The organism is Paraburkholderia steynii (assembly GCF_900100565.1).
Lineage (GTDB): Bacteria > Pseudomonadota > Gammaproteobacteria > Burkholderiales > Burkholderiaceae > Paraburkholderia > Paraburkholderia terrae.
In genome coordinates this window covers 510,356-568,026 of the sequence record NZ_FNDI01000001.1, presented here as the reverse complement: position 1 = coordinate 568,026, position 57,671 = coordinate 510,356, and the positions used below count along the sequence as shown (strand labels likewise).

Here is a 57,671-nt window from a genome sequence, read left to right as displayed (position 1 = left end):
CGTTGACGGCTGGAACGCCATGCGTGCTCGTCGCGGTAGTGAGCGACGCGGTAGTCGGCTGGATCGCATACGGGCCATCCCGTGATGATGACGTTGAATCGCGTTGCGCCGAGATCGAAGCGATTTACGTGGCACCGGCCTTCTGGAACCGTGGAATCGGGACGGCGTTAATGAGCGAAGCTTCAGAAAGACTCTATGCCGAGGGCTATTCGGAAGTCACACTATGGGTGCTGAAAGATAACAAGTCGGCGCAGTCCTTCTACGTTCAGCGCGGGTTTCAGACCGACGGCTCCGCCAAGGTCATCGAGATTGGTGGCGCTGCGCTGACAGAAGTGCGTCTCAAAGGGCGTATCGCTGTCTGACTGCGAAACGGTCCCAGATGACTGACCGCTATTTTGAAGACTGTCTGTCGGCAATGGGAAGATTATGCCTTTGGCATGAAATCCCGTGCGTGCGAGGATCGCTGCGCTCGGTCATCGGACGCTGGTCGGACACATTCAGCCGTTCAACTTATGTGGTTTGGATCGTCAACAATCGGCCGCGAAAGCGGGACGAGCGCGGCCCTTCCCCGATCGGCGTGACGAATATTATGCGTGACGCATCTCTCGCAAGCGGCGCGGCCGCAGGAGCGCGTGCAAAGCATTGAATTATGGCTCGGCTCACAACTAAGCCTATGAGATCATTCTTGCTCTAATCACTATTGCGGCAGATCATGTCGTCTCCCAGTGCGACGCACGCCAACTCCCTTACCGCGAGCAGCATCGGGAGCATACTCGCTTCAATGTTTTGCTTTGCCGTGGTGGACGCGCTGGCGAAAACGGTTGCGCTGCTATATCCAGCAAATGAGGTAACTTTTTTTCGGATGCTGTTCGGTTTGGTCCCGGCGGTGGTGATGTGCTGCACGGGACGACATTCCCTGACTGAGCGACTGGCGAATATCGATGTCAGAGGGCAGACGGTGCGAGCATTGATGCTCCTGGGGGCATCGGGACTGTTCTTCGCCGGACTGCCTTACGTCCCGTTGGGTGAAGCAGTCGCACTTGCGTATTCGGAGACGTTGATCGTTATCCTGCTCGCACCATTAATTCTGCGAGAACGCCTAACACGACGAGCGGTAGCGGCAGCGGTTGTTGGATTCGTGGGTGTACTGCTAGTGGTGCGCCCGAGTGGCGGTCAGACGAGCTGGCTGGGCCCGACGTTCCTTCTCCTGAGCGCCGTGTTTGGCGCGCTATCCATCGTTCAAATAAAACGCATCCGTTCTACCGACGACTCGGAGACGACAGTCCTTTTTTTCACTATGGTGGGAACGGTCATTACTGGATGCACACTCATAGTCAACTGGCGAACACCATCCGCTGGTTCGCTAGTGATCATGGCAATTCTGGGAGCCTTCGCGACGGCAGCGCAACTTTTAATGACAGTCGCATCTCGTCAGGCCGACGCTGGCAGACTAGCGCCGTACAACTACACAAGCATCGTGTGGGCGGCGGTTTTCGGCTACTTCATATGGCATGAGACTATCCAACCGCTTTCTCTCTTCGGAATTGCGTTGATTGTCAGTAGTGCTATTGCCGTCGCGGCACGCAGGAAGGACGCCGAAGGCCCGCTGGCGTAAAGACACAGAATGGCGCTAACCGTGGCCGGCTTGCCTCAGGGCGCCAGTACCTTGTTCATTGATGGTGCGGCGTGTAGCACATAGTTCTCTCGCTCATAGAACGGAATGGCGTCTGGCCGCGCGTCAAGAAATATCGCGTTCATGCCACGAGCACGGGCGTCGGCTTCGGCATATTCCATCAAGGATCGACCAACACCGCTTCCTCGGCCGGTCGCATCGACCACGAGGTCATCGATATGAAGATGTGCCCCGCGCGCCAAGGTGTGGACGGGTCTCATGCCCATCACTCCGATAATCTGCTTATCATGGAACGCTGCCACAAGCTCATAGCCCGCATAAGATTGCAGCCGGATTCGCGCCAGGAATTCGGGTTCTTCAAGGGAACGAAGCTGGGCGATGACAGGGTATGCGTGCATCCATTCCGGCGGCGACAGCCTTCTAATTTCCAACCCGCTGCAGCGGTGTTCAGTCATGGCTCAAGTCGATCCTCAAGCGAAAAATTTCGATTGTTGCACGGAACCGCGTTACGAGGTTTCTCGATGGGTTAAGCATTTGAAGGTCCGCTTCCAGGAATAACGCAATGCACTCAATAAACGTTAAATGAAAGGGGAATGTAGGCTTATCGTCGGTATTAATCGGTTCGTAAAGCCGGATATGATCCGCAACGCATGACGTGTTGCTTCACTGCATCGGCTTTTGCTCAGATGAATAGGTGTTACAAAATGTTTCTGGTAAATTGCCGGTGATGTGACAAAAACGAGAGATGAGCCTGCGCCGTAATCGGCGCACGTCCGGGGGCGGGCGGCTCTATATTCGACAATAGCCGGCACGGAATACGTGAAACGGGAGTCGACAGGCTGTACTGGTAAAAAGCCATCACAGCGATAGCGTTGCTGCGCAATCTCTCGAAATAGCAAACAAAAGAATAGCTGCGGTATTCCATGCGCCGACCGATCCGAGAGAGCTTTAACCGATTAACACAACAAACAATAGCACGCGAAAGCAACCGACTGATGTACGGCCCCGAAACGGGACCAAAATGCTACTCGTTGTGGATGCAAGTGACCGCGGTGGTCATGGCCGTGGTGATGTACTTCGCGCCTGCCGTGCTTCTCGCAGATGCGACGGCACATGCTGCGCCTATCGTTGATCCTCGTGCGCCAATTCCGTTTCAACCCACTGTTACCCAGAGTTCGGCGGGCGTACCGGTCATCAATATTGCTGCACCGAATGCGCAGGGGCTTTCGGTTTCGCAGTTCCAGACGCTCTCTTCGGGTCCCGAAGGCCTGATCTTTAACAACAGTCCGATTGGCGGGACGTCGCTCATCGGCGGCCAGGTCGGCGCGAATCCGAACCTCGCTGGGCGTGCTGCTTCCACGATCCTTGCACAAGTCACTTCGACGGGATCGCAATACGCGTCGGTGCTGGCCGGCCCGCTGGAAATTTTCGGCAACACGGCAGCGCTCATCATCGCCAACCCGAACGGAATCTCGATTCCGGGCGGGACTTCGCTCACGAACATTTCAAACCTCACGCTGACCACAGGCACGCCTCAGTTCATCACAGCCGTGGGCGGCAGTTCGACGGATTTCGCACACGCGGGTGCGCTTGCCTATAGCGTGATTTCGGGCAACATCTCGATCAACGGCCCGCCAGGTAGCGAAGGCACGCCCGGTGTCGGCATTGCGGGAACGGTCGGTAACCTTGATCTCATCGCGCAGACCGTCAACCTCAACGCGCCGCTTAACGCTAGTCAGCGCGTCAACATCATCACGGGCAACCAGCTCGTATCGCCCACATCTTCGGACGCGACGGGGATCGGATACGCGCTGTCCTCGAACGGTTCGGCCAATGCCGCGTCGTCGGCAGGACTGCCTGCGGGCAGCTATGCGATTGATGCCAGCCACTTCGGCTCGGTGACGGCAGGGCAGGTGTATATCGTCGGTACGGCGGCCGGACTTGGTGTCAACATGCAGGGCTCGCTGATGGCGACGACTGGAAACGTTGTCGTCAATGCCAATGGCGATGTCTCGGTTGCCGACACTTATGCGAACCAGAACGTCGGTTTGGCGAGTACCGGGAAGACATCGATTTCCGGCACCGGACTTGCGAACCAGAACTACACAGTCAACGCAGGTGGCGATATCTCGTCGACGGGCTCGGTTTCTGCGGGCCAGGATGCCGTCATGACGGCGGGCGGGAATCTCAACGCAGCGTCGGTTGCGTCGAACGGCAACTCGACACTGACGGCGTCGAACTCGATGACGGTCGGTTCGGTTACGGGGCAGACCCTGTCGTTACGTGCTGGGGCAGGCGACCTGACCGTCAACTCCGGGATTGATGCGCCGGGCGTCATCGCGGCTGTCGCCGGACACGACCTGACAATCAATGGTGCGGCACAGGGCGGTAGCACGGTGACATTGACGGCCGCACACAACGCGACGGTCAACGGTTCTGTCGCTGCTGTCGGCGACGTGTCGCTCATTGGCGCGACAGGCACTGCGACGACCACGGGCAATGTCACGACCAACGGTCAGCTTGATGTGGTGGGCCAGCAGGGCGTGAGCCTGGGCGGTACTGTGTCGTCGCAGGGCAATGCCGCTATTGCGTCGTCAGTCGGCAACGTCGTCATCAACGGGGCGTTATCGACCCCGGGACAGGCAGCAGTCACGGCAGGCCAGGACGCGACGGTTGCTGGCGATATCCACAGCGGGCAGAGTACGACGGTGACGGCCACGCGTGACGTGACGCTCGACGGCGTACTCGAGGTGGACGGCTCGGGCAATGCAGTCGTGGGGGCTGGACGGGACATCACCGGCACCGGCAACGTAAGCGTGGCGAACGATACGACGCTCACCGCCGGCCGCAATCTCGCAATGTCGGGCTCGATCCAGACCGGCAACAATCTTGGCGCCACGGTGGCACAAAATCTTGTCGTTGGCGCAACGACCGCGGTAGGCACCGAAACGTTAACGGCCACCGCTGGCAATGCGACGCTTGCCGGTAACGCGCTTTCCGGTGGCGACATGAAAGTCAACGCGGGCACCAACCTGACCGCGCAGGGCAAGGTCCAGAGCCTGGGTAATGTGGGCCTGAACGCGCAGGGCGGCAATCTTGAGACAGGCGGCGCGGTCTCGGCGGCCGGCTCCGCGACCCTGAACGCCGGTCAGAACCTGACTCTCGGCGACCAGACCACTGTCTCGCAGGATGCGACGCTGACCGGAACAAATATCGCGACGAAGGGGCTAGCGATTGGTGGCAACCTGGTTGCTTCTGCAACTCACAACCTCGATACGTCGGCCGGTCAACTGAATGCGCCGTTCAGCGCAAGCGCACCTGCAGTGAGTGTGAACGGCAACGCGACCCTGACCGGGGCGAATGTGACAACGGCCAATGCGGTGATCGGCGGCACATATAGTGCGAAGGGTACGACGGTTCTGACGACGGGCGGTACGGCTGCCTACAAGGGCGATGCGACGCTGACAGGCGGAGCGGTAACCAATGTCGGCACGCAAATGGCGGCGGGCAACCTGACAGTGTCGGGCACGACGGTAAGCAATCAGGGCAGCCTCTCGTCGTTGCAGACGATGACGGTCAACGCGGCTGATCTCACTAACAGCGGCACGATTTACGGGCCGACCACCAACGTCAACGTGTCGGGCAGCACGACGAATACGGGTGGGCTGCTCGCGACGAACGCGCTCGCCCTGACAACGGGTTCGCTGAACAACGGCAACGGGCTGATTTTCGCGGGCGACGTCAACAACCCGACCTCCGCGACCGGAAACGCAAACGTGACCGTCACAGGCGGCAACGGCACATTCAATAACACGAACGGACAGATTCTTGCCCAGCACAACCTTGCGCTGGACCTTTCGAACCAGGCGATCGATCCTTCGGCAGTGTCCTTCGGTTCTGTGACCGCGGGTAGCGCGTTCGATCTCTCGGTGCGGACCATCAACAATTCAGGCGCCTGGACACTGCCCGGCGTGACCGTCAATGTCACTGCAGGTCAGGGCATCAACAACGCAGGGACAATCAACCAGGGTGCTGGCACGCTCACGCTCAATGGTGCGGTGACCAACTCGGGCGTTGTTACGGCGCAGGACCTTACCATCAACGGTTCACTGGCCAATCAGACGAACGCGACGTTGCAGGCCAACGACGCGTTCACGCTCAATGGCTCAGGTACCAACGCTGGCACCGCCGCGGCGGTGAACACACTCACCATCAGCGGTTCGAGCTACAACAATTCGGGCGGCACGACGCGCGCTGGCGGCAGCGGTAGCGCGCCGGGCAGCGGAAATCTCAATGTCAACCTGACAGGCGATCTCACAAATGTCGGCGGTACGCTTACTGCGACCAACGATCTCGCGCTAACCGCGAACAGCGTCAGCAACTCGGGCGCCACGTCAGGTAGCACCACCACGACGACGACCACTGTCGATAACACAGCGCTCGCCCTGGGCCTGGTCGTGGGTACCGAGATCATCGACGTGGCAAGCTGGATCGGGCACGGTGGTGATACGACCTGCTGCAACGTGACGTCGACCACGAAAAGCGTTTCGCTCGCCGACGCGCTTTCAGTGGACGGAGGCTTTAGTAGTGGTGGAGTTAACCCCGCTGTGAACGGCAATACCGTGACGCTCGTTGAAATTCCGACCGTCACGGGCTCGGACCGCAATGGCAATCCGATTGTTCAGAACCGGTGGTTCGTGCAGACGCCGGACAATGCGAGTCAAGGCATCTCAACCATTACCCTGCAACTGCCCACCGCAACGGAGACGACTACTACGACGGGCAGCATGGGGGGCGCTTCCTCGGTGATCGCAGCAGGGCACAATCTCAGCCTCAACGCGAACGCATTGAACAACCAGGGTGGTACGGTCACTGCGGGCAACGATGCGAACATCAACGTCCAGTCCCTCTCGAACGGTGGCACTAGCTACACCTCGACTGTGACGGACACGGTCGACATATCAGCGATCAACAGTTTCCTGTCGCAGGCCCCGAAGTCGATCTCAGTCTGGGGAAGTTTCCATGCAGCCGACGGCACCTCCAGCAACGATGGCTGTCCGAACAGCCGTGGTACATGTCTGGATCCGTCCGGCATAGCGCTCAGCGCGCCGGGTTCGGTCGGGACGTTGTCAACGTCGTCGTCCGTGACGGTGCAGGGGCCGACCGGCCAGATCGCTGCTGGGAACAATGTGAATCTCTCGGGCGGCAATCTCGTCAACGCCGGCTCGGTTGTGGCGGGCAACAACGTGAACGTCTCGGCTGGCAGCTTCACGAACCAGGGCACCAATACGCCGACGCTCACGACCACAGCTGGATGCGCGCCGGGCTTTTCCGGCTGCAACAGCAGTGCGACCAGCAATCCGAATTCGACGTCATACAGTTATCAGCAGACTAACGCGACAGTAGCGGCCGGTAACGATATCGTGATCGCGTCGGGGAGCGTCAACAATACCTACGGCGATCTGGTCGCAGGCCATAACGTAGTGATTGGCGGCGCAGGCACGACCGCGACTTCGACCACGCAGGCGGGTAGTGTTACGAACACATCGGGTGCGATCGCGGCTGGCAATGACGCGCGGATTAACGCGGCGAACGTCACGAACACGATCGCTGCGCCCGCCCAGATTCACCAGAACTACGGCAGTGGCTCGCCATTCGCTGGCTGCAGCCAGGGCTGTGAAGCTTACCTCGACGTGCAGTCGGCCAACCCGGGTACGATCACTGCGAATCACGACGTCAGCATCCAGGCCGGGACATTCAGCAATACAGGCAGTCTCGTCACGGCGCTCAATAATGTCACTGTCAACGCGACATCGAGCGCATCGAGCAGCAACCAGTACCTGAATGCATACTGGCATGGCTCGCCAGCAGGCCAAAGCACCAGCACCTGGGGCTGTGCGGCCAACCCGTCGCTGTGCGCCACGCTTTATGGCAGCGCCTATAACAGCGGTGATGCACAAGACCCGGCCGGGCTACCGTCGGCGGTGGGCTTGTCCGATTTCATACCTGGCACCATTCAGGCGGGCAACACGCTGTCGGTGAATTCGCCCACGCTGACGAACACGGGGAACGTCGTTGGCCAGACAGTCGCACTGTCCGGTTCCAGTCTGGTCAATGGCCTCACGAACCCGCATGTGTACACGCCGCCGCCGACAGTCTCCGGGCAATTGATTTCGCTTGGGCCGCCTGCCGTGCCAGCAAGTGCGACGACGTCTGTCAACGGCGCAGGGCAGGTGACAAACCTCAACGGCCAGCCGGTTTCGGTGACGGGAGCGGCGGGTGTGCCAACCGGCGTGCCGGTTGGCGTGACGACGGTCGGCAAGCCGGTCGTGCCGACCGTGCAAACTGTCGCGGGGCAGGGCAGTTCGGTCACGTACCTGGTGAATAACCCGGCGTCGGCCGTCACGGGTGACCTGTCTCCTTCCGCGCTGCTCGCTGCGTTGCCGGCGAGTCTTCAGCCGTCGGTCAAGCAGTTCTACTACGACCCGTACACGCAGGCCCAGCAGGTTGAGCAGGCCGCGCTTGTCGCGACCGGCAAGTCGAGCTTTTACAGCACACCCTCTGCGACGGACAGTTCCGGCCAGTCGTCGATAAACAATCTCGACACGGCGGCGCTGTATGGCGCTGCGTTGCAGTACGCCGAACAGCACAACATCGCGCTGGGCACCCAGCTTTCTGAAACGCAGCTCGCGCAGGTCAATGCGCCAATGCTCTGGTACGTCGAGGAGACGGTGCCCGAGCCGGGCTGCACCGTTACGGGCAATGGTGCGTGTCCGACCGTTCAGGCGCTGATGCCTGAAGTGCTGCTTCCGCAGAACTATGCGGTCGTCAACGCGGACGGCGAAATCACCGGCACGAACGTCACGCTGGACTATGCGAACAGCATCCTCAATACCGGCTCGATTACCGCACAGAATCTCACCGTCAATACGGGCACGCTGACCAATGAGCAGCGCTCGACGGACGTCGGAGTCATCTACCAGCTTATAACGGACGGTCTGCTGGAGCAGACCACGGGAACGGTGGTCCAGCAAGGCGGGTTCATGTCGGCGGCGAACTATGACATTCACGCCCAGGCGATTAACCAGATTGGTGGAGCGCTACAACAGGTCGATGCCAACGGCAGCGTCGACAACGCTGCAACCGCCCAGTTGCTAGCCAACCTGAAAGGGGAACTGGGCAGCAGCTTTACGCAGACCACGGTCAGCGACAATCTGCACACTGAGATCTCTGGCGGGATGGCCTGGTACGACCAGCTCTTCATTATGGTGTGCATCGTGGGGATTTCGGTGATGTCGGCGGGCGCGGCATCGCCGGCAATCGGCGCGGCAGCGGGTACCACGGCCGGTTCCGGGTCGGCATTCGCAGCGGCAGGGACGGTAGGTGGGACGGTCGTGAGTGCTGGCACAGCCAACGTCGCGCTTTCGGCGGCGATCGGCGGCATGATGAGCAGCGCCATGAGCCAGACGGCATTTGGCGATGGTTCGTTCAGCGTGGCTGCAATGTTTGAGGCTGGCGCAACAGCTGCACTGACAGCGGGCCTGACCAATGGCATTACGTTCGGTGGCGGTAGTGTCGGCTGGTCGTGGACAGCTTCGTCCAATAGCCTCGCTTCGCTAGCGGGTGTGCAGACCGTGGGTGGCTTGATGGTCCCTCAGGCGGGGGCGTCGACCGGTTCGATCGGAACTGCGGCACTTGCCATGGGCGCGACCGCCACTATTCAGGCCGGTGTGCAGACACTACTAGAGGGGGGCAGTTTTATGACTAACTTGCGCAACAGCGCGGTTAGCGACGCTGCCGCGGCAGTTGCCTACGGAATCGGTGATCTGAATTACAACGGTGATCTCAACGGCGCAGCTTATTTGGCGGCGCACGCGGCATTGGGCTGTCTTGCGGGAGCGGCGACTGGACAAGGTTGTGGTGGTGGTGCAATTGGCGCGGCAGCTAGCGCGGTGCTATCGCCGCTCCTGCTAGGGGGAATTGATCCGACGCACTCTGCGCTCGACTCGGGTCAACAGGCCATGCTGGCAGCCTTTGCAACGCTCGTCGGTGGTGGACTTGCCGGATTGGCAGGACAGAGTTGGATCGGCGGTGCAACGGCGGCGCAGAACGAGGCGCTTAACAATACGGGGAATCATTGGGACCGCCCTGGTCATGCTGAGGAGGACGGCTTCGATGAGGAGCGCAAGGACATATCGAAAGTCGACTCCGCGCTCACCGGGAAGAAGATCGTTGGTTTCGACGATGCGAATAACCCACAGACCGTGAACACGCCCCTGGGCGGCTCTGGAGGGGGAGCTACAAACAGTGCAGATGCGCCGGTCTACAATCCTCAAGGTGCGGCCAGAGCGACTGCGAATAGTGGCAATTGGTCGAGCGGATCGTTGAGCCAAACCGTGCAGAACATTGTGGGATCAAATCCGCAAGTGACCTACACGACATCTGGAAAGACGCTCTATACGAACCCGACCACAGGTATGTCCGTGGTGTACGACAATGCTGGAAATTATTATCGCGTGCAGAATGCGGCGGGCCAGTATCTTGATCAAAGCGGCAATGTGATCCCGAACAACGTTCCGCTGATTGGTCCGAATAAGACGACGCAAACGGGCGTTCCGTCGGGTGTGAGAAATGGTTTGACACACTTCAACAATACCGATCCGGTCAAGTAAGGAGGCTATGCCATGCGAATGCAAGAGTCTGTTGTGTCGGTGGATGAAGGCGCGGGCCATCTACGCTTGTCAGGCCCGCTGTCCGAATGGTTGTTCTCGTCGAAATTCTGGTCGGACTTCAACGCTAAACACGGCACGATGTTCGATCAATTTGAAGAAGACGAGGCTGACGTGACGGTAGTCAAAGCAGTCGTTGAAGCGCTAGACGAAAGGGCCTGCGCTTTACGGGAACTGAGCGAGCGTAACGTTGAATTCGTATATCGTTGGACACCCGATCACAAGCCTGTGACAACGAGTATGCCGAGAGACTCGTTACTGTCAGAGCTAGTGGCGTTTCGTGACTTTCTCGTCGGCGCGGTAGTGGAAAATCGCTGCGTGACCTTCTCACTTTGAGCCTTCTTCGTAAGCGTAACGGAGGTGTACGCCGGATGTCGTCCGGGACAGCCGCAGTGAAACGAACCCGGCCGCGTGCCGGTCGCGCACAACTAGACGTTGAACACCTGCTGATTGGTTCACGTCGTTAGCCATCGCCCGAGAGTTAGGTGCTCACCACTGGACAATGCGTTCCGTGTCATCGCGGCGACGCACCTCCTCGACGAGGCGCATTTGTCGGTGGTACGTCGTGTTGTGGTTGGCGACGACGCACGCTTCGAAGCAATTCGACATGGTGCTGCTGCAACGAATGCTCTGCTGGCGGAGGAAGTTGGATCACTTGCGATCCATAGAAGGCTTTAGAAAAAATCAATTCAGTATCGGGGATTTGCCGTATGCATTACAAGGTATTGCTGCTACGTTCGGCATTGGTTTGCGTTGGGGCGTCGAACGCGGTCTTCGCAGCTGGAATTGTTAACGATGGCAATACAGCCACGTCGGTATCAACTTCAGCATCGGGTCATCAGACAGTCAACATTGCACCAACTATCGGTGGCGTCTCGCACAACACCTACACGTCGTTCAATGTGTCGAAGGCCGGGGCCGATCTCAACAACGTCGGGGTCAATGCAAAGACCATCGTCAATGAAGTCACCAGCACCAACCCATCATTGATCCAAGGTGCGATCAATGTCCTGGGGCCGCGAGCGAACGTCATCCTCGCGAACCCGAACGGCGTGACCGTAGACGGCGGCAGCTTCCAGAATACAGGGCACGTTGTCCTTACGACAGGGCAGGTCACCTTCAACGACATCACGCTGGCACCAGGCGTGATTCAGCGCAATGTCGTGCTTACGACAAACGGCGGTGCCATCGCGATCGGTCCGGGTGGGCTGTCGGGCACACTCGTCAATCTCGATCTCGTATCGAAGCAACTGGCCATCAACGGACCAGTGACCAACGATTTCACGACATCCGTGGGCGGTGTACGTGCAACGATCGGCAGCAGCACGACGACCTGGGACACGAGTTTCTCGCCATCAGATAATAGCCACGACTGGCTAGCATCCACCACGAACCCGCACGCATCTGCATCGGGGTTCGCTATCGACATCACGTCAGCGGGTGGGCTCACCGGAGGCCGGGTTCAACTTATCGTCACAGATCAGGGTGCGGGCGTTCGCAGTCTCGGGAAGCTCTATGGCAGCGCTGGCGATGTGATTGTCAGTTCGAACGGCGACATTACAACGACAGGCGCATCGATCCGGTCAGAGCACGATATTTCGGTGACCACCAGCGGAAACGTATCGTTGCAGAATACGCAGACGTCGGCCGCGAACAATACAACGATCAACGCAGGTTCAATCGCGCTTTCCGATACCGGCGCTGGTGCATCGACTCTCAGCGCCACGGCGGGAGCGGTAAAGCTGACAGCAAACGGCGACATTACGAACACGGGAAGCGCGATCCAGGCGGGTGGTGTGGCCACGAGCGGTTCATCCACCGGCGGCGATGTAGTCCTTACGGCCGGCGGTAATATCACGAACCGGTCGACGCCAGCAAACCTTGGCATCATCTTTTCGGCCAACGGCGCCGCTACCCTGACTGCAAAGGGCAATATCGTCAACGACAACGCACGCGTTCTGTCCAATGGCACAGTGACAATCACTGCCGCAGGGGACGTGCAAAACATCATCGATCATACGAGCGGTGTCAATGCAGGCGCGCCCGTTGCGTATTCGAATCAGAGCGGAAGTTTCCTCCTCCTGACGCACACATCGAGCGGTTTCGACGTCGACTACGGTACGGTGATTCAGCCCTCGCAGCTCGCATACATCGCTTCGACCGGCGGCGCCGTTTCGATTTCCGGCGCCAACGTGACGAACTCGGGCGGCATCATCCAGTCGAGCAATGGCTCAATCATGATTAACGCGCTCGACACGTTTACGAATGCGGCTGTGTTCGCCGGCCAGGCCAGCTACTCACGCGGGTGCTGGATTTTCTGTCACGCCAGTGCATCGAGCACGGTCACCCCTTATGGCGGCACGATCCAGTCAGGCAAGGACCTCTCGATAACCGCAGGCAACATCGCACGGAATATTGGCGGTAACGTGTTCGCATTGGGAGACATCAAGGTCAGCGCTCCCATCACCTATGCGCAGGGCGTGACAGGTTACTCGGCAATCAATCAGGACCGGGGCTTCAAGGCGTTCTTTGGCAGCACATGGGCGCAGATTATCGCGATGGACGTCGGCGGCGACTTCGTGGCAAACGGCTCGGTCACGTTCACCGGCAGTGCAGTGATTGATGGCGGATCGATTGGTGGCGGGAAGGGGACGTCCGCAGCAGGCGGCATCACAACGGTACGTCCGCCGATGCGCACGCCGGTGCAGATCGGTCAGCACCTCGGGCTCTCTTCGTGGTTGGGATACTGATGTCGGTGTTTCGAACTCGTATTCCCGGCACGGCGGCATTCGGTATTCTGATCGCGGTCCAATCCGTATTTGCACAAACGGCGCTACCGCCCGGGGCACCCGCACCGGTTCCCATCATTCCGCAAGTACGTCCAGTTCAAGACCCAGGCCAGCAACTGATAGACGAGCAACGTGAGCGGGCGCGCGAGCGACAGATTGCCCAGCCGCCAGCGTTGGTTACCCTGCAGACACCCGGGGCAGGCGCGGCACTCAATGTTTCTCCCGGTACGCCCGTCGATGACATTCCCGAGCCTGGCCCGTCGTTTTCAGTACATCACATCGTCATCGCAGGTCCGCACGATGCTGCGGTCGTCCTGCCTGACGGTGTGTCTCCGGCGCGCTTGCGGGAAATCGCTGCGGCGTTTGAAGATCACAAGCTCGGCACCAACCGGATCAATGTACTCCTGAAAAGACTCACCGATGTTTTCGTCGATGCAGGCTATGTGACGACGCGCGCGCTGCTCGGTCCGCAGAATCTTGGGTCGGGCACCCTCACGGTGACGATCGAGATTGGCCGTATCGAGGCGTTCACAGTGAACGGCCAATCGATCCACCGGTTGAAGAAAAACGAGCCATCAGCGGGGGGCGGCTGGCTGACCGATGCCGGGTATGCAAATGCGTTCCCCGCATCGCCCGGCGATGCATTGAGACTCGTCGATGTTGACCAGGGCGTTTCGCAGATCAACCGTTTGCGTCGCAATCAGGCGGAAGTCCAGATTTTGCCAGGACAGAGTCCGGGCGATTCCGTTGTCGCCATCAACAACCGTCCCGGCGACCGCCTCTATTACACCCTTGGCGTGGACAACTACGGCAGCGAAGCGACGGGTATCACACGGTATCGGGCGGGCGTCGAGGCGGACAATCTCATCGGACTCCAGGAATCACTTAGCCTCAGCGTAATCGACAGCACGGAGAGCAATGCGTTTGTTGGCTCGTTCGCCATTCCCTTTGGTCGCCATACGTTCAGCTACACGCTGTCTGACTCCGAATATCAGCAGGTGATCGGCACGACGGCACTGCTGTACGGCCGCACGCTCAGTCATATTCTTGGCTGGAACTATACGGCGAGCCGGTCGCAGGCAAATACCCTGAATCTCGACGCGACACTTTCCTGGCGGCGCACAGACCGGGAAGTGAACGATTTCGATCTGAGTCCGCAGCACATTGCCGTGCTGCGTGTGGGCGGAAACTGGCTACATCGCTTCGTGCTAAATGATGCGCAAGGGTTTGTAACGCTTGATGCAGGCGTATCGGAAGGACTGCCGTGGCTGGAAGCGGACCACGACGCACACGACATTGCGCGGGCCGACGCGCACGGTCAGTTCACCAAGCTCGATGCGACCGCCAGTTACACGTTGCCACTCCCGAAGATCGGATCGGCGCAGTTTGCGTATCGGGGCGTCCTTGGACTGCAATACGTCAACGTCGCGCTCTATGGAAGTGAGCAGCTCTTCCTCGGTGGTATGGACAACGTTCGCGGTTTTCGTTCGGGCGTGATCGCCGGTGACCGGGGGTTCTATACGCGCAATGAACTGGCGTGGGTGAACACGCCAGCGTGGCACGACGGCAGGGTAGAGCCATACCTGTTTCTGGATGCAGGAAAGGCGAGTCTGATCGCAATCCCGGGTTTTCCGTCACTGGTCGGCACGGGCGGCGGGCTGCGCGCGCAATGGCAGTGGTGTCGACAACAACTATCTGGCGAACTGCTGGTTGGACGCGCGCTGACTCAGCCTGCTGCGCTTGGACCCAAGTCCACCCTTATTCTTGGAACAATGAACTGGAGCTACTGATGAAGTTTCCGAACCGGACAAGTTTCGTTGCAATGTCGGCGCTGTGCATGGGCCTCACGGCGCCGGCGTTCGCGCAGTTGGCGTCGGCGACCGTCGCTTCGCTGCCGACGAGTACGGTCGCGACCGTGAATGGTGTTGCGATTCCCCAGACGCAGTTCGATGAAGCGGTGCGCATTGCCGTGCAGACAACCCATCAGCCCGACACACCGCAACTGCGCCAGGCGGTCAAAGGACAACTGATCGCGCGTGAACTGTTCCGGCAGGGTGCTGAAAAAGCGGGCTACGGAAACAAGCCGGAAGTGCAGCAGGTCGTCAACGCGGCAAAGGCCAATGCGGAATCCGAGTTGTATCTGAAAGACAATATCCGTCCCGAGCCCGTGACCGATGCCCAGGTGAAAGCGCGCTACGACGAGATCGTCGCATCGCTCGGCAAGGACGAGTTCCGGCCACGCATCATCGCCGTCGCGGACGCGATGACGGCTGCGACGGTACTCAGTGAACTGAAAGCGGGCAAGTCCTTCGACGTGCTTGCGCGCCAGTACAGCACCGCGCCCAGCAAGGCCGCTGGGGGAGAACTGCCTTGGGTCAGTTTCAAAACGCCGGTTATGGAAGGCAAGACGAGTGGATTGCCGTTGCCGATAGCGCAGGCGCTTTCAAATCTCCCTGTGGGTGGTGTGACGCCAGAGCCGGTTTCCGTTGGCAACACCCGGGTGATCGTGAAGCTCGACGCGAAACGCCCGACACAGGTGCCCACGTTTGAGCAGGCCAGGGACGCGATCCGCCAGCAATTGCAGGGGCTGGCGTTGCAAAAAGCCAGTGCGCAGTTCACGACTGATCTGTTCAGGAATGCCACGATCCAGCAATAAGCCCGCCGTCCTCAGACCGTCGGGCAGCGCGTCATTTGAACGGTTGCGGGAACGGGCTAAAGAACTCGGCTGGCGGTGCCTGGCGGACCGCTGGACTGGCTATCAAATACCTTACCCCTTCGAGTGCGAAAGCGTTGACCGCTTCGAGCGGCGCCCCGTGCATCGAACAGATGCGAGCGACCGCTGTAGAGCGCGGTGGCTCGTGTGCCTGTCAACCGAATATAAGGGCAGGCATGTCACGCTGAGTTGGCAATGTCATCTTGGACATGTATTGCAGATACGGCCTGCGGTCGTCAGAAGTGGGAGTTGGTGCCCCTCGCGTGCCGACCTCCCCGATCAAGAAGTGAAACCGGTGGAAAAGGCTGCGTTACGACGCTGTCGGCAAGCTGTCGGTACCCTGAGACAGGCTTCGCACTGCGAATTATGAGATTTGGCATTCCCAACCACCTGAAATCGCCTTCGAACGCTCACTTTGCTTATTTTTTAAGCAAAACTGGTCAATTTTTAGCTCCGAGATGGCCGCGCAGTTTCCGTTTTGCGCTGCGACAAATATTACAAAACTTCCAGACTGGAGCGCGTGCGGCAGGAGCGGTTGAGATTGCACGCCCACGTCTTACCCTTCCCGGCATCGTCGGACGGCGCTAACGGGCCGGAAAACGGGTCGGAGGGGTATTTTCCAGTCCGCGCTTCCTTCCTTTTTCGGACTCGCGCGTAAAGCGGTAACAATTACCGATTTCTTCCCGTCGCGACACGCCGCTTTTTGTGATGAAAAGTGTATTCGTGCTACGATTTGATCAAGAAACGGGTTTTCTGGCCGATTTCGGTAAAAAATCAGTGGATTTTGTCTGCCCGCTTCCAATTTCGCTATTACCTGCGCGTCTTGACGGGGCTGCCTCATCTATTGCGTCGAGCATTGGTTAATACCTTGCCGATCCTGAAACGCGACGCTGCAACCTTGCGTTTCGGCGTGCCTTTTCTTCACTGAGTGCCCATTGGATCATCGTCCGGGATGACACTCGTCTACAAAACTAAGGACTACCTATGAAATCGGATCTTTTGCATACGCCGCTTTTTCCGCTCGGACGGACATTCGCCACGCCAGGCGCGCTTGGGCTTATGCAACGCACGGACACAACCCCGTGGGTGTTGCTTGGCCGACATCGATCCGGCGATTTTGGCTGTCTGGATGCATACGATTGCGCTGCCAATAACCGGGCAGTGCTCGATGGCACACGCATCCTGAGCGCTTACGAGCTTGGCCCCGCTAACGAAAAAGTCTGGGTGATCACGGAAGCTGACCGTAGTTCGACGACAATTCTGCTGCCCAGCGATTACTAGAATGGGGGAGATCATCGTGCAGAAACTGCTGTTTGCCGATCCAAAACTCTTCGTTTCTCAAGGCGCGGTCGCGGGTGGGTGCGCGACTCACGCAGCGGCTGCGGCGCTCACCGTGCTGGGGCTAATCTCCGATCCTGGGCGCATCATGGCAAAACGGGCCGAGCCGAATTCCAGACGCCTATGGATAGCACTGAGGGATACATACGCACAGGGCATCAGCTTCGTTGAGTTGGTGCGGCGCATGGAAGAGTTGCAGTTTCCGGTCGGGATCGAACACTCCGAGGGCAAGCATCACGATGTGCTGCGGTTTGCGGTTGACGCCCTGCAGCGGCAGCGACCGGTCATACTAAGTTTCGCGCCAGTCAACCGTCCGCGAAGTCTTCACGCTGTTCTTGCAGTCGGCTTGTCCGGACGGATGGACGGTCGGAGCTTTGTACCCACGTCACTACTTATCACCGACTCATATGAACAGCACCCGGGCCTCGGACCTGCTAATGCTCGGATGGAGTTCTCGCGTGCTGCTAAGCGCCAGACTGACGGCTTATACGTGACCGCATATTGTCAGTACCGCGTCTCGCTGGACGGGGCGATTTCTCTACGCCGGACCGCGTTGCCCAAGAGCACGGCTAACCGACCGTAGCCTCGAGGTTGACCGGCGCGGCCGTGGTCACAGGGGCAGATTCAATCTTCCGTGCGGCCGTGATGGGTGGGGGAACGAGGAATCCGGACTAGCAGGGGAAGCTACCTCCTCCCCGGACTCGCGCGGCGATCACCGGTGGGTTTGAGCGAGATGTCCAGTGGTTCAAACAACTTCGAAAGCGTAATTCCCATGATGTAGCAGAGGTTTGCAAGCGTCTCTATCGAGGGGTTGCCAACGCCCCGCTCGATCGCGCTGACATAGGACCGGTCAATGAGCGCGTCATGGGCAAGTTGCTCCTGGGTTAGATCGGCCTCGACACGACAAACCTTGATCCGCCTGCCGATGGCGGTCGCTACAGGATTGCGCTTGTCCTTGATTGTCATTCTGGAAGTCATGCCCCAAGAATGCCCGGCTGACTACTTATTCACCACGGGATAAACAAATCCAAACGACTTGTATACGCTACACTCGCGCGTAAACGCGCTTGTAGCCGAACAAAGCGGCAATTGCAAAGGAGCAGTTATGAACGTAACCAGCGTCTGATGACCCTACCTATGTTGGTAGCAGCCTCTCATACGAATCGATATTCAATCACCTACGGGATAACGCAGTTATGAAGCTTGTACATTTCTCTGTCGTCGCTCTCGCTATCGCGACATCCGCAGCACATGCGCAAACAAGCTCAGTCTTTAGCGCAATTCAATCTGCCAAGTCTGCGTTAAGCGCGGCAAATCAGCCGCAGTCTCCGCAAGACGCGCATCAGCAGATGTTGCAGCAACAGCACGACCAGCAGGTCGAATATATGAAGCGACATCCGGCGTGCTCGACAAATTGTCCGCCTGATCCGGAGGATGAGAGACGGGCAGAAGCGCAGCAAAAGCGTGCGCGCGAGCAAGCACAGCGACAAGCCGATGACGCCGCAAAAGTTCGTGCGCTATGCCCCGACCTAGATAATGACAAGTTCAACGTGGCTGAGAAGTTTATCCGCTGCAGGAATAAAGGGTTCACGGAGCAACAGGCGTTCGGCACGATTCAAGGGTTGCCGACGCAGCCACAAGCTTACCTGGCGGCGATGATCCAGGATATATACGAGGACAACATCACCGATCCTAAAAAGGGCAAGGCGATCTTGGATTACTACGGGCGTTGCTTTGAGCGCGGAACTACTTGCGCTCGCCCTGCGTGGTAAAACCTTGTTGCAACCAACGGCGAAGGGGCGCTGTACGGTGCCACTTCGCCCAGAGGGCAATCCGCGTCCCCAATGCAACTTGCTTCGCGGCAAACTCTTTGCAGGGGAAGCGAGAAGCGCAGCTCGGTGCCAAACTGACGTACGAGATTCCGCAAGAACGGTACGCGCTCGATCATGTGATTTGGGATATCGCTGCCGCTGCGGGAAGAGCGGCGCACGCTTGCGAAACCTCGTCCAATCGCGTCGTGGATACGTTATACCGCGGCGCGAACAACGATACTACTTTCTGGAAATAATCAGCTTGTCGTCGGGTACCACAAGTTCGCGCGTCTCCCGGTCGAGTTTCGCGGAAAGGACTGTGTTCTTTCCAATACCATGCAAGAGAACCGTGGCATCTTTGATTTCGGCGTAACCTTTCATGGCGTTGGACATAGGATAGGTGGGAAGCAGATTGCTATACGGTGGTGCCAAATAAACTATGGCATGGTCCTGCCGGAGATTTACTGCGCGCATCGCACCATCGAGAACTGAACTCATCACGCCAGTGACGAGCATTGGTGTCGCAAGCATAAAGAAGATTGCTTGATTTCTGATCCTACGAAGCCTCTCGATGTCTTCGACCAGAGCCGATTCGTGTGCTTGCACAATAGGCGAGGTCCGACGCTTTACGATTGCCGTGAGTTTTCGATCGTTGTTCCAGTAGACACTGTAGAGCACATAGAGAGACACCGCAGACAAAGGCAAGGTCCACAACGCGGCAACGTTTATACGGGCGAATCCCCAGATAAACAGAACACCCACAATTGCAAATGGGATCGCACTGCTGTCGAACCCTGCCCACTCGTTGACGGCCGCCGTTCTGTTGAACGTGTGCGAGCCTAGACCTTGGCGAGACTTCCATTTGCTAATCGCATGCCCGATCCACTTGAAAATCGGCCGCAAACCCGGGGAAGCGACAATACCAAGACCAACGAGTGATGCCACGAGCACCAGATAGAGCATCCCAAAAGAGCAGGCCATCACAAGGAATAGAAAGCCGTCACCGATCGATACATCAGAGGGAAAGTAGCCGATACGCACGCAGTAAATACCGAAGCACAGGCCCCCGATGAAAACTCCTACTTTCGCGCCGAGCGCAGCAAGCTTGGACGCCAAGTCGATGAACCGCTCAAAAGTCGAGTGTACTTCCAAAGCTGAACGGGTCGGAGCGACCTTGGCTGGTACGTCAGCCACTCTCTCAGAACTCTGTCGAATATCCATTACATTCCTTGTAGCGACAAGATAAGTATCAATGAACGGCATCCTCATGTCGGAACTTGAGGGGCGGGCGCAGGAAAAGGCATACAGTGATCAACTGTCGGCCAACGCCCGAGCGCAAGCACAGGCGAAATTGCAAGCGCGACGTCAAGCTCGCACAGCGAGCCAACGCCGAGATGGATGCCCAGGATCAGGCGCAGTTCCGGGAAAGCGCTCGCCGGGACGCCGAACAGCGACAGCAGGAAGCAGTGGCAGCCGGATCGGTCCCGCCGCCATGCCACGGCGCGAATCCGAAACTCGGGATAGGCGGCCTCATCGTCGACTGCAAGAACAAAGGCGCGACCGAGCAACAGTTACTTGGCCGTCTCGGAATGCTTCCCCAAGTGCAATAAGCCATCTAACCATGAGGTAATATTGGCAGCCTTGTAGTAACAAAGGCTATCGCTCGGGCAACCGGACCGCTGCCTGACGGTTTCGTACGGTATTACGCTAATCAAATAATAAAGGCTCGTTGCATGTTGGATCAGCTGTTGGATGTGCTCGGAAATTCCCACTTCGAAGCCTATCTGGGTGGCCCGCTCGTGGGTCTGATACTCGGGGCAATCCTTAACTCACTGGGAAAGCGTCCCGGTCCGGAAAACCGGGGCCATTCACTGCAGGACGCCAGGCATCAGCTTGATCAGCATCGCGAGAGGCGGGAACAAAAAAGCATAGTCGATCACCACCACTATCACCATAGCGGTACGGGGACGGGCGGTGACACGTCTCTCCCAGTCGCCTTCTTCGGACTCGTTCTGCTCGCGGTGGCATTGGTTATGTTCGCGGCCTATCTTCCACAGCTCGCTGGTACGCTGTACTTCGTTACTACGGCGATCGCAATGTGTTCGCTTACGGCTGCCGTGCTCGCGTGCGTGACGGGCCGATTTAACACCCGGGAGTGGTGGATGCAAGCGGTTTTCCCCGCAACGGTCTCGCTTGGGTGCTTCTGGTTGACCCTGCAGGCGCAGCAGGCAATTCGACCGGACGTTGTAGCATTTGCACAGGAGCTGCTGGCGGATCAACCGGTCAGCTTTGGCATGCTGGTCCGGGCGGCCGTCCGGTTCACAAAGTCTGTGGGTAGCGAATACGTCCAGTGGATGATGTTCGACATGATGGCGTTTGTCTGCGTTATCGCATGTGCCGTCATCGCCTTACTCCGACTTGCGTACTATGTTTCTCTTTCGAACGCACGTGATGGCGGCGCAGGAATTTGGCTTTCGTTGGCCCTCCGGACCGAACCGTTCGCCGGGAGGGGTGGCGCGGTGTTTGTAGTCGCCATGTTCACGTTTGGTACGCTTTTGGCGACCGGGCGCTTCTACTACCTTGTTCACAACATTCCTGGGCTCGCGTGAACGCCGACAGTGGTTGAATGATATGTTTTGATGGAACTTGACGAACGTAGTTGCCTTCACAATCCAGTCATTCTGTGAAAGGGGAATTCTGCAATTGACCAGATTCGGGCAACGGCAACGAACAATAATCTGAAGAGGATCAGATGAAGCTGACAGAATTTCGTGTCCAGAACTATCGAAGCATCACGGATTCAGGCTGGGTGAAGATCGACGATATCGCGGTCATCGTAGGCAAGAATGAGTCAGGGAAGACGTCTCTGCTGAAGGCGCTGTGGAAGTTTAAGCCGTTCAATGCGGAACCGTACAGTCTCGACCGGGAGTGGCCTCGCGGCAAGCGGAAGGATCGTTCGCCGAGCTTCGAAGTTGTTACAACGCGCTTCGACTTCACAGATGCCGAGAAGGCACAACTTGCTGGCATTGACCCCCAGTGCGCTGGTTTGCTGCGCATCGAAATCGGACGGACTTACGACGGGAAATTCGCGTCCAGATGGGAGCCGCACGCGATTCCGGTTGAGCGAAATGGTATTTCGGCAAAGCATTTGCTACATGCGGCAGTTTCAGCACGGGTGCTCGGCAAGCCGGCAGAAGTTGTTGAGGCAATGTCGGCGGTTCTCGCCTCTACAGCGGCCAAGCTGGATGCCGCCGATGGAAGTGCAGCCAGGGCTTTGATTCCAGAAGTGAAAGGTCAACTGGTAGAAGCCGCAACGCTTAAGGCGGACGCCGCACTGGCTCAATCGGTTGGTGCAGATTGCGATGGCATCCTGGCGAAGATGGCTGTATCGCCCTCAGAAGAGGCGTGGCAACTGGCACAAACTTGGATTCCCACCTTCATATACATGGATGACTGGCTTGCCTTCAAGGGTACTGCTCATCTCGATCAACTCAAGCAGCGCAAAGACTCGAACCAACTGCGGGATGACGATCGAACCATCATCACGATACTGGAGATGGCCGGCCTAAGTCTCGACGAAGAGGTGGCTAAAGGGGCGTTACCTGATCGCGAACAACGCATGCTGGACATGAACGACGCGAGCCAAACGCTAACAAACGAAATCGCCGCGCGCTGGTCCCAGAAGAAGTACGAGGTACAGTTCAACGTCGACGGATACCACTTCGTGACGTTTGTGAAGGACGAGTCGGCAAAGGCGCTCGTGCCGTTAGAAGAGCGATCGAAGGGCTTCCAGTGGTTCTTCTCGTTCGACATGAAGTTCATGTACGAGACCAACGGCGATTTCAAGAACGCAGTCATCCTGCTCGACGAACCGGGATTGCACCTGCACGCCGCAGCGCAGCGCGATCTGTTGGCGCGACTGAAAGCGTATGCGCGACAGAACCAGTTGATCTATACGACCCATTTGCCCTTCATGATTGACATGAATCGGCTCGACAATATCTGGGTCGCCGAGGAGCGACCAGGCGAAGGGACGAAGGTTCATGCCGAATGGGCGACCGCAGACAAGGACGCACGTTTCACTCTTCAGGCGGCACTTGGGCTTTCCTGGGCGCAGTCGTTGTTTATCGGGCAGAAGAATCTGGTAGTTGAAGGCGTTACCGATTTCTGGTTTCTGAGCACTATGTCTACGCTTTTGAAGGACGCGGGCGAACCTGGCTTGAGCGAGGACCTTGTGGTGACGCCGGCTGGCGGCGCGTCAAAAGTCGCATATCTTGCGACATTGCTGAGTGGGCAAGAGTTAAGAGTTGCAGCATTGCTTGACTCCGACGAGGAAGGAATAAAAGCGCAAAAGCAGTTGGTCCATAACTGGCTTCTCTCCGACAGCGATGTGCTCATGCTTGGTGTAGTCGTCGGCGTCAAGGGTACTTTTGCAATCGAGGATCTTTTTGACCCCGCCTACTACCTCGAACATACAACTGCTGCATACTCGAAGGAACTACGCGGCCAATCGTTGAAGTTGCGGGAAAATTTGGGTGGTTCCATTGTTGACAGACTGACTGCGCAGTTTGCAGAACTCGGCGTTGCCTTCAATAAAGGACGCGTCGCCAAGCGCATCATGAAGGACTTGGCCGACAAACAGATTGCTGACTTCCCTGTGGCTACGGTCGACGGCTTCAGGAAGGCTATTGGCGCAGTAAATGCCGTGGCGGCTCGTTGGACCGCAGGCTAGTGCTCTGCGCCACGCTATGGGTCCGAAGTGGGACGACTTGCTCATGTCTAACGAGGATTCGCTGGCGTGACGGGCTCGGAACGCAATCTATGTCAACGTGGACGAAGATTTCATGCAAGCATTCTCTGAGCGTCACCGCCGCTGGGTAGCGAATCACTTTGGCGGAAAAATCAAGGAACTTCATTACCACCTAACCGCTATAGTGGTCGCCTGCGACCAGTCGCTTCGACTGTCTTCCAGCGGGCTACATGTTCCCAGCGAAAACAGTGAGGCTGTGGTCTTTGGATTTTCGGCGTTTGCGAACACTATCCAAACGCTGAAGGATGCTGCCAAGACAGTGACCGGGGAGCAATTGCCGTGGTCACAGATCGAGCAGCTTCGCCACGGCGCTTTCATGCGTAATGCGCGCAACGCAACCACCCATGATGGACATCCTGTTGTTAGTGCGTGGGTCGACGGGCGCTACTTTGTACCAGCAAGAATTGTTCGATTAGGCGATCGGGAACAGATCATCGAGATCGCGGCGCCAACCGAAGACATTCGTACCCTATGCCTGGAATTCTCCCAGGATTTTTGCCAGATGTTGCGTGAGATATTGTCGCGGACGGAAAACGTCGCGCCGCTGAGGGGAATTCCATTCGATATGGCGGAACTGGACGAAGCAATTGCCGAATCGAACGTCATGCCAGAGTTCGTCAAGCAAATGTTCGCCGCCAATCGGCAAGAGATCGCAAAGAGTCTTGATACGATCCGGCATGATCCTGTCGCCGAAGTGATTAAGCGTCTCGACGAGGTCACGCGGTACTGCGGATTGATGCAAAAAGAGTAACCAGATTCTTGCGATAACTATTGGACCGGAAGACCGCAACGTTTCTCATGATGCAATTGAGTCCCGGTCGCGCGCCCGTAAGTGCTGACGTTGTGAAGGCGCATTCCTGCGCTACGCGGCACGTATGACCGGGATGCCAGGCCGGCGAGGTAATGGCGCACCCGTGAACGTTGCAGTGACTCTGTCTGTCAGGAACCGCGAAGGGGCGGAGAACTTCCGACCGGACAGCACATGATGGTACGGCGCGTGGAACAGATACACGCGATCACGTGCCCGCGTCACCGCGACATAAAAGAGCCGCTGTTCCTCGTCGACATGGCCTGATCCGATTGCATAGTGGAGCGGCAGCGAACCCTCCGTCACGCCGAGCACGATCACGTGATCCCATTCGCTGCCTTTCGCGCCGTGAATGGTCGACGTAACGATCTTTGGCTGCGCATCCAGTCCGGCAATATGCGCGCGCAGGGCATCCACTTTCCCGAATTCGCGGCTGATCGCTTCCCAGCGCTCCAGTTCCGTGGCGACCGCCGAACGTGCTGCGCCCGCAGCAACTACGAGCCTTGCATAAACGCGGCGCGCGGCCACGTACCGGCTGCCGGGCGAGGAAGCGCGAACCGCAACCGTGAGCATGCGGCGGCAATGTTCGAGCACCGTCTTTGTCACCGCATCGGGTGAAACACCCGTCACTTCGCACAGCCGCTTCTCGATCCGGCGCTTGCGGCAGGGCGACTCGATGGCCCACTTCCATTTCTCGACGAACGCGAGCAGATGCAGAAACCGGTAGGTGTGCTCTGGCATGCGCTCCTTGTACGTCGGCTCCGTTTCATGACCGGCAGCACGCAATGCCATTTCCACATGGCGCAGCTGCATGCCAGTGCGGGCGAGGATCGCGATACGATCTCCGGCGACGCCTTGCCGCTTCAAATCCCCAATGAGACGAATGACAGCATCTTCCTGTTCGCCGGCAGTCCGGTAGCGATACAGCAGCGGCTTCTTCCCCGACCCGCAGCCGACGACACGATGTCCCTTGATGCCAACAATGGCGTTCGCGAGCGCGGCCGTCTCGTGCGTGAGGCGAAACGAACGCGACAGCGACAACGTCACCGCGTCAGATAGCGCTTGCTGCAGATGGCGAAAGCGGGCGCCCATGAAGCCAAAAATGGCCTGCTGTTCGTCGCCAAACGCCATCACATTGGGAACACGCTGCACAAGTGCGGCAAGCAGCTGCGCCTGTTCCCCGCTCATGTCCTGCGCTTCATCGATGAGCACGTGACGGTACGGCAACTGAAAGTTTCCTGTTCGCAGCAGTTCGCATCCCCGACGCAGCATGCCCGCGTAATCGATGCTGCCGCTGCTATCCAGTGCCCGTTCGTAACGAAGGCGGACGGCGCGCAACGCTTTCAGCACTGGCCTGTAGGACGAAAAGCCCGAGCCGGGATCATCCACGAGAGAGCGGGCGAGTTCATCGTTACCCTGAACCCGATCGAAGAAGGCAGCAAGCTGCGCACGCGCCTTGCTGTTACGCAACCGGATGCCCGTCATTCTGAACACAAACGCACAGGCTTTCGGACACCCATCAATAGCAGATTTCAGGAGCACGTCCCTGTCCTTCGGATCGGGAAATGACGGCGCGCGCTGGCCCCGCTGCGCAGCATGAGCGCGGACAATTTCCTGCCCGAAGGCGTGAAACGTCATGACCGCGATGCCTTCATTCCGGATTCGCTCCCGCAGTACACGAACGGCATGATTCGAAAAGGACAGAACGAGAATTTGTGCGGGCAGCACGCCTCGGTCAAGCAGACGACGGATACGCGCACACAAAGTTTGCGTCTTGCCGCTACCGGCACACGCTGAAACGATGACGCGCGGCTGCGTCGTGCGGATGACCGCGTACTGCTCCCCGGTTGGCTGGAAACTGTTCATTGCCAGATACCAGATATTGCCTGCGCACGGACGTAGCGTGCGGTGCATTGCTGTGCCTGATGAGCGTCGTGTTTATCTTGCCGAAATCCCGGTACTGCTATCGCAGGTTGCAGAATTGAAGCGGAAAATAAGACGCAGGGAGAGGCGGAAAATGCAAAAAACGCCATGACGTGTGCAGATAATTGGTTAATGGGAAGGGAGGGAAGGGGATGAAGAAGGAAAAATGTTTTATGTATCTATCATCGCTCCATGAATATCACCCCTGCGGCAGAAACAGCGTGTTGTCGACAGGCTTCAGAATCGCGTCGATGTCACGGTGTTCGATGCGGCAGTTGTGCAGGATGAACCCGCCATCTTGGCGATACGGATCGAGAAACCGGTCAGCACGTTTCGTTAGAGCGGTTGGCGAGACGCCAAGGTTGTCCGCGTTCAGCCATCTGCCGATATCAGCTTTCGAGGGCAACGCAAACAGACGCAAACGCTCCGCCCAGAAACCGCGGTGATCGAATGCGATGCAATCATCCAGCGAAAAGAGTCCGATATCGCCGAGCGCGGCGGGTCCGCAGAAGCGCCATTCGAGATGGCAGCATGGCTGGCCGTTCAGCTTGCTGGGTTTGTCTGCGTAGGTGACGAAATTCTGCGGGCGCTTGTGGCCGTTGCCGTCGGCGCGCGGGCCAAAATACACGGTCTGATTGAAGACGTTGACCGGATCACGTAGGTGCGGAACGAGCAGTCGGGCGAGCACGAAATCGCGCAACTGCATGGCCGCTTCGGCGGTGCCGGTCATCCAGTCGAGATTGAGTTCGATTTCGTTGAGGGCGACGCGATAGCGTGGGCCGATGGCGTTGACGTACGCGCGCAGCTGCCCGATGGTCGGCTGGAGAAGGTCGAATTTCGATTGCCAGACCGGGTGATACTTGCGCGCACCGTTTCGCGCTACTTCGAGAGGGATGCGATGTTTCATGAGCGGCGCGGGCAGGTTCGGTTCGGGATGGTCAATCGAAAACTTTAGCCGGTCGATCGCCGCGCCAGCATGGTCGATGAGTTCCAGCGCATTCTGGATGTCGCGCGGAAGGCGGCTGCGTGACGGTGAAGGCATAGGTTCAGTCCAATGCTCGACGCTGCACCCGGCGAAATCGGGTGCAGATGTCGTCAGGTTGATGGATGAAAGTGGGCGAGCGCATGTGAGCATTCCGGGCGCGCTATGCCACATGTCTGGCTTTACAGGATTGGGCGTCTACCGCGTTGCGCGTGTTGCGTTGGTTGCATGAGGTGTGTATGAAACCGAGGGCGCGCAACCTGAGCAACGTATGCAACTAGAAGCGGATTTTGCGTTTCCCGGACGGGTGGTCGGGCTCGTCCCAATCTTCGTCCCCGTCTGCCGACGCTTCGCCCGGAGTCTGATGCTCGTCTTCCGCATCGCCGGAGTCCTCGTCGTCATCGGCGTCTTCATCATCGACGTCCAGCCCAAGGAACGGCAGCCACTGGTCACGCCATCCGTCCGGCAGTTTGACTTCGAGCCCCGGTGAAAGCAGTAGGTCATTGAGCCGACGCATCGCGGTCGTCTTGTGCATGTCCATCAACGCGGCGATGTCTTTGAGACTATCGCCTTCTTGGCGCATGTGCCACATTGCTCGGTCCTGCGCCGACGCTGCGATGAATGTTGTGTAGCGCCGCGACCATCGGGAACGCTGCGGGAAAACTTCGCACATGATCTTGCCGATGCCGTCGGCATGCTGGTTGTGCAGCGACATTGCCGCGATGGAAAACGCGATGGATGCGCCGGGTCCAGGCTCGCAGCGGTCGACCACGATGAGTTCATGGCAGTATTCCTGAAGCCATAGGGCGTCGAGGCCGCTGGCACAGTGCAGAAACAGCATGACCACGGCATCTTTCTCGCGCGCTCCCGCATCGAGACGAACGAGTGCGTCAACGATGTCGGGATTTGGCTCGCTGTTGACCGATTGCTGTGCAGTGACGCATTCTTTTTCGCCGACCTGCGAAAGCATGATGTGAATGCCTTCGTCCGAAAGCGCATTAATGTTGCGACAGTCGGCCAGCGTCAGAACATGCAGTCGCTCAGTGATGGTCGCCGGACGGCCGTCCGTGCGAGCAATCATCTGCGCGAAGTCGGCATCGCGCGATCCGTTTCCGTACAGCGCTTTCAATGCCGTGATACACGGCATGGGCAGGTCGGCGATCTTTTTTCCGGCAAGCATCGATACTTCAACGGCGCCGCGTGCGTGTAGTGCCAGCGAGGGGTCGAGAAGCAGCACAGGCATGACGCCTGGATTCACCGGCTTAATGACCTCGCGCATGGCGTCGGCAATGCGAACGGGCGTTCCAGGTGAGCGTGAGGACGTCCGGCGGACAAGCTTGCGTTCGCGACTGGTGTTTGGAAGGGGGCGGGACGTTGACATTATTCGCGCTCCATCATATTGACACCGCCGACACGCATCTTCTCGATGAATGCCTCGACATCTTCGCGGCGGTAGCGCACGCAGCGGCCGAACTTGTAGAACGGCAGTTCTTCAGAAAATTTGCCGGTGAAGCGCCATTGGGCAGGCGTTTTCTCGGAGATGTTCAGCAGTTCGGCAAGTGCGCGGTCATCGAGGAAATCGTTGAGCAGAGCGCGCTGTATTGGAGAGGTTGGAATGGTTTCTTTGGTCACGTTCGGCTCCTGTTGAAGTTGAGTGAACGTGACCAATCTATCGAGATGAAGATGCCGGCTCCAGAAATCTGGGGGGAGGGAGAAAATTCCTGAGTGAGCTGGCTGGTTAGGCTTGTTCACACTTCAGGCGTACGAGCGTTGGTTCGTGCCACCTGTAGGTACTCTCCTTCCGTGACCAGCGTGTGGGCCATTTCCAGCCATCGCAAGATCGTCTTTGCGTCGGCATCACGGGCTTCGTCCGTGAGGGGATGCAGATGGAAGTATTCGGCAAGCACACGGCTCATCGGTTCATAAAGGTCGAAGTACGGAAAGTTCTGTGACTCGTCACTTATCTTGGTGATGAGGAGAGCGTGCTGAGACGTAACGCCTCGCTCTTCGAGTTGACGAACGAATGTGCCTTGCTCCAGCGAAGCTATCGCGTCGGCCATGCGCAGTGCGTAGTGGAGCGATTTCAATCGCACGGGTGCCCATTTCCATAACGTATTGGATACGGTAATGCCTGGCGCGCGAGAGGATGGGACGTCGTAGACGTCGATGGGTCGCTGAAGTTCCTGCGAATACTGAGCAGTCGGGCTATTCGAAACGTCGATGTATTCCGTGAAGAGTAGAGCGCCGTTGCGCGTGCCACCTTCGAAATAGCTGGAAATCTGTCGGCGCAACGACTCGATCTGCTCGTCAAGGTTTCCGGTCACGTTCATCCGGAACAGAACCTCGTGCGGCCCGGTGGCTGCTGCGGTTTTTGAGAGTCCGTGCTCGTTTACGAGCACGGTTGTGGGCGCATTGATGGCTTCGACCGTATTGCATGTGAATAGCCAGGCGAGCTTGTTGTTCTTGTCGTGGATTCGGGACGGTTCGATCAGCTTGCTGGCGCTGTCGATCGGATTGACAAGAATGCTGATTCCCCATTCTTTCCGAACGTAATCCTTGAGAGGATAGACGAAGTGTCGCGGATGGCGTGTGCTGTAGGTCTTGTAATTGACATCCTGCTCGTTCGGGGCGGGGTCGCAGACGTAATGCAGGAGGGAATCTAGGGGGAAAGGGATCGCAGGTACGTCTGCGTACGCTGACTGCAGCATGTCGTATCCATGCGCATACTCGTTGCTTCGTCGCAGAAGTTCCCATGACCATATGGACGGGTCCAGCAGATCGGGGCGGGGGTATTGACTTTCGTCACGCCAGTCTGCGCGGACGGCGAAAAGACGGTCTTTTTCGGGGAGGGTGCGGGCGGCCATCGTTCACGGTTCCTCAATGGAAATCGTTTCAGATGGTAGCAAAGGGGTAGCAATGCAGTTCGGATGTCGTAACGAAAAAGGGGTTAGCGCAAGCTAACCCCTTGATTTCGTTGGTCGGAGCGATAGGATTCGAACCTACGACCCTCTGATCCCAAATCAGATGCGCTACCAGGCTGCGCTACGCTCCGACGCGAGCCAGCGATTCTATCTGCATTGAGGTCGACAAGTCAAACCCTCGCGTCACAAAAGTCATAACTGACCCATCAGCAGCAGCACAATCACCACGATCAGCACAATGCCGACGAGCCCGGTCGGGCGATAGCCCCATTCGCGGCTGTACGGCCAGCTTGGAAGGGCGCCGATCAAAAGCAGGATCACCACGATCAGCAGAATGGTTCCGAGGGTCATGTTATCTCTCCTTATATGGCCGGGCCACAAATGGAGACCACGTAGGCGCGTACAGGCAGCAACCGTGCGCGCACTGGCGGCCGGAGTGTCGAGCGCGCGGAATGCGCGTTCTATGCCTTACGGATCAGCAAGCCATGTGCCTGACATGAGGCGGCGGTGCGGGCAGGGAAACGGGGCAGGAGAGAGCGCGTGCCCGGGGAATCCGGACGCGCAAGTGAAGACGTCGCGCGTCGAGACCAGAACCGGCGCGCGAGTTGGACGAAAATTCAGGCGGTCAAAGGATAGCGCCGCAGGCGCGGCGCATCCCGCTTCAGTGTCTGCGGCGCATTCTGTCCAGGACGTGATGCTCGGTAAGCCAGTGATGCATCATGCCTTCTCCATGATGCTCGCGCCGATAGGTGCGCGACTCGAACACCGACAGCACGACAAGCACCAGCAACCCTATGGCGAGTCCAACCAGACCTGCGATCGATTCGGCATCCATGGCGGCCTCCTTCGACGAAAACGACCCTGTGTACATAGTAGAACAGGCGCTGCAAGATCGCGCAATGCGGTGGATATCCAGGTTCGGCGGCGCGCATCGCGCTTTGCGGTTAGACTCGTGGCCCGCGACGTCATCCGTCGATGCTCACACCTTGTCCTAAAAGTTTATGAAGCGCTTCCTGCTGGCTGCATCGCTGTTTTCGCTGTTCGCCCTGTCGGCGTGTGCCGACGATCCGAGCGTTCACCATCACGTGCCACCGAAAGACCCGGCGGACTACCACGGCGTGCCGACCGACACCCGTCCGCCTTCGATGATCGACGCGCCCGACGCGCCAAAATAAGCGTACGGCTGGGCGCGCTCTTCGACACGCACCTACGCGCGGCTCGCCGACAACTCAGTCCCGACATCGCGCGCAAGACGCGGCAACAGGCGAAGCAGCGTGAGGCCGCGCGCGGCCATGAAGATCATCAGCGCCGCCCACAGTCCGTGATTGCCGTGCGTGCCGGCGAGCGCCCACGAAGCCGCGAGGAACACGCTGAGCGACACGACCATCGATGTCATCAGATCGCGCGTGCGCGTCGCGCCGATGAACACGCCATCGAGCAGAAAGCCCCACACGGATACGATTGGCGACAGTACGGTCCACGGCAGAAAGGCTTCCGCCGCTGCCCGCACCACGGTCTGATCGGTGAGCCGCTCGATGATCCACGCGCCCGCCGTCCAGTAGACGAGCGAGAACGCCAGCGCGCCGAGCGCCGACCACAGCAGCGTCACCTTGACGGCCTGGCGGAACGCGTCGCGGTTGCGCGCGCCGATGGCCGCGCCGACGAGCGCTTCAGCCGCATGCGCGAAGCCGTCGAGCCCATAGCCCATGAACGTCTGGAAGTTGAGGAGCAGCGCGTTCGCGGCCAGCGTTGCGTCGCCCTGTTTCGCGCCGAGATGCGCGAACCAGCCGAACGCGCCTAGCAGGCACATGGTCCGCACGAAGATGTCGCGGTTGATGGTCACCATGCGCCGGAGGGCGACGGGATCGAACAGCGCGGCGCGCTCGAGCGCCGGCAGCCCGCGTGGACGCATCTGCCAGAGCAGCACGGCGCCGAACACGAAGCCAAGCGCATCGGCCGTCGCCGTGGCGGCGCCGATGCCCGCCACGCCCCAGTCGAACGCATACACATACAGCAGCACGGCGACGATGTTCGCCGTGTTGATGAACACCTGGGTGGCAAGCGCGACGCGCACGCGTTGCGTACCAAGTAGCCAGCCCAGTACGACATAGTTGCCGAGCGCGAGCGGCGCGGCCCAGATACGCGCGTGACAGTAGGCGCGCGCGTGCCGCTGAACGTCGTCGCTGCCGCCGATCGCGCGCACCGCGAAATCGATCAACGGAACCTGCAGTGCCAGGATGACAGCGCCGATCGCAAACGCGAGCAACATCGCGCGCACGATGTTCATACGCAGGCCGGCCTGATCGTTCGCGCCGAACGACTGCGCGACGAGCCCTGTCGTGCCCATGCGCAGAAAGCCGAAGCCCCAGAACACGAAGTTGAAGAACAGGCCGCCAAGCGCCACGCCGCCGAGATACGACGCGCTGTCGAGATGCCCGGCGACGGCGGTGTCGACGGCGCCGAGTATCGGCTGCGTCAGGTTGGCGAGGACGATGGGGAACGCGAGCGTCAGCACGCGCCGATGCCAGCGCGTGGGCACGGCATCGGCGGGCACGTGCGGTGGGTCTGATGCGACGCTATCGTCGGCGCGATCGTTCAACCGCGTTCCTGCACGCAGACCCACGGCGACACGACGACGGCCCATAGTTCGGGGTCACGCGCGGCGAAGTCGGCAGCCGTCTCCGCCTGCACGCGCTCGACCAGTCCCGCCGACAGCCATTGCGTGACCTGCGGCGTATCGTCGTTGGCGATCGCCTCGGCGACGCTCACCAGATCGAGATCACGCGCGACGCGCAGCAGCATGCCGCGCGCAAAGAAGTGTTCGAGTTCCGTCCATCCGATCTTCGCGGTTTCACCGAGCAGTTTCTCGTAGAGCGGGCTTTGTGGGGTGTCGGGGGAGGTCATGGTGTTAGCAGGCAGCATGGCATTCGTGCGTGGGGGCGTGCGGCGGCGTGCGCCGGCACGGGCGGGCGTAACTATAAACCAAACCATAGGCGACACCTCGCGACTTCGCTCGCCTATGCCTTGCGGTGCGAATACGCCGCTAAATGCCTTCACGTCACGCGCTTTAATCGCCGTATCCGCCCGCATATGAATACGTTAAACGGAAGTTGGCTAATTCGTTAAATCTGAGGAATCCACGGCAGGAATCGCAACGGAAGGGTGCGTTGGCGCACCAAGTCCCGCTATTGCGGGAAGCGAAGCGAAATGCGTGAAATCGACGAATATCGCAGTGCAGAACAATTCACGCACAATCCTTTCGGGATCTTCCGAAACGCCCGTCAGACGTGGGTTTCGGGGCAGTGCGCTATTGGGCCGGCCGCGTATTGAATGCGAAATGGCGCGTTGATTCGGCTTGCAAATTGACGGGTGCGCCATTCAGTTCGTCTTGAAACCGTGCGCCGAGTCACACTATTTGCACAATTAATCGATTGCGTGGGTATAGGGGCGTTGCTAGATTTCGTCTCGGCGCATGGTGAACCGGTCCTTTGCCGATATGCGCCGAACCCCCGTTTGCCCGGCCTCGTGCCGGGCATTTTTTTGTCCTCACGCAATAAAAATCAAACGACGCGCGAGTGCCGGCTACTGCTTGCAGCGGATCACCATCGAGCGGTTTTTCACGTTGGCGCCGAGCACGCCGCCAAGCGTGCCGCCTGCCGTGCCGCCCGTATCGACATCTTTCGAAACTACGTCGTAGCCATAGGCGCCACATGCCTCGCCCGCGCGCTTGTAGCATTCGCCCCAGTTCTGGCTCGCATCGCTGCCGCTGCAGTTGATCGCGAAGCCCGTTTCGCCGTTGGGCAGATAGGTGAGCGTCGTCGAACCGGAACTGGCGCAGCCTGCAAGGCTCGTCAGAGAGGCGATCGCGAGGCTCGTCGCCATCGCACGGACTGCCGCAAGGGCGTTTTTCATCGGAGTGTCCTCTGTGTGTCGTTGCGCGGATGAACGCGGTGTCGACAGACGTGGCACGGAGCGTGCCCGCCTGCCTCTGTGATGGAGCCACACACGGCCCATCGGTTCCCGCAAGTTCCTGTCGCGATGCGGCGGGACAGCGCCTTAGCGCGGCGGGAGCGAGCGCGCCGGATCTATCGAACGGCCGGCGTAACGCAGCTCGAAGTGCAGCATCACGCGGTCGTTGTCGGAGTCGCCCATCTCGGCGATCTTCTGGCCTTGCTGCACTGTCTCGCCTTCCTTCACGAGCAGCGAGCGATTGTGCGCGTACGCGGTCAGATAGTCGGCGTTGTGCTTGATGATCAGCAGGTTGCCGTAGCCGCGCAGGCCGTTGCTCGCATAGACGACCGTGCCGCCCGCCGCTGCGAACACGGGCGTGCCCGCAGCGTTGGCGATATCGATGCCCTTCGAGTTGTTGCCGTCGAAGCCGCGCACCACGTTGCCCGTCGCCGGCCAGATCAGCGAGATCGACGACGCGGGCGCCGCAGGCGTATCCGCGGCGGCACTGCGCGACGCAGACGAAGCGCTCGCCGAAGCGCCCGCCGAAGCGCTGCCCGAGGTGCTGCCGCGCGCCGAGCCCGTGCTGGCCGTCGCCGTGCCGGGTGGCGGCGCGACGCGCAGCACCTGGCCGACCTCGAGCGAATCGGGGTTCGACAATTTGTTCCAGCGCGTCAGGCTATCGACCGACGTGCGATTGCTGCGCGCGATCTTGTACAGCGTGTCGCCCCGTTCGACGCGATAGTAGCCCGGACCCACGGGTGCCGAGCCGCATGCGGCCAGTGCTGCGACCATGGCCGCGCAGACGAGCCGTCTGATTTTTGTAGTCAACATTGGACCTCGCAAGACGCTGCCGCGCGCCGATCCCGATCACGTGGCAGATGCAAAACGCCAGATTCTAACGGTTTTGCAATGCAGCACCCGTTTTCGGGTTGAGGCGCCGCGCGACGATCGTGCCGCGCGCGATACGCGGCGCTCAGGGCAGCGTGCCGACGATAATGCGCAGCGACGCTGTTTCGGTGTCGCCCGCTTCGAGCCAGCGCAGGCCCAGGCCGTTGTGGATCGCATCGGGCAGACCCAGCCACGGCTCGACGCAGAAGAAGTCCGATTCGGGCTTTTCCGTCCACGTCGTGACGGCGTACCACGGCACCGAGTTGGGCCGCTGCAGATCGATCGTGATGCTGCGGTTCAGGCCGAGCGCGACCATCCGCACGAGGTGATCCGGCGCGCCGTCGAGGCAATGGAAGCGATCCAGGATGCCCGGATCGTCCAGACGATAGTCCGGCTTGCCTGCTTCGCCCTCGCTGATCGCGCCGTCCGGCAATTGATGGCGGCGCACCGTGCGCGGCAGTTCGAGCACCGTTTCGCCGCGTTGCGGGTGCGGCAGCGTGAAGTAGAAATGATGGCCCGCGTAGTACGGCAGCGGCTCGCTGCCCGCCGTGCCCGTGTTGGTCGTGATGAAGTCGACGTCGAGCGTGTGCGCGTCGACGAGCGTGTACTTCGCCTCGAAACGGAAGCTGAACGGATAGCCGGTGCGCGTCGCGTCGCTGTCAGCCAGCGTCATGCTGATCGAGCGTGCGGCTTCGTCGACCGTGGCCTCGAACGGCAGGTCGCGCGCGAAGCCGTGCATGGGCAGATCGCGCACGGTGCCTTGCGCGTCCTTCCAGCGGCCGATCTGGCCGTCGACGAAATGGCGGCCGAGAAACGGAAACAGCAGGGGATTGCCGCCGCGCACGCGCGCGGGCTGGCTCCAGTCCGCGTGCTCGGGCCAGAAGATCACCGACTGACCGTCGATGTCCCACGACAGCAGGCGGCCGCCCGCCTGCGGCGCGACGCGCAGCAAGGAGCCGTCGCGTGCGATCTCGATGATGTCCTGTTGCTGGAATTGAGGCATGGCAATGACGATAGAAAGCGGTTAGGAAGGGATCGGGCATGCACGATTGTGGCGCGCAAAGCGCAGCGACGCCGATTTTGCGCCCCTTTGTGCTACGGGGAAACCCTTCTCGGGAAATTGCGGGTGTTGGCGCACAGTCGGCGCAATCAATAATGTGTACGAAGACCGGCTCCGGCCGGATCCGATCACTCGGTTTTCAGGAGGGGCGATGGATCTCGCAATGGCAATGAGCGTGGCACTGTTCGGCATGTTTACGGGCAGTACGATTTATTTCTTTTATAAATTTACACGCTGACACGGGGCGACGAGAATCCACGTTGAGCCGTCGGCACGTACCGACGGTCCACGCAGCCTCCGCACGCAGGCCCGCCTTCCAGGCGGGCCTTTTTGCTTTCATCGCCGTAATCAGCCTTTCGATCTTGTTGCAACGCGGCAAGATTCTGTTAAAAGCGAATTTTTGTCCTTGGCGCACCCCGGTCGCCCAGGCATAATCGACCCGCCTTCAGATGCCGGACGTCATGCTCCGGCAAGCTGTCCATCCTCCCCACTTTTCAAAAGGACCGACGCGTGAGCCTGTCGTTTTTGATCTTTTTGAGCGTGCTGCAGGGCGTCACGGAACTGTTTCCGGTGAGCAGTCTTGGTCACACGCTGCTCGTTCCCGCTCTCTTCGGCATGCATATCGACAAGCATGCACCGCAACTGCTGCCGTTCCTCGTCGCGCTGCATCTGGGCACCGCGTTCGCGCTGCTGTGGTACTTCCGTACGCGCTGGATTGCGCTCATAGGCGGCTTTTTCGCGTCGCTGTCGGGCCGCCGCAATGACGATGGCCATATGATGTGGGCGCTCATCATCGGGACGATTCCGGCCGGTCTGGTGGGTCTCGTGCTCGAAAAGCGTCTCGAACGCGTGTTCCACGATCTGCGCATCGTCGCAATTGCGCTGATCGTCAACGGCATCCTGCTGTGGCTCGGCGACCGGCTGCAGCGCGCGCGCGTGCATCGCGCGCCGGAGAAGCTGACGTTCAAGCAGGCGTTTCTGGTCGGCCTCGCGCAGATCGGCGCGCTGATTCCCGGTTTCTCGCGCAGCGGCCTGACGATGATCGCGGGCAACGGCGCGGGCCTGACCTCCGAGAAGGCCGCCGAATTCTCGTTCCTGCTCGGCACGCCGATCATCTTTGCGGCGGGCATCCTCGAACTGCCGAAGCTCTTCCACGCGCCGGGCCAACTCGCCGACGCGCTGCTGGGCGGCGTGCTGACCGCGATCGCCGCGTACCTGAGCGTGCGTTTCCTGATGCGCTATTTCGAAGGACGCGGCCGCCTTGCGTCGTTCGGCGTGTACTGCGTGATCGCGGGCGTGGTGTTTCTCGGCTGGTTCATGACGCATCCGCAGCCGGCCTGATCGCGCGGTTCGATCGGTTATAATCGCGGGCCCGGCGTTGCTGCCGGGCCTTTCTGTTTGAGCGCCACGGCATGTGTGGCGTGCTTACACCGGCGCCTGACACCAGTCTCGGTCAGGTCCAGCCAGGTTAAAATTCCGGTTTCGCCTCCCCATAGTTCAACGGATAGAACACGGGTCTTCTAAACCTGAAATCGAGGTTCGATTCCTCGTGGGGGGGCCATCCAGTCAGCCTGCGCGCTCTGCGCACGGCCTCCATCTTTCTCCCATCCTCACCGCATCGCACGCCCATAAAAAAGGGCAGCCGAAGCTGCCCTGAAGCGTTGCGCATCGAACGTGGAGAAATGCGCGACTGTTGCTTGCCCGTACTTTGTCGATGACGGGCGACGGGCCCGCCTGCCTGCGTTGCTGCGTGCTTACTTGTTGATGTCGAGCGCGTTCGTCAGATCGCCCATCGCCTGGCCACCGTTCGCGACGAGCGCGCTGTCACGCGCCGTCAGGCCCGGCAGGTTCGGCAGATTGAAGCGGTGCGTGATGAATCGCAGGATCGACGTCGTGTCGTACTGCGTATGATCGACGAAACCCTTCTTCGCGTACGGCGACACGATGATCGCGGGAATCCGCGTACCCGGGCCCCAGCGGTCGCCCTTCGGCGGGGCGACGTGATCCCAGAAGCCGCCGTTCTCGTCGTACGTGATGACGACGACCATGTTGTTCCACTGCGGGCTCTTCTGCAGATGCGAGATCACATCCGCAATGTGCTGATCGCCCTGCGCCACATCCGTATAACCCGCGTGCTCGTTCAGGTTGCCCTGCGGCTTGTAGAACGCGACTTGCGGCAGCGCGCCGGCGTCGATCGCCTTGATGAACTCCGAGCCGTTCAGGCCGCCGTCGAGCAGGTGCTTGGCGCGGTTGTCGGTGCCCGGCGCGAGGTCGGCGAAGTAGTTGAACGGCTGGTGGTGCGGCTGGAAGTTCGGCGAGCTAAGGTTCGCGCCGTAGATCACGTTCGCCGTGTTGTTCTGCACCGCCGAGATCGCATTGCCCCAAGCGCCGCCGTACCATGCCCACGTCACGCCCGCGTTGTTGAGCAGGTCGCCGATGTGCTGGTTCGTCTGCGCCGGCAGCGTCGTTGCGACCGTCGGATCGGCGAGATTTGCGTCGCCGCCCGTAGCCGGCTTGTTGCCGCTCGGCTGATACGGCGGCTGCATCGTGTTGATGGCGTAGAAGTCGGGCGTGAGGTTGCCCGAGTTGACGAAGGTCGGCACGTCGGTCAGCGCCGATGCCGCCGAAGTCGACTTGAGCGTCAGCGACACACCGTCCGGCTCGACCGCGGAGATCGACGTCTTCGCGACGCTCGTGTCGGCGTTCGCATAGAACGGCGTACACGCGCAGACCAGCCACTGATGGTTCAGGAACGAGCCGCCGAACGCGCCCATGAAGAAATTGTCGGCCAGCGTGAATTGCTGTGCGAGCTTATAGAGCGGCAACTTGTCGGCGTTCGGCGTGTAGTGGCCCATCACGAGACCGCCCGAATCGGCCCACGCGGCGAACATGTCGTTCTTGCCGCCGTGGATCTGCATCTGGTTCTCGTAGAAGCGGTGATACAGGTCGCGCGTCGTCGCGCTGAGCGGCGCGTTGAAGCCGGCCGGATCGTCGATGGCGAACGGCGAGTTCGGCAGATTGACCGTCATCGCCTGCGTGATGACAGGCGTCACGCCCGCAGCCGTGAGGCCCTTCCAGACGGGCGGCAGCGTCGCAAGCACGGAGCCGTCGCGGTCGAGCTGGCGCGCGCTCGTCGCCGTCACGTTCTGCAGGCCGTTGGCGCCCGGGAAGTTGCCGTAGAGGTTGTCGAAGCTGCGGTTTTCCGCGTAGATGACCACGACGTTCTTCACGGAAGACAACGTCGGCTTCGAATTCGAATTGCCACCACATGCGTACAGCCCGATCGCTGCGGCGATCGCAATAGGCGTCGCGCAGATCAGTTTCTTGTTCATGATTTATCTCTCTCGCGTTGGGGACCGGTGGTGGATCCGCATTGGGATGACCGGCGGCGAGAGTGTCGCAAGGCTTTTTGACAGAACGATTAATTTCTTACATAGAGTTTCTGATTGGCTTGTGGTTTTTGATATGTCGTCGGGTATATGTCATTTAGGCGACATGTCGGTGAAATAACCTCGCGCAGTCAATCAACACGAGCAGGTAAGAACGATATGTGGCGCGAGGTGGCGGGGCTTCAGTCAAGACAGGCGTGGCGCGCGAGATGGCTCGGCGCGCTGGGTGTTTCGGTTTCGGTGATGCTGTCGGCTTGCGATGCCGGTAGCGCGCAAGGCGGCGGCGCTCATGCGGCAACGGCGGCGCAATCGGTGCATCCGGCAATGAGCGGCGCGCAGATGCAAAAGGTGTCCGCCGATGGCGCAGCGGCGATCCCCGCTGGCGGTCAGACGCGTGCCCAGGTGTACGAGTCCGTCAAGAAGATGACGGCCGTCGGCAAGCAGCTTTTCTTCGATCCGTCGCTGTCGGGCTCGGGCAAGCTCGCCTGTGCGTCGTGCCACAGCCCGCAGCACGCCTTCGGACCGCCGAACGCGCTCTCCGTGCAACTGGGCGGTCAGGACATGCGCCAGCAAGGCATGCGCGCCGCGCCCGACATCAAGTATCTGCAGAAGGTGCCGTCCTTCACCGAGCACTATCACGATTCGGACGACGAGGGCGACGAGAGCGTCGATGCAGGTCCGACGGGCGGCCTGATGTGGGACGGCCGCGTGAACAGCGCGCACGATCAGGCGCGCATGCCGCTGACGTCGTCGTTCGAGATGGGCAGCACGCCGCAAAAAGTGGCGGCGGCCGTGAAGGCCGCGCCGTACGCGAACCAGTTCCGCGACGCGTTCGGCGAGCGCGTGTTCGATAGCGACGACGCGACGTTCAAGGCCGTGCTCCAGGCGCTAGAAGTGTTCGAGGAGGCGCCGGAACTGTTCTACCCGTACACGAGCAAGTACGACGCGTTTCTCGCGGGCAAGGCGCAACTGACGAAGGCCGAACTGCACGGCCTGCAGCTCTTCAACGACGAGACCAAGGGCAACTGCGCGAGCTGCCACATCAGCCAGCGCGCGCTCGACGGCTCGGCGCCCGCGTTCTCGGACTTCGGTCTGATCGCGCTTGGCGTGCCGCGCAATCGCACGCTGGCCGTGAACCACGATCCGCATTTCTACGATCTGGGCGCGTGCGGCCCGGAACGGACGGATCTGAAGGGCCAAGACGAGTATTGCGGAATTTTCCGTACGCCGACGCTGCGCAACGTCGCGCTGCGTAAGACGTTCTTCCACAACGGGATTTATCACTCGCTCGAAGAGGTCGTCCGCTTCTATGCGGAGCGCGATACGAATCCGGAAAAGTTTTATCCGGTCGTCAAGGGGAAAGTGCAGAAATTCGACGATTTGCCGAAGAAGTATTGGGCGAATCTGAATACCGACCCGCCGTTCGATCGCAAGCCGGGCGACAAGCCTGCGCTGGATGAATCAGAGATCAAGGATGTGGTCGCGTTCCTTAAGACGCTGACGGACGGATACCAGCCGGAAGCGCCTCAGCAACATGCTGACGCTCACATCGTCAGCAGCAAATAACAGCAAGCGATCAACAGCAGGAAGGACGCGAGCACGCACACGAGGCCCGCTCGCGTCACCGCGCACGGCCACCGGCTGCGGCGCAGCCCGTGGATACGCACGATGGTCGGCATTGGCGCGGGATCGACGCGCATGACGATTGTGCCAAGAACGACGCAGATCAGCGTCAGCATCGCGGCGAAAAACTGGAGAGCGAACGAGAGGTCCATGAGCAAGAGTCGCAACGCGCAAAGCGTTTGAAGTGCGGGTGAATTTGACTCGACTCATGTTATGGATCGCGTGCCTGAGGGACTATGGGACGTATCCTAAAATTCTCCTAGGCTGGCTTCCGGTGGGCCTCAAACACGGCGGCGTTATCTCAAAGATGGTGGTCTCGCGAGCTGTGCATGTAGGTGGCGTGCTATGCTTTTGAGGTCCAGATCGCGGGCCGCTAGATGGCCGCGCCACGTTTGCCCGAACCCGACTTCTGCGGAGAATTTCATGTCGATGCGAACCCGAGCCGCGTTTCAACTCTCAGTGGGCGGGCTGTTGCTCGCTGGCGCAATCGGCGCGCATGCTGCCAATCTCAACTTCCTGAACGACACGCCGATCGCGTACATGAAGCAGGCCGACAACGATTCGCTCAGAAAGGCCGCGTTCGAGGCGCTCGACAAGAAGCAGGACGGCGAGTCCTCCACCTGGAACAACGAGGGGCTGCGCAATAGCACGAGGATCGAGGCGCAACTGACGCCCGATGCCACGTCGAAAGCGGGCGACCGGACATGCCGTCAGATGCATGTCGTGTTGAGCGCCAAAGGCCAGTCGATGAATCTGAACCCGCAGTTCTGCCGTCAGGGCACGGGCAACTGGGTGATGCAGAAGAAGAATTGAGCGCGCGCACGATCTCTTGCGGCGTCGTGTTGCTCGACCCGGATGGGCGGGTGTTGCTCGCGCACGCGACGGAAACCAGCCACTGGGATATTCCCAAAGGGCAGGGCGAGGAAGGCGAAGCGCCGCATGTGACGGCGCTGCGCGAGATGGAAGAGGAAACGGGTATCGCCGTGGACGCGGCGCGGCTAAAAGACCTGGGTCTGTTCGTGTATCGGCGGGACAAGGATCTGCATCTGTTCGCCGCGCGCGCCCGGGCCGACGAGCTCGATCTCACGCGCTGCACATGTACGTCGATGTTTCCGCGCCGCTCCGACGGCACGATGATTCCCGAGATGGACGCATTCCGCTGGGCCGCGCCCGATGACGTCGAGCATTACGCGAGCCGCAGCCTCACGCGGCTCTTTCAGACCACGCTATCGCTGACCGACCTGCACCGCGCGCTGGACACGGCGTAGCGCGGGCTTTTCAAACGACCTTCAATCGAGCGCCTTGTCGTTCGGATGCGCGAACATCGTGCGCATTTCCGCCGACAGCGGGTAGTTCAGATTGATCCCATGCGGGGGAATCGGCTGCGTAAACCAGACGTTGTACAGGCGCTCGGCCTCGCCCGATGTCTGCATCTTCGTGATCACACGGTTCACCAGTTCGCGGAACGGCGCGTCGCCCTTGCGGAACATGCACGCATAGGTCTCGTAGCCGAGCGGCGTGCCCGTCACAATGAAGTCGTCGGGGCGCGGGTCGGTGGCGCGAAAACCGTACAGAATCGGTTCGTCCATCACGAACGCGACCGCGCGGTCCGCCTTCACGGCTGCAAACGCATCGGAGTGGTCCTTCGCGCTCGCAATACGCATATTCAACTGCTTCTCGCTGTTCAACTGCCGCACGAGCCGTTCGTCCGACGTGCCCGCCGTCGTGACGACGGGCTTGCCGGCGAGGTCCGCGAAGTCGTTGATGCCGGCGTTCTTGCGCGCGATCATCCGCACCGCGTACTGGAAGAAACTGTTCGAAAACGCGGCGACATTTTCGCGCTCGCGCGTATGCGTGGTCGACCCGCATTCCAGATCGATCTGGTTGTTGACCAGCATCAGGAAGCGGTTCGCCGACGTGATCGTGACTTCGCGAACCTTGAGGTTCGGCATCGCGAGCGTCTTCCTGATTTCTTCGACGATGGCGAGCGCGATCGATTGCGAATAGCCGACCGTCTGGTCGCCGGTGGAATAGGAGAAGGGGATCGACGCTTCGCGCACGCCGAGCGTAATCAAGCCGTCGTCGTGAACTTTCTTGAGCGTACCCGTCAGCTCTTCGGCATGCGCGGGCGCAGTCAGCGACATAAGCGCCGCTAGCGTCGCGGCCGCGATAGCCACCAGCTTGTATTTGATTGCAACCTTCATCGTTCCCCCTGAGCCGGCAGCAATCACTCCGGCTGCATCGTCGCGCTGTCGCCTGGCGATGTCCGTCGCGGGACACGGCGGCATGCGCGCCGAATGCGCCGCATGCCGCGATGACTCAACCAGACAATCAGCTTACGCCGGCTTTCCCCAACTGTCGCGCAGACTGACGATCCGGTTGAATACGGGTTTGCCCGGTTTCGTGTCATACCGGTCAGCGACGAAGTAGCCGTGACGCTCGAACTGATAGCGCGCTTCGGGCTCGACTTCGCCCAGGCCAGGCTCGACGTAGGCGTGCATGATGCGCTTCGAATCCGGATTGAGCGCCTCGAGGAAATCGCGGCCGCCCGCGTCGGGCTGCGCTTCCTTGAAGAGGCGATCGTAGACGCGCACTTCGACGGGCACCGCCTGGGTCGCGCTGATCCAGTGGATCGTGCCTTTCACCTTGTAGTTGTTCGCGCCTTCCGTGCCGGAGCGGCTGTCTTCGAAGTAGTTGCAGTGGACAGCCGTGACCTTGCCGTTCTCGTCCTTGTCGAAGCCCGTGCATTCCACGACGTAGCCGTACTTCAGACGCACCTTGTTGCCCGGGAACAGGCGGAAATAGCCCTTCGGCGCGCTCTCCATGAAGTCTTCGCGCTCGATCCACAATTCACGCGAAAACGGGAACGTGCGCACGCCGCGATCGGGATGATGCGGGTGGACAGGTGCGCTGCATGCTTCCGTCTGATCTTCGGGATAGTTGTCGATGACGAGCTTCAGCGGATCGAGCACACAGGTCGCGCGCGGCGCCTTGTCGTCGAGATCGTCGCGCAGCGCGCCTTCGAACACGCTCATGTCGATCCACGAATCGACCTTCGTGATGCCGATGCGCTCGCAGAACAGCTTGATGCTGTCCGGCGTAAAGCCGCGGCGGCGCACGCCGACGATGGTCGGCATGCGCGGATCGTCCCAGCCGTCCACGTGGTTTTCGTTCACCAGTTGCAGCAGCTTGCGCTTGCTGGTGATCGCGTACGTGAGGTTCAGGCGCGAAAACTCGATCTGCTGCGGCAGCGGGCGCGTGAAGATGCCGGCCTCGGCGAGTTCGTCGAGAATCCAGTCGTACAGCGGCCGGTGGTCTTCGAACTCGAGCGTACACAGCGAATGCGTGATGTTTTCGAGCGCGTCCGAGATGCAGTGCGTGTAGTCGTACATCGGATACACGCACCACGTGTCGCCCGTCCGGTAATGGTGGGCGAAGCGGATGCGGTAGATCACCGGGTCGCGCATGTTGAAGTTCGGCGACGACATGTCGATCTTCGCGCGCAGCACGTGCTCGCCTTCCTTGAACTCGCCCGCCTTCATGCGGCGGAACAGGTCGAGGTTCTCTTCGACGCTGCGCTCGCGGAACGGCGACGGCGTGCCGACTTCCGTCGCGGAGCCGCGGTTCGCGCGCATTTCTTCCGCCGTTTGACTGTCGACATACGCCTTGCCGCGCGTGATCAGCAGTTCGGCGAACTCATAGAGCTTGTCGTAGTAGTCGCTCGCGAAGTAGAGGTGCTCTTTGCTTTCTGCGTTCCACTCGAAGCCGAGCCACTTCACCGCGTCGACGATCGAGTCGACGTATTCGAAGCTTTCCTTTTCCGGGTTCGTGTCGTCGAAGCGCAGGTGACAGACGCCACCGTAGCTTTGCGCGATGCCGAAGTTCAGGCAGATGCTCTTCGCGTGGCCGATATGCAGATAGCCGTTCGGTTCCGGCGGGAAGCGCGTTTCCACCCGCTGCCCCCACTTTCCGGAGCGGTTGTCGTCGTCGATGATGTTGCGGATGAAATTGGAAACGGGCGCTTCGTTGCGCTCGGCGTCTTTGCGATCGTTGTTCATGCGAGAAGGAGAAAGTCGGTCCTGGACACTATATGCGTCCGTTAGTCTGTCAATTCTACCTGACGACACATTCGGCGACAGTCTTTAGGCTTGCGCGGTGCGGCGCGCCGCCGAAAACAGCGGAAATCGATGCGTTTCCGGGGCGCAATCGGCGCTGTAACAGGAGGTAAATTGCGTTGGCTCGGTATGGTGCGGACGCTTAGCATGCGTCGCGCGCCATGCCCCACGGCGGCCTTGCGCCGCCCCGCGCCATCGCGGGTGATGGTGGGCTTTGCCGTTGCGCTTCGCGGCGAGCATGAGCCTTGTCCCGCGCCTCTGAGCGGTGCTTTCGTTGTCGGCTGCGCCCGTCGCGTCGTTTTTCGGCAGGCGCTGCGTTTCCGTTATTCTGTCGTGGGCTCGGGCATCCGATGCCCGTCCCGCCGCTTCACGCGACCTGTCCTTGCCGCGAGCCGGCCGCCCCATGCCGCTGCACACGCGCGGGCAGGTCCATCTATCCCGGAGTTCCTCGGATGTCCCTTCCGATGTTGCGCGCGCCGCGCGCGCTTTCCGGCGCCGACATGCATGCCGAATCCCATGCGGGCGCCCACGCCGATTTCTGTTCCAGCGCCGGCCGCGTCGTTGCTCGTGGCACGTTTGCACGCTTCGCCACGACGCTCGCGCTGACGGGCGCACTGCTCGCCAGCCTGGTTGCGTCGCCCGCCGTCGACGCGAAGACGGCCCAGCCGAAGCCCGTGCTCGACGCGTCGGCCGTCGCGACGCCCGACCGCTACGCGGCCGACGCCGCGCAGCAGATTTTCGCGGCGGGCGGCAATGCCGTCGACGCAGCCGTCGCGATCGCCTTCACGCTCGCCGTCACGTACCCGGATGCGGGCAACATCGGCGGCGGCGGGTTCATGACGCTGGTCATGGACGGCAAGCCGTACTTTCTTGACTACCGCGAGAAAGCGCCGCAGAGCGCGACGCGCGACATGTATCTCGACGACAAGGGCAACGTGATCAAGGGCATGAGCCTCGTCGGACATCGCGCGGTGGCCGTGCCGGGCACCGTCGACGGCATGTGGGAAGCGCAGAAGCGCTTCGGCAAGCTCAAATGGAAGCAGGTGCTCGCGCCCGCCATCAAGTACGCGACGGACGGTTTTCCCGTTGAGCCGTGGCTGCAGAAGCGCCGCGACGGCGCGTCGCAGAGCTTCGGCGGCAAGACCAATTTCGATGCGTACTTCGCGAACCTGAAAGCGGGCAACACGTTCCGCCAGCCCGAACTTGCGCAGACCTTGACGCGGATCGCATCGGACGGCGGCCGCGAGTTCTACGAAGGGCAGACGGCCGATCTGATCGCGCGCCAGATGTACGGGCATGGCCTGCTCACGAAAGCGGATCTGCTGCAGTACAAGGCCGTGTGGCGACAGCCCGTGACGGCCAGCTGGAACGGCTATCAGATCGTCACGGCGCCGCCGCCCAGTTCGGGCGGCATCGGATTGATCCAGTTGCTGAAGATGAAGGCGGACCTTAAGCCGCAGTTCGACGGCGTGGCGCTCAATTCCGAGCCGTACATCCATCTGGTCGCGCAGATCGAGGACCGCGTGTTCGCTGACCGCCAGCAGTACATGGGCGATCCCGACTCGTACCGCGTGCCCGTCGACAAGCTGATCGACGACGCCTACCTCGCGAAGCGCGTCGAGGACATCACGCCCGACGAAGTGCCGGGCGCCTCACCCGTCAAGCCGGGCCTCGGCGACTCGATGCCGGAAAAGGCTCAGACGACGCACTTTTCGGTGGTCGACAAGTGGGGCAACGCGGTGTCGAACACGTACACGCTGAACGGGCCGTTCGGCTCGGGTGTGGTCGTCGACGGCGGCGGCTTCGTGCTGAACGACGCGATGGACGACTTCGAGATGAAAGCCGGCGTGCCGAACCAGTCCGGTGTGACGAGCGGCGACGTCAACACGATAGCGCCGGGGCGCCGGCCTTTGTCGTCGATGGCGCCGACCATCCTGACGAAGGACGGCAAGGTGTCGCTCGTGATCGGCACGCCGGGCGGCTCGCGCATCTTCACGTCGATCTTCCAGGTGATGACGAACCTGTACGACTTCAACATGCCGCCCGCCGACGCGCTCGCCGCGATGCGCTTTCACCATCAGTTGCTGCCGCAGAAGACGATCTACTTCGAGCCGTATCATCCCATCGACGGCGAGCTGGCCGAGCAGTTGACGGCGCGCGGCTACACGCTGCAGGGCCAGACGTTCAACGGCGACGTGCAAATGATCCGGATCGACGGCACGACGCCGCAACCGGCTGCCGATCCGCGCGGCGTTGGCGTGGGGCGTGTGATTCAATAGCGCTGGCGGCGATGCCGCACTTCGACCACTGAAAACAAACGGGGAACAGCATGGCGTTTGAGCAGCAAAGCGTGATCGTATTGCCGGGTTACATGAACTCGGGCGTCGGGCATTGGCAGACCCGCTGGGAAGCGCGTTATTCGAACTTCTCGCGCGTGCCGATGCGGGACTGGGATCATCCCGTTTGCGATGAGTGGTGCGACACGCTCGACGCTGCTGTCGCCGCTGCGAAAGCGCCTGTTGTGTTTGCCGCGCATAGCCTGGGCTGCCTGACGGTCGCGTCCTGGGCGGCGCGGCATGCTTCACAGGATGCGCTGGCGAAAGTCGCGGGCGCGCTGCTCGTCGCGGTGCCCGATCCGGCCGGCCCCGGATTTCCCGCCGATGCGGCCGGCTTCGACGCCGTGCCGATGGGCAAGTTGCCATTCCCGTCGATCGTCGTCGCGAGCACCGACGATCCGTACGGCGGCGTGCCGTTCTCGCAGGCCTGCGCGACGGCATGGGGCAGCCGCTGGGAGAATATCGGCCCGCGTGGCCATATCAACGCCGACAGCGGCCTCGGAGATTGGGACGAAGGGCACCGCTGGCTGGCTTCGATGGCGTGAGTGGCGGCGGGGCGGCGCGATTCAGGTACCGTGGGTTGGGTGCCGGACCAAGTGCGCCGCGCGCCTGGTTCGGCCGCCGCGCACTGGACGACGTCTGCCGGAGCCACTGTTTGCCGGGACGCCTGCAACTGCAGTGCGCCAACGGCAGGAAGCCAACTGCGGCCCGCCAGGCGAAGCACGCTAAGCGAAGCGAGCCAACCGCAGCACCCCAACCGCAGCACCCCAACCGCAGCACCCCAACCGCAGCACCCCAACCGCAGCACCCCAACCGCAGCACCCCAACCGCAGCAAGCCGCCTCCCGACCTCACATCAGATCACCGACCGGCCCCTCAGCGCGTCGATGCGCACATCGTCGTATCCGAGCACATCGCGCAGGACCGCTTCCGTATGCTCGCCGAGCGTCGGCGGATGCGCCTGTGCCTCGGGCGGCGTCGCGCTCATGCGGATTGGATTGCGCACCAGCTTCACGGTGCCGCCCGATGGGTGCGGCAGCTGAACCTCCATGCCACGCGCGACCACCTGCTCGTTCTCGAACACCTCTTCCAGATCGTTGATCGGGCCGCAGGGCACGCCCGCCGCTTCCAGTGCATCGATCCATTCGTGCTTGCTGCGCGTACGGACCATCTCAGCGAGGATCGGCACGAGCGTCTCGCGATTTCGCACGCGCTCAGGATTGGTCGCGAAGCGGTCGTCGTCGGCTAGATCCGCGCGCTTGCCCGCTTCGACGAACTTGCGGAACTGTCCGTCGTTGCCCACAGCGACAATGATCCAGCTGTCGCTCGTCTGAAACGTCTGATAAGGAACGATGTTCGGATGCGCGTTGCCCCAGCGTGCCGGCGGCTTGCCGCTCGCGAGGAAGTTCGAGTTCATGTTGGCGAGCATCGCGACCTGCACGTCGAGCAGCGCCATGTCGATGTACTGGCCTTCGCCCGTGCGGTCGCGGTGCGCGAGCGCCGTCAGCACGGCGACGCTCGAGTACATGCCCGTCATCAGGTCCGCGATCGCCACGCCCGCTTTCTGCGGGCCGCCGCCCGGCTGGCCGTCGCGCTCGCCCGTGATGCTCATGAAGCCGCCGATGCCCTGCACGATGAAGTCATACCCCGCGCGCTGCGCATACGGCCCCGTCTGCCCGAAGCCCGTCACCGAGCAATAGACGATGTCAGCCTTCACGGCCTTCAGCGACTCATAGTCGAGCCCGTACTTCTTCAACTGGCCGACCTTGTAGTTCTCCAGCACGACGTCGCTTTGCGCAGCCAGCTCGCGGACGATCTGCTGTCCTTCGGGCGTGGCGATATCGACGGTCACCGAGCGCTTGTTGCGGTTCGCCGCGAGGTAATAGGCGGCTTCCCGCGTGTCCGCGCCCTCTGGCGTCTTCAGGTACGGCGGACCCCAGTGGCGCGTGTCGTCGCCGGCGCCCGGCCGCTCGACCTTGATCACGTCGGCGCCGAAATCGGCTAGCGTCTGCGCGCACCACGGACCGGCAAGCACGCGGGTAAGGTCCAGCACGCGAATATGACTGAGTGCGCCCATGTTCTGTCTACGTCTCCATGTGTTCAATGTGATAGACCGCGCGCCGCAGGGCGCTGCCCGATTGAATCGATGTGGTGCATCTTAAGCGATCGGCCGCGCCCGACCTACTCAGCCTGACGGCATAGGACGAATGACTGCCCGCGCTTTCGGCGTTTTTGGGAGGCGAAACTGGCCGGATGGCCAATGCCGCGCACAGCCCGCGCCACGGCGTCGCGCGACAGCGCCGATCCCGTATAATCGACCGTTCAGGAAACAATCTATTGCGACGGCCGGTCAGTCTTCCGCAGCCGTCGGCTCAAGCCAGGACCGTCCCCAAAGCACGCTATGAAAGCCGCCGAAATCCGCGAGAAATTCCTCAAGTTCTTCGAATCGAAGGGCCATACGATCGTCCGTTCGTCGAGCCTCGTGCCCGGCAACGACCCGACGCTGCTCTTCACCAATTCGGGCATGGTGCAGTTCAAAGATGTGTTTCTCGGCGCCGAGTCGCGGCCGTATTCGCGGGCCACGACGGCGCAGCGCAGCGTGCGCGCGGGCGGCAAGCACAACGACCTGGAAAACGTCGGCTACACGGCGCGTCACCACACGTTTTTCGAAATGCTCGGCAACTTCTCGTTCGGCGACTATTTCAAGCGTGACGCGATCCACTACGCGTGGGAACTGCTGACGGGCGTCTACGGCCTGCCGAAGGAAAAGCTCTGGGTCACCGTCTACCAGGAAGACGACGAAGCCTTCAACATCTGGGAGAAGGAAGTCGGCGTGCCGGCCGAGCGCATTATCCGCATCGGCGACAACAAGGGCGCGCGCTACGCGTCGGACAACTTCTGGCAGATGGCCGACGTCGGCCCGTGCGGTCCGTGCTCGGAAATCTTCTACGACCACGGCCCGGACGTGTGGGGCGGCCCGCCGGGATCGCCTGAAGAAGACGGCGACCGTTACATCGAGATCTGGAATCTCGTCTTCATGCAATTCAGCCGCGACGCCCAGGGCAACATGACGCCGCTGCCCAAGCAGTGCGTGGACACGGGCATGGGTCTGGAGCGTATCGCCGCGGTGCTGCAGCACGTACACAGCAACTACGAAATCGACCTGTTCCAGGCGCTGATCAAGGCAGCCGGGCGTGAAACAGGCGTTGAAGATCTGTCGAACAACTCGCTGAAGGTGATCGCCGATCACATCCGCGCGTGCTCGTTCCTGATCGTCGACGGCGTGATCCCCGGCAACGAAGGCCGCGGCTACGTGCTGCGCCGTATCGTGCGCCGCGCGATCCGTCACGGCTACAAGCTGGGCCGCAAGGGTTCGTTCTTCCACAAGATGGTGGCTGATCTCGTCGCGCAAATGGGCGGCGCGTATCCCGAGTTGAAAGACGCCGAACAGCGCGTCACAGACGTGCTGCGCCAGGAAGAAGAGCGCTTCTTCGAGACCATCGAGCACGGCATGTCGATCCTCGAAAGCGCGCTGGCCGATCTGGAATCGAAGGGCGGCAAGACGCTCGACGGCGAAGTCGCGTTCAAGCTGCACGACACCTATGGCTTCCCGCTCGATCTGACGGCGGACGTGTGCCGCGAGCGCGAAGTGACGGTCGACGAGCCAGCATTCGACGAAGCAATGGCCCGTCAGCGCGAGCAGGCACGCGCGGCCGGCAAGTTCAAGATGGCGCAGGGCCTCGAATACACGGGCGCGAAGACCACGTTCCACGGCTACGAAGAGATCGTTTTCGACGACGCGAAGGTCACGGCGCTGTATGTCGACGGCGCGTCCGTCAAGGAAGTGGCGAAGGGCCAGCAGGCTGTCGTCGTGCTGGATCACACGCCGTTCTACGCGGAATCGGGTGGTCAGGTCGGCGATCAGGGCGTGCTCGCAAACGCGAGCGTGCGCTTCGCCGTCGCCGATACGCTGAAGGTGCAGGCGGACGTCGTGGGCCATCACGGCACGCTGGAACAAGGCATGCTGAAAGTAGGCGACGTCGTGAAGGCCGAGATCGACGCGATCCGCCGCGCACGCACGGCCCGTAATCACTCGGCTACCCACCTGATGCACAAGGCGCTGCGCGAAGTGCTCGGCGGCCACGTTCAGCAGAAGGGCTCGCTCGTCGACGCCGACAAGACCCGCTTCGACTTCGCGCACAACGCGCCGATGACGGACGATGAAATCCGCCGCGTCGAAGCCATCGTCAATGCCGAAGTGCTGGCGAACGCGCCGGGCGTCGTGCAGGTGATGCCGTACGACGAAGCGGTGAAGGGCGGCGCCATGGCGCTGTTCGGCGAGAAATACGGCGACGAAGTGCGCGTGCTCGATCTGGGCTTCTCGCGGGAGCTGTGCGGCGGCACGCACGTGCATCGCACGGGCGACATCGGCTTCTTCAAGATCGTGATGGAAGGCGGCGTCGCGGCGGGCATCCGTCGCGTCGAAGCGATCACGGGCGACAACGCGGTGCGTTACGTGCAGGAACTCGACGCGCGCATCAACGCAGCGGCCGCGGCGCTGAAGGCGCAGCCGTCGGAACTGACGCAGCGTATCTCGATGGTTCAGGACCAGGTGAAGTCGCTGGAAAAGGAGCTGGGCGCGCTGAAGTCGAAGCTCGCGTCGAGCCAGGGCGATGAACTGGCCGGCCAGGCCATCGAGGTTGCCGGCGTGCAGGTGCTGGCGGCGACGCTGGAAGGCGCGGACGTCAAGACGCTGCGCGAAACCGTCGACAAGCTCAAGGACAAGCTCAAGAGCGCGGCGATCGTGCTGGCGTCCGTCGAAGGGGGCAAGGTCAGCCTGATCGCGGGCGTCACGGCCGAGGCGAGCAAGAAGGTCAAGGCAGGCGAGCTGGTCAACTTCGTCGCGCAGCAGGTCGGCGGCAAGGGCGGCGGCCGTCCGGACATGGCACAGGCGGGCGGTACCGAGCCGGCCAATCTGCCGGCTGCGCTGGCTGGCGTGAAGGGCTGGGTCGAAGCGCAGCTCTAAGCCTGCGCGTCACGTAGCATTCGCATCAACAAAAAGCCGTGAGTCGATGAGACTCGCGGCTTTTTGATTTTGTGCTTTCGGGTTAGCCAAAAATCTTCTGCCGAGCGCTCAGGCAGCCACCTCGTCCGCCGGCTTCTCCTGCACGTTCCCGCTCGCGACCAGCATCCCGCGCAACGCATTCAATGCCGACGAGAAGTGACCGCGTCGCCAGACCAGTATCGTCTCGATGCTGCCGAGTTCCGCGAGCGGATGCACGGTGATATCGTCCGATTCGGGCAGCAGCGCCAGCACCGAGCGCGGCGCGAAAGCCACGCCCGCGCCCGCCGCCACGCACGCGACGATCGCGTGATACGAGCCGAGCTCCAGTACCCGGGCGGGCCGGATGCCGTGCTCCATGTACCACTTTTCGACATGCACGCGGTACGCGCAGCCCGTCTCGAACGCGATCAGCGTCGAAAGCGAAATATCGCCCGCATGATGGATGGGCGGATGACCGCGCGGCGACACCATCACCAGTTCTTCGCGAAACACGGGCACGACCTCGAACAGATCACCGATCCAGCCGGGATCGAGCGGTGTCGCGACGATGGCCGCATCCACCTCGAATTCGCGCACGCGATCGATCAGCTTGCCCGTCGTCCCCGTCTCCAGTTCGAGCGCGACGTCGGGCCACGTCTGGTGATATTGCGCGAGCAATCCGGGCAAGCGGGTCGCGGCGACGCTCTCCATCGTGCCCAGCCTCAGGCGTCCGCTCGGACGCGCGTCCTTGACTGCGTGGCGCGCTTCGTCGGCGAGCGCGAGCAGCCGTTCGGCATAGGGCAGCAGCGTCTCGCCCGCGGGAGTCAGCACGAGCCGCCGTCCGTCGCGAACGAATAGTTCGGTGCCCAGTTGTTCTTCGAGCTGCTTGATACGCGTGGTCACGTTCGATTGCACGCGATTGAGCTTCGCCGCGGCGCGCGTCACGCCGTTTTCGCGCACGACAGCGCGAAAGATAGTAAGTGCGGCAAGATCCATCAATCTCTCCGTGAGATTAAATCTATCCGTATTATTCATTTTATGAGATTGAAGGGTCAAGCTACGATGGTGTGGAAGAAGCCGACCGCCGCGCCGTCCAATCTCACGACGGCAGACCAACCGCCATGCCATCGATGAACGATTTCGCCACCCGCACCCTCCAGCACAGCCACACTTCCCCACATGCCGCGCGCCGCGCCGCGCTCGCCTGCATGGCGGCGCTTGCCGTCGCGCTCGGCGTCGGCCGCTTCGCCTTTACGCCGCTGTTGCCGCTGATGCTCCACGGCGGCGCGCTCGATATCAGACACGGTGGCTGGCTCGCGTCGCTCAACTACGCGGGTTATTTCCTCGGCGCGATTGCCTGCGTCGCGCTGCGCATGGACGCGGCGCGCGTGGTAAAGGCGGGCCTCGCGTCGACCGTGGTGCTCGTCCTCGCGATGGGCGTCACGCATCAGTTCTGGGTCTGGGCGGTGGTGCGCTTCATCGCGGGTGCGATCAGCGCGTGGACCTTCGTGTTCGCGTCGCAATGGGGCTTGCGCCGGCTCGCTGAACTGGGCGCGAACGAGTGGGGCGGCGTGATCTACACCGGTCCGGGCCTCGGCATCGCGGCGACGGGCCTGCTGGTCAGCGCGGCGGGCGGATATGGCGCGTCGGCGGGCTGGATCGGGTTTGGGCTCGTCTCGGCCGTGCTGACGGTGCTCGTGTGGCGCACGTTCGAGCCGGCAACGGCGAGCACAACTGCATCGACGCGGACAAGCGCGTCGGCGCAGACGGATGCACATCAGCATCGCGTGCATCTGCATCGCGCGGATGCCTTCTGGCTGATCGTTCTCTACGGTGTGCCCGGTTTCGGCTACATCATCACCGCGACGTTCTTGCCCGTGATCGCCCGCGCTGCGCTGCCCGTGGATTCGCCGTGGCCTGATCTGTTCTGGCCGATGTTCGGCGGCGCGCTGGTCGTGGGCGCGCTAGTGGGCGCGCGTCTGCCGTCGCATTGGGACAACCGCACGCTGCTGGCCGGCTGCTACGTGCTGCAGGCGCTCGGCATCCTCGCGGGCATCGTGTCGCCGACGGCGGGCGGCTTCGCGCTTGGCAGCGCGCTGATCGGCTTGCCGTTCACGGCGATCACCCTGTTCGCGATGCGCGAGGCGCGCCGGCTGCACGGCGACAACGCGGCGGGATTGATGGGCTATGCGACGGCGGCCTACGGCCTTGGACAGATCGTGGGTCCGCTCGTCGCCGCGCCGATCGCCGCGCACACCGGTTCGTTCACGCTGGCGCTTTGGCTGGCGGCGCTCAGTTTGCTCACCGGAGCCGTGGGTCTCGTCATGGTGGCCGTGTTGCGCCCGTTGTCGCGTGTCTGAGCGACAGCCCGGCATACCCTGACATTGCCGGATGGTCCGGACGAACAACGTCCGCGACCACCACATAACGACCAACAACGACGGGCATCTCTCGCTCCCACTGGCTGTGCAGCAGGCTCGCGCACGCACCGCCTCCAATCCTCACCAGACGCCCATTCCCGCCGATTCGACCCGCCAGAAACAAATTCAGCACCCGCCGCACTAAAATGTCCGCTTTCCAGTCATCTTTGCGCGCTCATTGCCGGGTGCGCCGCCTGCCATGCAACATTTTGCGTCGGACAACTACGCGGGCATCTGCCCCGAGGCGCTCGAAGCGCTGATCGCCGCCAACAACAGTGGCCACGAACCGGCCTACGGCGACGACTCATGGACGCAGCAAGTCTGCGACCGCCTGCGCAACCTGTTCCAGACCGACTGCGAAGTGTTCTTCGTTTTCAACGGGACGGCGGCGAACTCGCTGGCGCTGGCGTCGCTGTGCCAGTCCTACCATTCGGTGATCTGTCACGAGCTTGCGCACATCGAAACGGACGAATGCGGCGGCCCCGAGTTCTTCTCGAACGGCTCGAAGCTGCTGACGGCGCCGGGCGTCGGCGGCAAGCTCACGCCCGATGCGATCGAAGCCGTCGTTACGCGTCGCGCCGACATCCACTATCCGAAGCCCAAGGTCGTGACGCTTACGCAATCGACGGAAGTGGGCACCGTGTACAGCGTCGAGGAAATCCGCGCGATTGCGGCGATCGCGAAGCGCCGCCACCTGAAGGTGCATATGGACGGCGCGCGCTTTGCAAACGCCGTCGCCGCGCTCGACGTGCATCCGTCGGAGATCACGTGGCGCGCGGGCGTCGACGTGTTGTGCTTCGGCGGCACGAAGAACGGCTTGCCCGTCGGCGAGGTGGTTGTGTTCTTCGATCGCGCGCTGGCTGATGATTTCGCGTATCGGCTGAAGCAGGCGGGACAGCTTGCGTCGAAGATGCGCTTCATCTCCGCGCCGTGGCTCGGCCTGCTAGACAACGACGTCTGGCTGCGCAATGCGCGCCACGCCAACGCCATGGCGCAACTGATGGAATCGCGCCTCGCGGAAATCCCGGGCGTGAGCATCATGTTCCCGACAGAATCGAACGCGGTGTTCGCGCAATTGCCGCCGCATGTCGCGAAGGCGATGCGCACGCGTGGCTGGAAGTTCTATGAGTTCATCGGCGCGGGCGGCTGCCGGTTGATGTGTGCGTGGGACACGCAGCCCGAAACGGTCGAGCGATTCGTCGCGGAGGTTCGCGAACTGTGCGCCGCGTGAGTCACGCGCCCGGCGACTGGACGCGCCGATGCGGCTTGCCGGTCGAGTTCATCGAGAGACCGGGTCAATGACGGAACAGTAAAACGGCAACGAGCAACGTTTGCCGTGATGGTCGCAGTCAGGCGCTCTCGCCGTTTTCACGGCGCGAGCACGGAATCCTCGATAACAACGGAGACGCATCGCCATGGCCTACATCTACTATCTGACGCACATTCATCTCGGCTACGACGCGCTCGCGCAGTTGCCAGCGGAGTGCGAGCGTTCCGGTATCAGGCGGCCGCTCGTGGTGACGGACAAGGGTGTGATGGCAGCGGGCGTCGCGCAGCAGGCAATTGACGCGTTGAAGCTGCCCGGCGTGCCCATCTTCGACGACACGCCGTCGAACCCCACGGAAGCGATGGTGATGGCGGCCGCGCAGCGCTATCGGGACGAAGGCTGCGACGGGCTGGTGGCGATAGGCGGCGGCTCGTCGATCGATCTGGCCAAGGGCGTCGCGATCATGGCGACGCATGCGGGCACGATGACGGATTACGCGACGATCGAGGGCGGCAGCGCCAGGATCACCGACAAGGCCGCGCCGCTGATCGCGATTCCGACCACGGCGGGTACGGGCAGCGAAGTGGCGCGCGGCGCGATCGTGATCCTGAACGATGGCCGCAAGCTCGGCTTTCATTCGTGGCATCTGCTACCGAAGGCGGCCATCTGCGATCCGGGTCTCACGCTCGGCCTGCCGCCGTCGCTGACAGCCGCGACGGGCATGGATGCGATCGCGCACTGCATCGAAACGTTTCTCGCGCCTTCGTTCAATCCGCCCGCCGACGGCATCGCGCTCGACGGGCTAGAGCGCGCCTGGGCAAACATCGAACTCGCGACGCGCGACGGCCAGAACCGCGACGCGCGCCTGCATATGATGAGCGCGTCGATGCAAGGCGCGATGGCGTTCCAGAAAGGACTCGGCTGCGTGCATTCGCTGTCGCATCCGCTCGGCGGCGTGTCGGTGAACGGGCGCACGTCGCTGCATCACGGCACGCTGAACGCCGTCGTGCTGCCCGCCGTGCTGCGCTTTAACGAAAGCGCGCCGTCCGTCGTCGAGAACCGCCGCTATGCGCGCATGCGTCGCGTGATGAATCTGCCGGATAACGCCGATCTCGCGGCAGC

46 protein-coding genes and 2 tRNA genes (2 of these 48 running past the window's edge) are annotated in these 57,671 nt (G+C 61.0%); 26 read left to right on the top strand and 22 right to left on the bottom strand.

Annotation, left to right across the window (positions count from 1 at the left end):
- Together BLT65_RS02505 and BLT65_RS02500 are read left to right on the top strand one after the other, a co-directional pair.
- Positions 1-362 carry the 3' portion of a GNAT family N-acetyltransferase gene (locus tag BLT65_RS02505; RefSeq protein ID WP_091774490.1) on the top strand. It extends 172 nt beyond the left edge of the window, so 362 of the gene's 534 nt are visible here — the last part of the coding sequence; its start codon lies beyond the left edge, outside the window; it ends in the stop codon at positions 360-362.
- 350 nt (positions 363-712) lie between these two features.
- Positions 713-1,615, top strand: a complete 903-nt coding sequence (locus BLT65_RS02500; protein ID WP_091774488.1) for a DMT family transporter — start codon at positions 713-715, stop codon at positions 1,613-1,615.
- Between the two features lie 35 nt (positions 1,616-1,650).
- On the opposite strand, the gene BLT65_RS02495 is transcribed toward BLT65_RS02500, so the two are convergent.
- Positions 1,651-2,088, bottom strand: coding sequence for a GNAT family N-acetyltransferase (locus tag BLT65_RS02495; RefSeq protein ID WP_091774486.1), 438 nt, complete (start codon positions 2,086-2,088; stop codon positions 1,651-1,653).
- A 468-nt stretch (positions 2,089-2,556) separates the two neighbouring features.
- Here BLT65_RS02495 and BLT65_RS02490 point away from each other — a divergent pair, with 468 nt between their 5' ends.
- The 7 genes from BLT65_RS02490 (at position 2,557) to BLT65_RS02460 (ending at position 17,785) form a co-directional block, all read left to right on the top strand.
- Complete coding sequence (locus BLT65_RS02490; protein ID WP_143036470.1) at positions 2,557-10,305, top strand: beta strand repeat-containing protein; 7,749 nt, start codon at positions 2,557-2,559, stop codon at positions 10,303-10,305.
- 12 nt (positions 10,306-10,317) lie between these two features.
- Positions 10,318-10,698 (top strand): hypothetical protein, encoded by a 381-nt coding sequence (locus tag BLT65_RS02485; RefSeq protein WP_091774482.1) that lies wholly within the window; start codon positions 10,318-10,320, stop codon positions 10,696-10,698.
- A gap of 374 nt (positions 10,699-11,072) precedes the next feature.
- Positions 11,073-13,112, top strand: coding sequence for a two-partner secretion domain-containing protein (locus BLT65_RS02480; RefSeq protein WP_091774480.1), 2,040 nt, complete (start codon positions 11,073-11,075; stop codon positions 13,110-13,112).
- A complete protein-coding gene (locus BLT65_RS02475; protein ID WP_091774478.1) occupies positions 13,112-14,941 on the top strand; it encodes a ShlB/FhaC/HecB family hemolysin secretion/activation protein in 1,830 nt (609 codons plus the stop codon). Before BLT65_RS02480 ends, BLT65_RS02475 begins: the two co-directional genes overlap by 1 nt.
- Complete coding sequence (locus BLT65_RS02470; protein ID WP_091774476.1) at positions 14,941-15,807, top strand: peptidylprolyl isomerase; 867 nt, start codon at positions 14,941-14,943, stop codon at positions 15,805-15,807. The genes BLT65_RS02475 and BLT65_RS02470 overlap by 1 nt, the downstream gene beginning before the upstream one ends.
- A 1,041-nt stretch (positions 15,808-16,848) precedes the next feature.
- The gene (locus tag BLT65_RS02465) at positions 16,849-17,145 is read left to right on the top strand and encodes a hypothetical protein (protein ID WP_091774473.1); all 297 of its coding nucleotides are present in this window, start codon (positions 16,849-16,851) and stop codon (positions 17,143-17,145) included.
- Between the two features lies 1 nt (position 17,146).
- The gene (locus BLT65_RS02460) at positions 17,147-17,785 is read left to right on the top strand and encodes a hypothetical protein (RefSeq protein ID WP_091774471.1); all 639 of its coding nucleotides are present in this window, start codon (positions 17,147-17,149) and stop codon (positions 17,783-17,785) included.
- Between the two features lie 101 nt (positions 17,786-17,886).
- Here the strand turns inward: BLT65_RS02460 and BLT65_RS02455 are convergent, their stop codons facing one another.
- A complete protein-coding gene (locus BLT65_RS02455) occupies positions 17,887-18,168 on the bottom strand; it encodes a helix-turn-helix transcriptional regulator (RefSeq protein ID WP_341865820.1) in 282 nt (93 codons plus the stop codon).
- 230 nt (positions 18,169-18,398) lie between these two features.
- Here BLT65_RS02455 and BLT65_RS02450 point away from each other — a divergent pair, with 230 nt between their 5' ends.
- Positions 18,399-18,974 carry a hypothetical protein gene (locus tag BLT65_RS02450; RefSeq protein WP_091774467.1) on the top strand — a complete coding sequence of 192 codons (576 nt, stop codon included), beginning with the start codon at positions 18,399-18,401 and terminating at the stop codon, positions 18,972-18,974.
- A 279-nt stretch (positions 18,975-19,253) separates the two neighbouring features.
- On the opposite strand, the gene BLT65_RS02445 is transcribed toward BLT65_RS02450, so the two are convergent.
- Complete coding sequence (locus BLT65_RS02445; RefSeq protein ID WP_091774465.1) at positions 19,254-20,234, bottom strand: hypothetical protein; 981 nt, start codon at positions 20,232-20,234, stop codon at positions 19,254-19,256.
- Positions 20,235-20,407: 173 nt separating this feature from the next.
- Here BLT65_RS02445 and BLT65_RS02440 point away from each other — a divergent pair, with 173 nt between their 5' ends.
- The 4 genes from BLT65_RS02440 (at position 20,408) to BLT65_RS02425 (ending at position 24,574) form a co-directional block, all read left to right on the top strand.
- Positions 20,408-20,623: a hypothetical protein gene (locus tag BLT65_RS02440; RefSeq protein ID WP_167306441.1), complete on the top strand. Its 216-nt coding sequence runs from the start codon at positions 20,408-20,410 to the stop codon at positions 20,621-20,623.
- A 123-nt stretch (positions 20,624-20,746) separates the two neighbouring features.
- On the top strand, positions 20,747-21,622 hold the full coding sequence (locus tag BLT65_RS02435) for a hypothetical protein (protein WP_244186397.1): 876 nt from the start codon (positions 20,747-20,749) through the stop codon (positions 21,620-21,622).
- Between the two features lie 143 nt (positions 21,623-21,765).
- Entirely contained in the window at positions 21,766-23,745 is a 1,980-nt protein-coding gene (locus BLT65_RS02430; RefSeq protein WP_091774461.1) for an AAA family ATPase, read from the top strand.
- A 112-nt stretch (positions 23,746-23,857) separates the two neighbouring features.
- Positions 23,858-24,574, top strand: coding sequence for a hypothetical protein (locus BLT65_RS02425; protein WP_091774459.1), 717 nt, complete (start codon positions 23,858-23,860; stop codon positions 24,572-24,574).
- A gap of 111 nt (positions 24,575-24,685) precedes the next feature.
- Here BLT65_RS02425 and BLT65_RS02420 read toward each other — a convergent pair whose 3' ends face one another.
- From BLT65_RS02420 to BLT65_RS47100, 8 genes are all read right to left on the bottom strand, one after another.
- The gene (locus BLT65_RS02420; RefSeq protein ID WP_167306440.1) at positions 24,686-26,497 is read right to left on the bottom strand and encodes an ATP-dependent helicase; all 1,812 of its coding nucleotides are present in this window, start codon (positions 26,495-26,497) and stop codon (positions 24,686-24,688) included.
- A 256-nt stretch (positions 26,498-26,753) separates the two neighbouring features.
- Positions 26,754-27,710: a hypothetical protein gene (locus BLT65_RS02415; protein WP_143036467.1), complete on the bottom strand. Its 957-nt coding sequence runs from the start codon at positions 27,708-27,710 to the stop codon at positions 26,754-26,756.
- Between the two features lie 103 nt (positions 27,711-27,813).
- The gene (locus BLT65_RS02410; protein ID WP_167306439.1) at positions 27,814-28,917 is read right to left on the bottom strand and encodes a hypothetical protein; all 1,104 of its coding nucleotides are present in this window, start codon (positions 28,915-28,917) and stop codon (positions 27,814-27,816) included.
- Positions 28,917-29,168 (bottom strand): helix-turn-helix domain-containing protein, encoded by a 252-nt coding sequence (locus BLT65_RS46295; protein WP_208545721.1) that lies wholly within the window; start codon positions 29,166-29,168, stop codon positions 28,917-28,919. Before BLT65_RS46295 ends, BLT65_RS02410 begins: the two co-directional genes overlap by 1 nt.
- Before the next feature lie 116 nt (positions 29,169-29,284).
- The gene (locus BLT65_RS02400) at positions 29,285-30,400 is read right to left on the bottom strand and encodes a transcriptional regulator domain-containing protein (protein WP_091774454.1); all 1,116 of its coding nucleotides are present in this window, start codon (positions 30,398-30,400) and stop codon (positions 29,285-29,287) included.
- A 111-nt stretch (positions 30,401-30,511) separates the two neighbouring features.
- Positions 30,512-30,588: transfer RNA gene (locus BLT65_RS02395), tRNA-Pro, on the bottom strand.
- Between the two features lie 61 nt (positions 30,589-30,649).
- Entirely contained in the window at positions 30,650-30,808 is a 159-nt protein-coding gene (locus BLT65_RS02390; protein WP_042306980.1) for a DUF3309 family protein, read from the bottom strand.
- A 310-nt stretch (positions 30,809-31,118) separates the two neighbouring features.
- Entirely contained in the window at positions 31,119-31,292 is a 174-nt protein-coding gene (locus BLT65_RS47100; protein WP_167306438.1) for a hypothetical protein, read from the bottom strand.
- A gap of 166 nt (positions 31,293-31,458) precedes the next feature.
- Here BLT65_RS47100 and BLT65_RS47095 point away from each other — a divergent pair, with 166 nt between their 5' ends.
- Complete coding sequence (locus BLT65_RS47095) at positions 31,459-31,632, top strand: YajG family lipoprotein (RefSeq protein WP_165576896.1); 174 nt, start codon at positions 31,459-31,461, stop codon at positions 31,630-31,632.
- A 32-nt stretch (positions 31,633-31,664) separates the two neighbouring features.
- Here BLT65_RS47095 and BLT65_RS02385 read toward each other — a convergent pair whose 3' ends face one another.
- From BLT65_RS02385 to BLT65_RS02365, 5 genes are all read right to left on the bottom strand, one after another.
- Positions 31,665-33,056, bottom strand: coding sequence for an MATE family efflux transporter (locus BLT65_RS02385; RefSeq protein WP_091774453.1), 1,392 nt, complete (start codon positions 33,054-33,056; stop codon positions 31,665-31,667).
- Complete coding sequence (locus BLT65_RS02380) at positions 33,053-33,361, bottom strand: DUF2288 domain-containing protein (protein WP_091774452.1); 309 nt, start codon at positions 33,359-33,361, stop codon at positions 33,053-33,055. The genes BLT65_RS02385 and BLT65_RS02380 overlap by 4 nt, the downstream gene beginning before the upstream one ends.
- 678 nt (positions 33,362-34,039) lie before the next feature.
- Complete coding sequence (locus BLT65_RS02375; protein WP_091774451.1) at positions 34,040-34,369, bottom strand: hypothetical protein; 330 nt, start codon at positions 34,367-34,369, stop codon at positions 34,040-34,042.
- A gap of 144 nt (positions 34,370-34,513) precedes the next feature.
- Entirely contained in the window at positions 34,514-35,239 is a 726-nt protein-coding gene (locus tag BLT65_RS02370) for a peptidoglycan DD-metalloendopeptidase family protein (RefSeq protein ID WP_208545720.1), read from the bottom strand.
- 142 nt (positions 35,240-35,381) lie between these two features.
- Positions 35,382-36,299: an aldose epimerase family protein gene (locus BLT65_RS02365; RefSeq protein WP_091774448.1), complete on the bottom strand. Its 918-nt coding sequence runs from the start codon at positions 36,297-36,299 to the stop codon at positions 35,382-35,384.
- 567 nt (positions 36,300-36,866) lie between these two features.
- On the opposite strand from BLT65_RS02365, the gene BLT65_RS02360 reads away from it, so the two are divergent.
- Positions 36,867-37,697: an undecaprenyl-diphosphate phosphatase gene (locus BLT65_RS02360; protein WP_042306993.1), complete on the top strand. Its 831-nt coding sequence runs from the start codon at positions 36,867-36,869 to the stop codon at positions 37,695-37,697.
- A 145-nt stretch (positions 37,698-37,842) separates the two neighbouring features.
- A tRNA-Arg gene (locus BLT65_RS02355) sits at positions 37,843-37,917 on the top strand.
- Between the two features lie 193 nt (positions 37,918-38,110).
- On the opposite strand, the gene BLT65_RS02350 is transcribed toward BLT65_RS02355, so the two are convergent.
- Positions 38,111-39,688, bottom strand: a complete 1,578-nt coding sequence (locus BLT65_RS02350) for an acid phosphatase (RefSeq protein WP_091774446.1) — start codon at positions 39,686-39,688, stop codon at positions 38,111-38,113.
- A 216-nt stretch (positions 39,689-39,904) separates the two neighbouring features.
- Here BLT65_RS02350 and BLT65_RS02345 point away from each other — a divergent pair, with 216 nt between their 5' ends.
- Entirely contained in the window at positions 39,905-41,311 is a 1,407-nt protein-coding gene (locus BLT65_RS02345) for a cytochrome-c peroxidase (RefSeq protein WP_091774444.1), read from the top strand.
- Here the strand turns inward: BLT65_RS02345 and BLT65_RS02340 are convergent.
- The gene (locus tag BLT65_RS02340) at positions 41,290-41,520 is read right to left on the bottom strand and encodes a hypothetical protein (RefSeq protein ID WP_091774442.1); all 231 of its coding nucleotides are present in this window, start codon (positions 41,518-41,520) and stop codon (positions 41,290-41,292) included. The genes BLT65_RS02345 and BLT65_RS02340 overlap by 22 nt on opposite strands.
- Before the next feature lie 271 nt (positions 41,521-41,791).
- Between BLT65_RS02340 and BLT65_RS02335 the strand changes: the two genes are divergently transcribed.
- Positions 41,792-42,181 carry a hypothetical protein gene (locus BLT65_RS02335; protein ID WP_091774440.1) on the top strand — a complete coding sequence of 130 codons (390 nt, stop codon included), beginning with the start codon at positions 41,792-41,794 and terminating at the stop codon, positions 42,179-42,181.
- Positions 42,178-42,636 (top strand): NUDIX hydrolase, encoded by a 459-nt coding sequence (locus BLT65_RS02330; protein ID WP_091774438.1) that lies wholly within the window; start codon positions 42,178-42,180, stop codon positions 42,634-42,636. The genes BLT65_RS02335 and BLT65_RS02330 overlap by 4 nt, the downstream gene beginning before the upstream one ends.
- Before the next feature lie 21 nt (positions 42,637-42,657).
- Here the strand turns inward: BLT65_RS02330 and BLT65_RS02325 are convergent, their stop codons facing one another.
- The gene (locus BLT65_RS02325) at positions 42,658-43,572 is read right to left on the bottom strand and encodes a transporter substrate-binding domain-containing protein (protein WP_091774908.1); all 915 of its coding nucleotides are present in this window, start codon (positions 43,570-43,572) and stop codon (positions 42,658-42,660) included.
- Positions 43,573-43,704: 132 nt separating this feature from the next.
- Complete coding sequence (locus BLT65_RS02320; protein ID WP_091774436.1) at positions 43,705-45,426, bottom strand: glutamine--tRNA ligase/YqeY domain fusion protein; 1,722 nt, start codon at positions 45,424-45,426, stop codon at positions 43,705-43,707.
- Between the two features lie 509 nt (positions 45,427-45,935).
- Here BLT65_RS02320 and ggt point away from each other — a divergent pair.
- On the top strand, positions 45,936-47,762 hold the full coding sequence (ggt, locus tag BLT65_RS02310) for a gamma-glutamyltransferase (protein WP_091774432.1): 1,827 nt from the start codon (positions 45,936-45,938) through the stop codon (positions 47,760-47,762).
- A gap of 50 nt (positions 47,763-47,812) precedes the next feature.
- Entirely contained in the window at positions 47,813-48,364 is a 552-nt protein-coding gene (locus tag BLT65_RS02305; RefSeq protein WP_091774430.1) for an RBBP9/YdeN family alpha/beta hydrolase, read from the top strand.
- Positions 48,365-48,674: 310 nt separating this feature from the next.
- On the opposite strand, the gene BLT65_RS02300 is transcribed toward BLT65_RS02305, so the two are convergent.
- The gene (locus tag BLT65_RS02300; protein WP_042307015.1) at positions 48,675-49,895 is read right to left on the bottom strand and encodes a CaiB/BaiF CoA transferase family protein; all 1,221 of its coding nucleotides are present in this window, start codon (positions 49,893-49,895) and stop codon (positions 48,675-48,677) included.
- A gap of 324 nt (positions 49,896-50,219) precedes the next feature.
- Between BLT65_RS02300 and alaS the strand changes: the two genes are divergently transcribed.
- Complete coding sequence (alaS, locus tag BLT65_RS02295) at positions 50,220-52,844, top strand: alanine--tRNA ligase (RefSeq protein ID WP_091774427.1); 2,625 nt, start codon at positions 50,220-50,222, stop codon at positions 52,842-52,844.
- Between the two features lie 108 nt (positions 52,845-52,952).
- Here alaS and BLT65_RS02290 read toward each other — a convergent pair whose 3' ends face one another.
- Entirely contained in the window at positions 52,953-53,858 is a 906-nt protein-coding gene (locus BLT65_RS02290) for a LysR family transcriptional regulator (protein ID WP_091774425.1), read from the bottom strand.
- Positions 53,859-53,992: 134 nt separating this feature from the next.
- Here BLT65_RS02290 and BLT65_RS02285 point away from each other — a divergent pair, with 134 nt between their 5' ends.
- From BLT65_RS02285 to BLT65_RS02275, 3 genes are all read left to right on the top strand, one after another.
- On the top strand, positions 53,993-55,222 hold the full coding sequence (locus tag BLT65_RS02285) for a YbfB/YjiJ family MFS transporter (RefSeq protein ID WP_091774905.1): 1,230 nt from the start codon (positions 53,993-53,995) through the stop codon (positions 55,220-55,222).
- A gap of 259 nt (positions 55,223-55,481) precedes the next feature.
- The gene (locus BLT65_RS02280) at positions 55,482-56,513 is read left to right on the top strand and encodes a threonine aldolase family protein (protein WP_042307021.1); all 1,032 of its coding nucleotides are present in this window, start codon (positions 55,482-55,484) and stop codon (positions 56,511-56,513) included.
- A 184-nt stretch (positions 56,514-56,697) separates the two neighbouring features.
- On the top strand, positions 56,698-57,671 hold the 5' portion of the coding sequence (locus BLT65_RS02275; protein WP_091774423.1) for an iron-containing alcohol dehydrogenase. 175 nt of this gene lie beyond the right edge of the window; the window shows 974 of its 1,149 coding nt (coding positions 1-974); the start codon lies at positions 56,698-56,700; its stop codon lies off the right edge, out of view.

Coding starts and splice junctions, on each gene's coding strand:
- BLT65_RS02500 (WP_091774488.1), top strand. CDS start 713: ATGTCGTCTCCCAGTGCGACGCACGCCAACTCCCTTACCGCGAGCAGC.
- BLT65_RS02495 (WP_091774486.1), bottom strand. CDS start 2,088: ATGACTGAACACCGCTGCAGCGGGTTGGAAATTAGAAGGCTGTCGCCG.
- BLT65_RS02490 (WP_143036470.1), top strand. CDS start 2,557: ATGCGCCGACCGATCCGAGAGAGCTTTAACCGATTAACACAACAAACA.
- BLT65_RS02485 (WP_091774482.1), top strand. CDS start 10,318: ATGCGAATGCAAGAGTCTGTTGTGTCGGTGGATGAAGGCGCGGGCCAT.
- BLT65_RS02480 (WP_091774480.1), top strand. CDS start 11,073: ATGCATTACAAGGTATTGCTGCTACGTTCGGCATTGGTTTGCGTTGGG.
- BLT65_RS02475 (WP_091774478.1), top strand. CDS start 13,112: ATGTCGGTGTTTCGAACTCGTATTCCCGGCACGGCGGCATTCGGTATT.
- BLT65_RS02470 (WP_091774476.1), top strand. CDS start 14,941: ATGAAGTTTCCGAACCGGACAAGTTTCGTTGCAATGTCGGCGCTGTGC.
- BLT65_RS02465 (WP_091774473.1), top strand. CDS start 16,849: ATGAAATCGGATCTTTTGCATACGCCGCTTTTTCCGCTCGGACGGACA.
- BLT65_RS02460 (WP_091774471.1), top strand. CDS start 17,147: ATGGGGGAGATCATCGTGCAGAAACTGCTGTTTGCCGATCCAAAACTC.
- BLT65_RS02455 (WP_341865820.1), bottom strand. CDS start 18,168: ATGACAATCAAGGACAAGCGCAATCCTGTAGCGACCGCCATCGGCAGG.
- BLT65_RS02450 (WP_091774467.1), top strand. CDS start 18,399: ATGAAGCTTGTACATTTCTCTGTCGTCGCTCTCGCTATCGCGACATCC.
- BLT65_RS02445 (WP_091774465.1), bottom strand. CDS start 20,234: ATGGATATTCGACAGAGTTCTGAGAGAGTGGCTGACGTACCAGCCAAG.
- BLT65_RS02440 (WP_167306441.1), top strand. CDS start 20,408: ATGGATGCCCAGGATCAGGCGCAGTTCCGGGAAAGCGCTCGCCGGGAC.
- BLT65_RS02435 (WP_244186397.1), top strand. CDS start 20,747: ATGTTGGATCAGCTGTTGGATGTGCTCGGAAATTCCCACTTCGAAGCC.
- BLT65_RS02430 (WP_091774461.1), top strand. CDS start 21,766: ATGAAGCTGACAGAATTTCGTGTCCAGAACTATCGAAGCATCACGGAT.
- BLT65_RS02425 (WP_091774459.1), top strand. CDS start 23,858: ATGCAAGCATTCTCTGAGCGTCACCGCCGCTGGGTAGCGAATCACTTT.
- BLT65_RS02420 (WP_167306440.1), bottom strand. CDS start 26,497: ATGAACAGTTTCCAGCCAACCGGGGAGCAGTACGCGGTCATCCGCACG.
- BLT65_RS02415 (WP_143036467.1), bottom strand. CDS start 27,710: ATGTGGCATAGCGCGCCCGGAATGCTCACATGCGCTCGCCCACTTTCA.
- BLT65_RS02410 (WP_167306439.1), bottom strand. CDS start 28,917: ATGTCAACGTCCCGCCCCCTTCCAAACACCAGTCGCGAACGCAAGCTT.
- BLT65_RS02400 (WP_091774454.1), bottom strand. CDS start 30,400: ATGGCCGCCCGCACCCTCCCCGAAAAAGACCGTCTTTTCGCCGTCCGC.
- BLT65_RS02390 (WP_042306980.1), bottom strand. CDS start 30,808: ATGACCCTCGGAACCATTCTGCTGATCGTGGTGATCCTGCTTTTGATC.
- BLT65_RS47100 (WP_167306438.1), bottom strand. CDS start 31,292: ATGGATGCCGAATCGATCGCAGGTCTGGTTGGACTCGCCATAGGGTTG.
- BLT65_RS47095 (WP_165576896.1), top strand. CDS start 31,459: ATGAAGCGCTTCCTGCTGGCTGCATCGCTGTTTTCGCTGTTCGCCCTG.
- BLT65_RS02380 (WP_091774452.1), bottom strand. CDS start 33,361: ATGACCTCCCCCGACACCCCACAAAGCCCGCTCTACGAGAAACTGCTC.
- BLT65_RS02375 (WP_091774451.1), bottom strand. CDS start 34,369: ATGAAAAACGCCCTTGCGGCAGTCCGTGCGATGGCGACGAGCCTCGCG.
- BLT65_RS02370 (WP_208545720.1), bottom strand. CDS start 35,239: ATGTTGACTACAAAAATCAGACGGCTCGTCTGCGCGGCCATGGTCGCA.
- BLT65_RS02365 (WP_091774448.1), bottom strand. CDS start 36,299: ATGCCTCAATTCCAGCAACAGGACATCATCGAGATCGCACGCGACGGC.
- BLT65_RS02350 (WP_091774446.1), bottom strand. CDS start 39,688: ATGAACAAGAAACTGATCTGCGCGACGCCTATTGCGATCGCCGCAGCG.
- BLT65_RS02345 (WP_091774444.1), top strand. CDS start 39,905: ATGTGGCGCGAGGTGGCGGGGCTTCAGTCAAGACAGGCGTGGCGCGCG.
- BLT65_RS02340 (WP_091774442.1), bottom strand. CDS start 41,520: ATGGACCTCTCGTTCGCTCTCCAGTTTTTCGCCGCGATGCTGACGCTG.
- BLT65_RS02335 (WP_091774440.1), top strand. CDS start 41,792: ATGTCGATGCGAACCCGAGCCGCGTTTCAACTCTCAGTGGGCGGGCTG.
- BLT65_RS02325 (WP_091774908.1), bottom strand. CDS start 43,572: ATGAAGGTTGCAATCAAATACAAGCTGGTGGCTATCGCGGCCGCGACG.
- BLT65_RS02320 (WP_091774436.1), bottom strand. CDS start 45,426: ATGAACAACGATCGCAAAGACGCCGAGCGCAACGAAGCGCCCGTTTCC.
- ggt (WP_091774432.1), top strand. CDS start 45,936: ATGTCCCTTCCGATGTTGCGCGCGCCGCGCGCGCTTTCCGGCGCCGAC.
- BLT65_RS02305 (WP_091774430.1), top strand. CDS start 47,813: ATGGCGTTTGAGCAGCAAAGCGTGATCGTATTGCCGGGTTACATGAAC.
- BLT65_RS02300 (WP_042307015.1), bottom strand. CDS start 49,895: ATGGGCGCACTCAGTCATATTCGCGTGCTGGACCTTACCCGCGTGCTT.
- alaS (WP_091774427.1), top strand. CDS start 50,220: ATGAAAGCCGCCGAAATCCGCGAGAAATTCCTCAAGTTCTTCGAATCG.
- BLT65_RS02290 (WP_091774425.1), bottom strand. CDS start 53,858: ATGGATCTTGCCGCACTTACTATCTTTCGCGCTGTCGTGCGCGAAAAC.
- BLT65_RS02285 (WP_091774905.1), top strand. CDS start 53,993: ATGAACGATTTCGCCACCCGCACCCTCCAGCACAGCCACACTTCCCCA.
- BLT65_RS02280 (WP_042307021.1), top strand. CDS start 55,482: ATGCAACATTTTGCGTCGGACAACTACGCGGGCATCTGCCCCGAGGCG.